Origin of the sequence: Exiguobacterium sp. UBA5002 (assembly GCF_002396765.1) — a bacterium.
In the GTDB taxonomy this organism is placed as follows: domain Bacteria; phylum Bacillota; class Bacilli; order Exiguobacteriales; family Exiguobacteriaceae; genus Exiguobacterium_A.
Genome location: NZ_DGYQ01000026.1, coordinates 57,672 through 115,342, shown reverse-complemented (window position 1 = coordinate 115,342; position 57,671 = coordinate 57,672). Strand labels below are relative to the sequence as shown.

Genomic DNA, 57,671 nt, shown 5'->3' with positions numbered 1-57,671 from the left:
TCCTCGCTGAAGGAGAAGGTGGATTGCTTGGGATGGTACTTGATCCTGATTTTAAGGACAATAAGACAGCATACGTCTACCATACGTACGCCAAACAAGGACAAGCGACAAATCGCGTCATCGCGATAAAAGAAGAGGGTGATCAGTGGACGGAAGAACGTGTCTTACTCGATGATATTCCCGGAGCGACGATTCATAACGGGGGACGACTGGAGTGGGGACCTGAGGGCGCACTCTACGTCACAGCAGGAGACGCAGCGAATCCCGAACTGGCACAAGACATTGATTCGTTGGCAGGAAAGATTTTACGTATCACATCTGAAGGGAAACCGTTCGAAGGGAATCAAAAAGGATACGTCTACAGTCTCGGTCACCGGAATCCACAAGGACTTGTTTTCGTCGATGATCAACTGTATGCAAGCGAACATGGGCAAAGTGGGCACGATGAAATCAACCGAATCGAACAAAAGAATTATGGATGGCCGACGATTGAAGGGAAAGAACAAGCAGATGGACTGGTGACGCCGTGGTATGAAGTAGGAGAACAATCTGTTGCACCAAGTGGAGTTGCAACGGCAGAGAATACACTTTATTTTGCAACACTTGTCGGACAACGATTACAAACCATCGATCTAGAGACGAAGCAAGTCAAGACGATCGTCGAAAATCAAGGTCGGATTCGAGATGTCTGGATTGACGAGACATCGATTTACTATATTACAAATAATACGGACGGAAGAGGGAATCCATCGGCAGATGATGATCGACTCGTTCGAATCAATCGATGAACAACAAAAGGTCTGTCAGGGAATTTCCCCGCAGACCTTTTGTTTACCAGTGTTTTCGTTTCGTTTCCCAAGTCGGGTATAAATGAAATTGTCCAGAAGCGTGGCGTTCAAGTGTCCGTTCTTCTACGCGTGATCGACACTCATCACAAATGTGGACACGAACAGGTTTATTGCGTAATCGCTTCGCCGTGAAGGACCAATCATCAATCGTTTCACGCTTATCGCAAATCGTACATTTCACTCGCATGCCAGGTCCTCCCTTTTTTTTCTTAGTATATCATATTAGAAGATTATTCAGATGTAAAAAAGGGAAACGAGAAGTATATATCGAAATATCATCACTAAGTCATAGAGGGGGTGATGTCATGGCAAATAAAGTTGAACAACAGCTCAACTCAGGTCAACTAGAAGCACTATCGCAATTACCACTCGTTTTTTTGATTACGCATGATCAATCCAAACATTGGCCCATCACACATGCAATCAGTTGGGTACATGCGACGGATTCACAAACGATTCGTTTTACAATCGAAGCAGATTCTCATCTCGTTAAAACATTACGAGAACATCCGGTCTTCACATTGATCTTTTTTGCAGATCAGTCGACGTACTGCTTAACATGTACGGACGTCAAGGCGTTTACGCCGCAAGAAGACCTTCCGTTGCCACTCGCTTTTTATGAGGGACGCGTTGAGGAGGTACGTGACATCTTGTTTTACGGAGCAGCTGTCACACAACGACCAACTATCGAAAAAACATACGATGAACAGGCAGCTGAACGGTTGGATCAACTCGTTCATCGCATCCTAAAAGCGTAACATTCATCACAAACTCGACTCTAAAGGGGCGAACGATGGAATGAAAAAAATATACGTACTTGATACTAATGTCATGCTTCACGATCCACTTTCTCTTTTTCAATTCCAGGAGCACGACGTCGTCATACCAGCGATCGTACTAGAAGAACTAGATGGAAAAAAACGCAACATGGATGAGGTTGGACGTAATGCACGAGAAACAGCTCGCATTTTAGACCAATTACGAGAAACGGGTCAGCTTCATGCGGGAGTGCCACTCGGAAACGGCGGTATTCTTCGCGTCGATATCGGGGACTCCATTTATGAAGGTTCGCCGTTTACGCATGAATCAAACGATAATAAGATCATTGAACTGGCGTGGTCGATTCATCAGGAACAACAAACCGAAGCGACCCCACGAGATGTCATTCTCGTCTCAAAAGATATCTTAGTCCGCGTCAAAGCGGATGCGTATGGATTAGTCGCTGAAGACTATATGACGGATCATATCGCTGATTTGACCGGTCTTTATACAGGATTCATCGAAGTGACCGTCGATCAGGAATATATTGATGCCTTCTATCAGGACAAACGGCTTTCAGTGGATGTCTTGCCAGAAAAAGTGCAACCGAATGAGTTCGTCATCTTAAAAAGTAACATGTCGAAAGCTTCAGCCATCGCCGTCGTTGATCAGAACCTGCCAATCATTCGGGCGCTTTCGATCGATGTCGATCAAGTCTGGGGCGTCATTCCACGAAACGTTCAACAACGGATGGCATTTGAGTTATTATTACGTGACGATGTACCACTTGTGACACTCGTTGGTAAGGCAGGTACCGGAAAAACGTTACTTGCACTCGCTGCGGGTCTCCTGCAAGTGGAAGACGAGCATAAATATAAAAAACTGGTCGTTGCTCGTCCTGTCGTACCGATGGGAAACGATATCGGCTACTTGCCGGGTGAAATGGAAGAGAAGCTTCGTCCGTGGATGCAACCCATCTATGATAACCTCGAACACCTTTTCAATACGGGATCGGGAGACGAACTAGGTAACATTCTCGCCGGAATGAAGACGATTCAACTGGAAGCATTAACGTACATCCGGGGACGTAGTATGCCGGGACAATTCATCATCATCGATGAAGCGCAGAATTTGACGAAACATGAAGTCAAGACGATTTTGACACGTGTCGGTGAAAACTCGAAAATCGTGTTAGTCGGGGATCCGCAACAGATTGATCATCCGTATCTAGATGAGTATTCCAATGGTTTATCCTACGCTGTAGAACGACTCAAAAATGAGAAGATGACGGGACACGTCAAACTCGTCAAAGGGGAGCGTTCAAACTTGGCACGCCTCGCAGCCGATTTACTATGAAAAAACGTGGTGCGTCTATTCAGGCGCACCACGTTTTCCTTATATGACAGTAACCGTATGAACGGATTTGACGATCCGTTGTCCGTGTAATAGATGAACGGGTCCATCTGCTAACACTTTGCCGTCTTGTGAGAACTGCAGATACACCTCGTCGAGTTGCTCAAGTGGAAGTTCAACCGTTTCTTCGCCTTCGAAACGAATAGCGATCGCATCCGGTAAGAGCTCGGCATTCCGGATGAACGGTGCTAGCGCCATGGCGAATGACCCTTGAAGCGCGGCTTCTTTTTCAGCACGTGTCATCGGACGATTGTGATCCGTACGACTGCCTTCCATGATGCCTTTATCCCACGCAGCCCCCATTTTCGCGTAGTACGCTTCTTGTTCACTTGTGTCGGCTGGTTGCCCGATTTTCTCGATTGCCACCTTTCGTTCATCAAAGATCCAGACTGTCGGATCAATCGTTAACTGATGCCGTACTTTACCGTTAATCGGAAAAATCATTTGTTCTACCCCCTAAATGTGTAAGTCCAACAAATCCATTATACCGAAACGTTGAATTGTTGGCGAAAGTAAGGTAAAGTTTAGCTATAACAGGAACGCGTCATTTGATGAGGAGGGATTGGATTGTCAACTGAAATCGAGACAGTTCATCGCCAGCGCGCTCTTGAGCTACTAGAAGCGGATGCACAAAAAATCCGCCGGTTGATCGAGGTCCAGCTTGCGAATTTAACGATGCCACAATGTCCTCTTTACGAGGAAGTATTGGATACACAAATGTTCGGATTATCCCGTCAGATTGATTTTGCGGTACGTCTTGAACTGATTGATGCGGGTGAGGGAAAACAATTACTCGAATCACTTGAACAGCAATTATCTGATTTACATGATGCGGAGACGTGCTGATTTTCTACTCAAACGTGAAATGCGGCGTTTGGGTATTTTTTTTTAGAAAATGAAAAAAGGACGTGTACATATGTTAGCGAAGTTTAAAGAAAAACGAGCATTTTTTGACTATGGTCTCTTCTTTACGATGCTCATCCTCATGGCGATCAGTACGGTCATGGTCTATAGTGCGAGCGTGTGGAACGGTGGAGATTATGCGAATACGTCCTTCTTTGAGAAGCAGTTGATGTTTGATGCGATGGCGATCGTGCTGTTCCTTTTCGTTTCACAAATCAATCATGAGGTGTTCCGTGGACCAGTGATTCGTTTACTCTTGTACGCGATTACATGGTTGATGTTGATGGCGACGCTGTTTTCGGCACCACTAAACGGGGCTCGCGCATGGTTGAACTTCGGTATCTTCTTGATTCAACCAATCGAGCTTTGTAAATTCGTGCTCGTCGTCGGACTTGCGAGTTATTTTGATCAAAAGCACAAAGGGAAAATGGACGGCGTGATTGGGATCGTCCATCACTTCATCCATCGTCAAATTCCAGCGACGTCTCCAGGAAGACGGATTTTACTTAGTTTCTCGGACTGGATCTTGATTCCGATGGTTGTATTACTTGCACCTTACGCGATCATCATTCGCATGCAACCGGATGACGGCGGATTGTTCATTCTGTTACTCATCACGGCGATGATTTTATTCGCAGTTGGATTACCGAGTGGTTACATCATGTTATGTGTCGTCACCGTACCAATCATCTTCTTGTACGCATGGAATAATTTTTCGGATAATCAGATGCAACGGATTCAAGCAAGTTTGAATCCCTTCCTTGACGCAGAAGGGAAGGGGTATCAGCTCATCAACTCCGTCATATCGATTGCCCACGGGGGATTATTCGGAGTAGGTCTCGGGAATAGTTTTCAAAAGTATGGCTATCTACCAGAGCCTGAAACCGACTACATCATGTCGATCATCTCGGAGGAACTCGGGTTCATCGGGGTTCTTGTCGTACTCGGTCTATTGTTCTATCTGATGATTAAAGGGGCGGTCATCGCTAATCGGTGTGTCTCGCTTTACTCGAGCATGCTCGCTCTCGGGATATCCGGTATCATCTTCATCCAGACATGTATCAATATCGCGGCCATGTCCGGTCTGTTTCCAGGTACAGGTGTTACCTTGCCATTCATCAGTTACGGTGGGTCATCGTTACTCGTCATGAGTACGATGCTTGGTGTAATGGCAAACATTTCCATGCAAAACAAATATCGAGTGGCTTATCAGAAAGAAGTGCGGACTGCACGTTCGATGAGTGCCACGAGCTCATTAACTAAAGGGGGAGCATCAGTTGACTAAAATCCAGAAGATTCTCGTAGCAAACCGCGGGGAGATCGCGATTCGTGTTTTCCGTGCAGCGACAGAACTCGGTATTCGTACCGTTGCCATTTATTCGCGAGAGGATATGGGTTCTCTTCATCGCTATAAAGCCGATGAAGCGTACCGGATCGGAGAAGGGAAAAAACCGATCGAAGCTTATCTCGATATTGAAGATATCATTGCAACAGCGAAAAAAGCCGAATGTGATGCGATCCATCCTGGTTATGGATTCCTCTCTGAGAATATTGAGCTAGCCAAACGTTGCCGTGAAGAAGGAATCATCTTCATCGGACCGCAAGAAGAGCATCTGTATAAGTTCGGGGATAAAGTACGGGCACGGACGACAGCGATTGAAGCCGGTCTTCCTGTCATTCCGGGAACGGATGGTCCGATCTCATCCATTGATGAAGCATATGCGTTCGCAAAGGAAGCAGGCTATCCACTCATGGTCAAAGCATCGCTTGGCGGTGGTGGACGCGGTATGCGTGTCGTCCGGACAGAAGAAGAGCTTCCAGACATGATCGAACGTGCGAAATCTGAAGCCTTGAAAGCATTTGGTTCGGATGAGATTTACGTCGAAAAATTAATCGAACGACCAAAACATATTGAAGTTCAAATCATCGGTGACGCCCATGGGAACATCATTCATTTGTTTGAACGTGATTGTTCCGTACAGCGTCGTCACCAAAAAGTCGTCGAAGTGGCACCATGTGTGACGCTTTCAGACGAAGGTCGACAAAAGATTTGTGACGCAGCCGTCACATTGATGAAGCATGTCGGATACGAAAATGCGGGTACGGTCGAATTTCTCGTGACACAAGATGAATCGTTCTATTTCATCGAGGTCAACCCACGTGTCCAAGTCGAGCACACGATTACGGAGATGATCACAGGCGTTGATATCGTACAGACACAGATCCGTGTTGCTGAAGGCGAATCGTTACATAACGACCTCGTTGGTATTCCGCAACAAGAAGACATTAAGATGCTTGGTTTTGCGATCCAAAGCCGAATCACGTCAGAAGATCCGGAGAACGGTTTCTTACCGGATACAGGGAAAATTAAAGCCTATCGTTCTCCAGGCGGTTTTGGTGTACGTCTCGATGGTGGGAATGCTTATGTTGGAGCGGAAATTTCACCATATTATGACTCACTGCTCGTTAAAATCTCGACGCATGGTTTGACATACGATCAAGCCGTTGCGAAGATGCGTCGAAACTTAAGTGAATTCCGAATCCGTGGGATCAAGACGAATATCGCATTCTTAAGCAACGTCTTGAAGCACCATGCGTTCGTCAGCGGGGATTACAATACATCGTTCATTGATGATACACAAGAATTATTCATCTTCCCGAAACGTCAAGACCGGGGAACGAAACTTTTGACGTACATCGGAGAGGTTTCCGTCAATGGATTCCCGGGAATCGGAAAATTGGACAAGCCGCTTGCGCGTGACGTCCGGATTCCGAAAAATCTCCCGACAGACTATACACCAGGTGCAAAAGCGATTCTCGATGCGGAAGGTCCAGAAGCCGTCGCAAAATGGTTGGCAGCTCAGGAGAACGTTTTGTTGACAGATACGACATTCCGTGATGCCCATCAGTCGCTCCTTGCGACGCGGATGCGGACGAAGGATCTCGTTGCGATTGCAGAGGCGGAAGCGAAACTGCTACCTGAACTGTTCTCTGTCGAAGCATGGGGAGGCGCGACATTTGATGTCGCCTACCGATTCTTATCGGAGGATCCATGGGTTCGTCTGATGAAATTACGTGAAAAGATGCCGAACGTCCTCATTCAAATGTTGCTTCGTGGTGCGAACGGTGTTGGTTACAAAAACTATCCGGACAACGTCATTCACACGTTCGTCAAGGAAGCGGCGCAGGCAGGAGTCGACGTCTTCCGAATCTTCGATAGCTTGAATAACCCGGAGTCGATTCAACTTGCCATCGATGCGGTCTTGCCGACAGGTAAAATCGCGGAAGCAGCTGTCTGTTATACAGGGGATTTATTCGATGCGACTCGACCGAAATATCACCTGCCGTATTACGTCAATCTGGCGAAACAACTGGAAGAAAGCGGCGCTCATATCATTGCCATCAAGGATATGGCGGGTCTCTTGAAACCGGAGGCAGCCTACGCGCTCGTATCAGCACTTAAAGATGCGGTATCGCTACCAATCCATCTCCACACACACGATGCGAGTGGGAACGGGATTTATACGTATGCGCGTGCGATTGATGCAGGTGTCGACGTCGTAGACGTCGCGGCATCAAGCATGTCGGGACTGACGAGTCAGCCAGCGGGTGGTAGCTTGATTCATGCCTTAAGTGGTCATCCACGTCAACCGCTCGTATCAGCACAGAAGTTTGAACAGATTTCGGATTATTGGCAGGACGTTCGTCATCTGTATCAAGCATTCGAACTCGATATGATCGCACCGAATCCAACGGTCTACGACCATGAGATGCCGGGTGGACAGTATTCGAACTTACAGCAACAAGCAAAAGCGGTTGGACTTGCGGATCGTTGGTCTGAAGTCAAAGAGATGTATGCGCGTGTCAATATGCTGTTTGGCGATATCGTCAAAGTCACACCATCATCAAAAGTCGTCGGAGACATGGCACTCTTCATGGTTCAACATCATCTGACAGAAGAGGATGTCTTGCACCGTGCAAGTGGACTTGATTTCCCGGATTCAGTCGTCGAACTGATGAAAGGGGAGCTCGGAACACCACCAGATGGTTTCCCGCAAGACGTTCAACAGGCTATTCTCAAGGGAGCTGCTCCGCTGACAGAACGTCCAGGTAAGATGATGGAACCACTCAATTTTGATGCGATCAAACATGAGTTGTTCGAAAAGCTTGAACGTCCCGTTACAGAATTTGATGCACTCGCTTACGCGCTCTATCCAAAAGTCTTCATGGACTACAGTTCGTATGTCGCGCGATATGGCGATATCTCTGTTCTTGATACGAATACGTTCTTCCATGGAATGCGTCTAGGGGAGACGATCGAGGTTGAAATCGAACGAGGCAAGACACTCTACCTCAAATTGATTCAAATCGGTCAGCCAGACGATCATGGAATGCGGACGATCTATTATGAGATGAACGGTGTTCCTCGTGAAGTCGAAGTCAAAGACATCAGTATTAAGGAAAGTTCATCAAGTCGTCCAAAAGCAGATCGAAGCAATGCGAAACAAATCGGTGCATCAATGCCGGGTAGCGTGCTGAAGGTACTCGTCGAGACGGGTACACGTGTCCGTAAAGGAGAGCAACTCCTCGTCACGGAAGCGATGAAGATGGAAACGACGATCCAAGCACCGGAAGACGGTGAAATCAAAGCCGTCCACGTCAAGGAAGGCGAAGCCATCGCAAGTCAAGACTTACTGATTGAATTCGTATAAGGTCACAACGAAAAACAGGCGCACGCTCGGCGGGCTGCCTGTTTTTCATTCAATACGTAGTGGGAGAGGATACGATTGGACATTATTTGTTGGGTACGAAGTGATTTTCGATTACAAGATAACCACATGTTGGCACGTGCTGTTGAATTACTAAATGAAAATCCGAAGTCGACGGTCGAGTTCGTCTTTTGGCTCAATCCGGATTACATCGGAGAATATGAAGCACGGCAACAATATTTCTTCCAAGCGCTCGAGATGTTTTCTGATGCCTGCAAAGAGAAAGAGATGCCAATCCGTTTCATCGAAGGCGATGAACAGGCTTTCTTAGACGCAACTGGTGATGCGGACGTTTTGTTATTTAATGCGGAATATGTCGAACCATTCAAGACGCGAGATGAAAAAATCATTAAAAAGCGTAAAGATCGTCAGACGGAGCGACTACTAGACCGGCATCTTCTTCACCCACATGACATTAAAAAGCAGGATGGAAAGTTCTATAAAGTATTCACGCCATATAAGAATGCATTCATGAAAAAAGATATTCCTGCACCATATGAAGTTAAATGGCAAACGCTGCGGGATCATTATCAAAAGCGTCAGCACGATAATAGTTTCATCAACGCTTATTTTAAAAAGGCAGAGTCGGAAGCCGTCTTCCATACTGGTGAAAAGCAGGCAAAACAACGCTTGAAGAAATTCATCGAACAATCGCTTGAAGATTACGAAGAGAATCGTGATTTTCCTGCTGTCGACGGTACGAGTTTACTTTCTCGCTATTTACGGACTGGAGAAGTCGGCATTCGGACCGTCTATGCGGCTGTTCAGGAGGCAAAAGAATCAAAAGGGAAACAGACCTTCATCACCGAACTCATCTGGCGTGAATTCTATTACATGATTTTAATGCATTTCCCGGAATCAAAACGACAAGCCGTCAATACGCAATATCGGGAAATCGAATGGGAAGAAGATGAAGAGGGCTTCAAGGCGTGGTGTGAAGGCAAGACGGGCTATCCGATCGTTGATGCAGCGATGCGGCAATTGAATCAAACGGGGTGGATGCATAATCGTCTACGGATGATCGTCGCTTCTTTCCTGACAAAAGACTTGTTGGTCGATTGGCAGAAAGGCGAACGATATTTCCAGCAGAAACTCGTTGATTATGAAGCGGCATCAAACATCGGGGGTTGGCAATGGGCAGCATCAGTCGGAACGGATGCCGTCCCGTACTTCCGCGTCTTCAATCCGACGACTCAATCGAAGAAGTTCGATAAGGATGGAGAGTTCATTCGAAAGTATGTCACGGAAATCAAGGATTTATCAAAGCAGTATATTCATGAACCGACTGCTGAGCAACGCAAGGATTATGGCTATCCAGAACCAATCGTCGCACATGACGAAGCGCGAAAGCGTGCGATTGCTCGATTCAAATAATGAAAAAAGGATGTTCCTCGCTTGAGGAACATCCTTTTTTTACGACCTTATTGAAGACGACTATTTGCCTTACGCGTTCGGAATGCATGGTACGTCAAGTAAGATAAGACCCCGAAGTAACATGTGATCAAGAAGGCGTGGAGTAACGGCACATACGTTGCATGTCCACCAAGAACGATCCAAGCCCCAGTGGCGACTTGGCACGAGATGAAGAACGTCGCGAACGCCATACCAATCGTTGTCGTCCGATGCTTTAAGCGAATCGCAACGACATGGACGAATAAGGTGAACAGGAACAGTAATCCTGCCATGATCCGGTGAATCATCTGCACCCACGCTTCGAACGTCATGGAAGATTGAGAACAGACAGGCCAACCAACGCAAGCATATGTAGCCCCGACGTGGCGTACGTAAGCACCCGTATAAACGACGATCAGCGTATAGATGAGTAGACCGTACAAGAGCTTCCGTAAGAATGCTGGGACAGATTCCCTGAATTCCTGACCCGGACGCTCCATGATCAACAGTGTCAAAATCAATAGCGAAGCAAAGGAAATCAAAGAGATTCCGAAATGTAACGCCATGACGAGGTCTGATTGTTGCCAAACGACTGCTCCAGCACCGACGATCGATTGAATCAACATGAAGATGAAAGCAAGAAACGCAAAGATCTTCGTATCTAATCGATCCTTGAAGGCAACGAGCGTCCAGAGACATAAGGCGATGATTAAGAGTCCAACGACTCCAGTCACAGCGCGGTGACTATATTCAATCATCGTTTCAACACTTGGGTTCGTCGGAATGAGTTCCCCGTGACAGAGTGGCCAATCCGTTCCGCAACCATCTCCCGAATCCGTTTTTGTGACTGTCCCACCCATCAGTAAGACGATCATCATCGTAAACGTGACGAAGGCTGAAAACATCGAAAGTTTTCGATTCAAGATTTGGACACCACCTTTCTAAAAAAATACGAAATACATGGATTTCCATAGGTCTAGTATCGCATAAAAAGTACTGAAAGGGTTGCAATCTTTTAGAACAACGCTATTCTAGTATTAGGTAAATATGGTGAACTGTGATGAAAATCACATAGATTTCACATTTTGTTCATTATGTCGAAAGTATTTTCATACGTCACGGTCCTCGATATGTGGTATCTTTTATAGAGAAAAGGGCGTTTCGTGGCATGTCTGTGTTATTTCTGTGAAGAAATTACGTGAAGCCTAGGTGCTAAACGGAAGCAGACGGTGAAAAGGAGGGAACAGCATGGCGAAAGTTACTGGAGAGGCACTGGATATGGCGATTGAGCAAGCAAATCAGCCGACATTCAAGGACTATATTACCCTAGCAAAAATGGGGATCGTCCGTGCCAATCTGATTACGGTCTTCGCGGGGTATGTCGTAGCAGCATCATACATAACGGATGATGTCCTGTTGTATCTGTGGCAAACCAAGTGGATGTTACTGTGGACGCTTCTCGGGAGTGGATTGGTCATTGCCGGAAGTTGCTACCTCAATAACTACATTGACCGGGACATCGATTATAAGATGGAACGGACGATGGGAAGACCAAGCGTTACTGGGAAGATGGATGGACAACGGATACTCGCACTAGGACTCGGTATTCTTGCGACCGGTACGGTATTGTTGTTGATTGTCAACCATGTGGCGGCAGTGTTCGGATTGATCGGATCATTCGTTTACGTCGTGATTTATACGATGTGGTTAAAGCGGACGCACACGATCAATACAGTCGTAGGTGGTATATCAGGAGCTGTGCCACCAATCATTGGATTTGCGGCAGTCACTCCGACGCTTCACATTGATGCGTGGATTTTATTCCTCATCATGTTCGTGTGGCAACCACCACATTTCCTTGCACTCGCGATGCGACGGACAGAGGAGTATCGGGCAGCAGGTATCCCGATGTTACCTGTCGTAAACGGATTCGCGATCACGAAACGACAAATTGTATGGTGGATTGCAGTACTCATTCCATCATCACTCCTCTTAGCACACTATGGCATCATCTACATGATCGTCATGGCATTGCTCGGTGGATATTGGCTCTATATGGGACTGAAAGGTCTGAAGATCCAAGATGAACAAGCCGAAATCAAATGGGCGTCGAAGATGTTCTTCTTCTCACTGTTTTATTTCACGGCTTGGATCGTGACGGTCGTACTCGTTTCTCTCTAAAACGATTTGACATAATTCACGTACACCATTACGAAAGACAAAATTGGGGACAAAGAAAGTGGGGATGGTTGTGAAAAAATCAGTAAAAATGCTCTTCCGGCTTCTTCCAATCGGCTTGATGGCACTTATGTTATCAGGTTGTGGAATTCCGGAATTGTCTGCGCTACAGCCTCGCGGAGAAGGCGCTGAGATGCAACTTGAGATCATCAAGCTTAGCTTGTGGGTCATGTTGTTCGTCCTTGCGATCGTAGCCGTCATTTATATTTACGTACTTATGAAATTCCGTCGTAAATCAGGTGATAACACGGTTCCGAAGCAAGTCGAAGGGAACCATACGCTTGAAATCATCTGGACAGTCATTCCGATTCTTCTTTTGATCGTTCTTGCAATTCCGACGATCAAAACAACGGTTGAACTCGCAGATGCAAAAGAAGCGAAGAAAAACGAACAAATCAACGTTACAGCAAACCTCTACTGGTGGGAGTTCGAATACCCAGACAAAGGTGTTTCGACAGGACAAGAACTTGTCATTCCAGTCGGTAAACGTGTTGCTGTTAACTTGACGTCTAAAGACGTCATTCACTCATTCTGGGTACCAGCTCTTTCTGGTAAAACAGATACGAACCCAGGTCTTGAGAACGAAATGTGGTTACAAGCAAAAGAAGCAGGCACTTATTACGGTAAATGTGCCGAGTTGTGTGGTCCTTCTCACGCATTGATGGACTTCAAAGTCGTTGCACTTGAACAAGACGACTACGATAACTGGTTGAAAGATATGAAAGCTGCGAAAGAAGCAGAGACGAAGCAGCTTGATAAAAAGAATGAAAAGAACTGGACGACTGGTGAGAAAGTCTATGCCCAGAACTGTCTCAGCTGTCATGGTGGCGGAAAAGTCGCACCTAGCTTGACGAACTTCGGTGATCGTCAACGTATCGCGGGTTATCTCGACCATGATAAAGAAAACCTCGAAAAATGGATTCGCGATCCTCAAAAAGAGAAACAAGGTACGAAAATGCCTGGATTCTCTGAAGATCAGATCAGCGATGAAGAATTGAGCGAATTGGCAGATTATCTATTGGACAAAAAGCTCCAATAATTTTTTAAGGGGGAATCATAGTGGGGACACATACTATGGGTATGCCGCAGAAAAAAAGCGGCATCATGGACTGGCTAACGACAGTCGACCATAAGAAAATCGGGATTCTCTACATCATGTCTGGATTGTTCTTCCTTCTAGTCGGTGGCGTAGAAGCCCTAATGATTCGTTTTCAATTGATTAAACCGATGAACGATTTCGTCAGCGGTGAACTCTTTAACCAATTGATCACGATGCACGGTACGACGATGATCTTCTTGGCAGCGATGCCGATGTTGATTGGATACATGAACGCAGCAGTACCGCTTCAAATCGGGGCACGTGACGTTGCGTTCCCATTCTTGAATGCACTTGGTTTCTGGTTGTTCTTCTTCGGTGGAGTCTTGTTGAACCTTTCTTGGTTCTTCGGCGCTGCACCGAACGCAGGGTGGACTGCATACGCACCACTCTCGACAGTACCTGAGTCTCTCGGTGTAGACTTCTACGCGTTGGGTCTTCAGATTTCTGGTTTCGGTACACTTATGGGGGGGATTAACTTCCTCGTTACGATTTTGAACATGCGTGCACCAGGTATGAAACTGATGCGGATGCCGCTCTTCACATGGACAGCATTCGTTGCTTCTGCCTTGATCGTTTTCGCATTCCCACCACTTACGGTTGGATTGTTCCTCTTGACGTTCGAGCGACTCTTCGGAGCGCATTTCTTTGACCCGGCAGCGGGCGGGAACATCGTCATCTGGGAACACCTCTTCTGGATCTTCGGTCACCCGGAAGTTTATATCTTGATCTTACCGGCATTCGGTATTTTCTCTGAAATCATTCCTACATTTGCTCGTAAGCGTCTCTTCGGTTACACGACGATGGTCTTTGCGACGATGTTGATCGGTTTCCTCGGATTCATGGTATGGGTCCACCACATGTTCACAGTTGGTCTCGGTCCGGTCGCAAACGCGATCTTCGCCGTAGCAACGATGGCGATTGCTGTACCGACAGGGGTCAAGATCTTCAACTGGCTCTTTACGCTATGGGGCGGTAAGTTGACGTTCCCAGTCGCAATGCTTTACTCGGTCGCGTTCATTCCATCATTCCTTGTTGGTGGTATGACAGGGGTCATGCTTTCTGTTGCACCTGCCGATTACCAATACCATGACAGTTACTTCGTAGTAGCTCACTTCCACTACGTTATCGTTGGTGGGGTTGTCTTTGGTCTCTTCGCAGGTCTTTACTACTGGTTCCCACTCATGTTCGGGAAACAGCTCAACGAATTCTGGGGAAAAATTCAATTCTGGTTGTTCTTCATCGGCTTCCACTTGACGTTCTTCCCGCAACATATTCTTGGTCTTACAGGTATGCCACGTCGTGTCTTCACGTACTTGCCAAACCAAGGCTGGGAAACAATGAACTTACTTTCATCAATTGGGGCAGCCTTCATGGGTGTGTCGACGATCGTTCTCGTCATTTCGATTGCAGCAGCATTGATGTCAAAAGAATATGTAAAACGCGACGTCTGGGGAGATGGACGTACGCTTGAGTGGACACTTCCAGTTCCAACTCCAGAGTATAACTTCGCTCAAATCCCACTCGTCAAAGGTTTGGATACGTATTGGCTTGAAAAAATGGCAGGAAACAAAACAGTTTCTGTATCGGAAGAAGTCGGCGATATCCACATGCCGAACAACACGATCTTGCCATTCGTCATGTCAGTCGGTCTATTCCTCGCAGGTCTCGGATTCATTCTTCGCCTAGACTATGGAACAGTTGGTCTTGTCGTTGCCTTGATTGGTCTTGCGATGACATTGATCGCGATGTTCTTCCGTTCTTGGATCGATGATGAAGGATACTACATCCCGAAATCAGTCGTCGAAGAAGATCTACGCCTTGAAGCAGAAAAGGAGGCGAAGTAAGATGGGTCATCATTCAGTACCGAATAACCCGATCACGGGTATTCCGGATCATGTTGAAAAAGCAACACTTGAGGGTAAGAATAAATATGTAGCCTTCTGGTTCTTCCTTGGAGGAGAGACGACTTTGTTCGCCTCTCTCTTCGGGACATACATCGGTCTCCATAACTCCGGTGCAAAAGAAGGTCTACGCAGTTATGACATCTTCGAAATGGGTCTCGTCTTTATCATGACGATGCTCCTTCTCACAAGTTCATTAACAAGTGTTCTTGCGATGATGGCGATGAAACGTAATGATGTCAAGAAGATGAAAATGTGGTTAATTATCACACTTGTTCTTGGACTAGCATTCTTAGCGGGTGAGATTTATGAGTTCAATCACTACTACCACATCGGTCATACATTCACGTCGAGTGCATTTGGTTCTGCCTTCTACACTCTCGTCGGTTTCCACGGTGCGCACGTCTTGTTCGGTCTTCTCTGGATCTCGACATTGCTCATCCGGAACTGGAACCGTGGCATCACGGTCGTGAATGCGCCGAAGTACTATGTTTCAAGTCTTTACTGGCACTTCATTGACGTCGTCTGGGTCTTTATCTTCTCAGTCGTCTACCTCATGGGGATGGTGAAATAAGATGGAAAAACACGAACCGCAACTTACGCGCAATCAAATCGAGCTTGAGATGAAAGCAGAACGTGGTCGTGAGACACAACTGCAACTCATCAGTTTCGCACTCATGATTTTCTTGACTCTCATCGCTTTCGGTGCTGTCATGGCTGATCTCATGCCGCACTGGGCAGCTGGTGGTTTCTTGATCATCATGGCAATCGTTCAGGTTTACCTTCAGCTTTACATGTTCATGCATATGAACAATAAAGGCAACACATGGATCAAAGTCATGATGGGTCTTGGCATCTTCGTCGCCTTGACGATCGTTGCGACGCTTCGTCTGTTGATCTGGTAAGAAATGTGACCATTCTGCTAACGTTTAGCAGGATGGTCTTTTATTTTGGAATCGTTTTATGAGAAACCTTTACAATGAAATAGGGGAACGGTAATCTTAGTTTGTAAGAGAAAGGAACGGGGTGAAAAAATATGTTAGGCAATTTAAGGGGAGCACTTTCGCAATTCGAATGGACTGTCTTATGGAGTCCGTATTATGCGTTGATACTCGTTGGATTGTATATCCTATATGCTGTCGTGACAGAAAAGTTGCGTCGTCCGGATGAGCCGGAAACAACGCTTGGGCAAAAGTTTTCGATGCTCGCGGCATTGATCGTTTTTTACATCGGTTTTGGAAGTCCGTTAGACCTGCTAGCACATATCACGTTCTCAGCACACATGCTGCAGATGGTATTCGTCTATATGGTCGCACCGCCGCTCTTGTTGATTGCGATACCAGAGTGGCTTTATAAGCGCTTGTTCGATACACCGTATCTTGGTAGGATTCTTCGCTTCTTCATCAAGCCGCTGATTGCACTTGTCGTCTTTAATGCCTTGTTTACGTTCTATCACATGCCATTTATTTTTGATTATGTCTTGACGAACTATACCGTTCACCGTCTGTTCCACGGAACATTGATTTTCTTGAGTATGACGATGTGGTATCCGATCATTGCACCGGTCAATGAGGCGGACAGCCTTTCTGACCTGAAGAAGATGGTCTACATCGTAGCGAATGGTGTGTTGTTGACACCAGCCTGTGCCTTCATGATCTTCAGTCAAAGTTTTCAGTATCAAGCGTATCAGGATCCGGCGACATTCGCGAAAGTACTCGCTTACTGTATGCCGAACAATGATTTAAGCGGATTGAACCTGGAACGATTGCTCGGAACGACAGATGACTTATTAGAGGACCAACGCTTTGGTGGTGTCCTCATGAAGCTCGGTCAAGAACTCGTGTATGGTCTATTCTTCGGACTGACCTTCTTTACATGGGTGCGCCGTTCAAAAAGTACTGCCGTGGATGAAGGCATGTCCTTCACACCAAAAGCGGATTAAATTGGAGGAAGTTGGAACATGAGTTATTTGCCGTTGATTTGTGTGTCGCTGATTGTCATCAGTGCGATTTTCGTAGCGATTGGCTGGTTTTTGATCGCCCAAACGCGTCGTAACATGAAAGCTCACCAAACCGTGATGACGATTGCAGCTGCACTCGCTTTATTATTCTTCATCATGTATGCCTTGCGGACGATTCTGCTCGGTAATACAGCCTTTGGCGGTCCAGAGTCCGTCAAAGCCTACTACACAGGATTCTTGATCTTCCACATCCTTCTTGCGACATCTGGTGGGGTGCTCGGTTTGATGGCACTCTATCACGCGTATAAGAAGAACTTTGCACGTCACCGTAAAATCGGACCGGTTGCCTCAATCGTTTGGTTTTTGACAGCCATTACCGGTGTGATCGTGTATTGCTTACTATATGTCGTCTACGATCCGGGTGAGACGACGAACGTATTCCGGGCGATCTGGAGTCATTAAGGGGGAGCCAACTTGAAAAAGAATAGTTACTTGACGGTCGCTGCCGTCGTCCTTATCTTAGTTGCGGCAGCCGGGGGATATTATTATTTCTTCATGAAAGAAAAGTTACCTGTCATCGCTGAACCGACACCATTTGAATTAACGAATGCCGTAGACGGAAAATCATTCAATTCGGAAGACGGAAAAGTCAAAGTGTTGACGTTCTTCTACTCGAACTGTCCTGATATTTGTCCGTTGACGTTGAATGATTACCGAAAGCTTGAGAAGAAGCTTCGGAGTGAAGAGTTATACGGAAATGACGTCGAACTCGTCGCTGTGACGGTTGATCCAAAAGTGGATACACCAAAAGTCTTGAAAAAGTATGCTTCGAACTTTGAAGCGGATGCTAAGGGATGGAAAGTATTGACGGGAGATCCAGTCGTCATCGATCGTCTGACACGTCAGTTGAATTTCTATTACTCGAAGGCTGAGAGTGGCTTAGTGACACACGGAACACAAATGTTCATTTTGGACCGTGAGAATAAAGTAAGGGCGATTTCGTCTATGGCGAAGACACCGGATGAACCGGTCGACTTAGAAGAGGTCATGTCTTCGGTCACACAATTAGCAAAGGAGTGAAGGTAGATGACTTATGAAGAGTACATGCAAGGAGATGTTACCGTCTCTATTCAAGCCATCGAGGAATTACTTGCTTGTGCGATCGAGGATTATGGAATCCATCACTCCCGGATCAAACGGATGGACCGGGAAGAGATTGCATTTAGTGTAAAGGTCAATGCACCGGCAACGTCACTTCACGCGCTTTATCTTCATGTACGCGAGCAGCTTGGGATTCAGCTCGGAGACGATGTCGTATCTTATGTACAATTCGTCGCGCGTTAAAAGCGATTTCGCGTGTATTAAAGAATAACAATCAGGTGGACAGAACAGCTAATGATTTCGTGGATGATGCGAGGTCGTTAGCTTTTTTGTTTGGCTTTTTTGTTTGGAATGAAGAACAAAAAATAGAGGCTCCTCATTAGAACCTCTACGTGTGGATCTTATTTTTCGAGTGTTTCGAGCAATGCTGCTAAACGACGTTCGCAGTCTTTAACGATTTCCGGAGGGAACGTCTCATCATACTCGACACCGTGTGGATAGTAGTGTTTACCGAGAAGTGGTGTCATCATACGAACGACAGCATGGCGGTCTTCAATCTCGCCTTGGATCGCATAGACAGGAACACGCAGGTAGAATACTTCACCTGTTGATTGTTTTTCATATTTCATGTCGTACATCGCGCGTTCGTAATCCCACTGTCCTTCACGAACGAAGCGGTGATGTTCCATGATTGTTTCGAGAAGACCGAACTTCAGTTCCTTGCCTTCGATGCCATATTGTTCAAACTTCATGTTTGAATCCCCCTATACCCCAGTTTGCTAGTAGATACTAGTCTTTCCAAACTATCATACCATAATGAATGAAATGATGACGTAAAAGATGTGAAGTCATTTTGAAGAATTCATGAACTTCCATATTTTCGTTCGACATATTCAAGAATCGTATCCGGTGCGTGGATACCAAGGTGATTGAGTCCTTCCCCACCGAAGAAGACATTGAACTCAAGAACGTACCACTGTCCGTCACGGATGATGAGGTCAAAACCGGCGTGATCGATATCGAGCTGTTTCGCGAGCGCGAGCACGAAGTCGATTGCCCCTTGTGGCACATCATCAAAATCAAGGACACCACCTTGAGCGACGTTATTTAAGAACTGAGCACCACCGACGCGCCAGTACGCAGCAAGGACTTGATCGCCGACGACGACGACACGTAAGTCCTTCTCATTCGGAATGTACTCCTGAATGTAGAACGTCTCGTGTGTATCCGTGTATTTCTTCCAGTCTGTTTCATTTTTGATGAGATGGACACCTTGTCCCATGGAGCTACGGACTGTCTTCGCAACGAACGGAAACGAGAATTCACGTAAGACACGTTCGACGGTGAATTCATTTTTTCCATAGATGCCGGTCCGAGGGATGTTATCCGGAATGACGGTTTGAAAAATCCGCGTCATCTCGATCTTATCATGACCTAAGTGGAACGTAGCAGCCGACGGGAAGATCGGTTTTTTCATCCCGTAGATGATTGAGTGGATTTGCCAGTATTCCGGGAACAGGACGACATCCGCCTGTTCGATTTTTTTTAAGGAATCAAAGTGATAATCTGATTTGGCATGTTCCGTCTTGATTCCAATCGTCCGGAACATATTAAAAGAGAGCAGTTGCATAAAGTTCATTCCTTCCTTCTGAACAAATTATACACAATTCAACAGGCTAGGAGGGAGAGAAATGTTATGATAAGATGGTAAAGTTAAGGAGGAGATTCGTTGTGATATATACCGATAAGACGATTGACCTCATCAACGCAGCGGAAGACCTCATTCGATCTCTCGCTCAAAGTGAAACGGGGCAAGCATATAGATGTGCGAAACAAGCACAGCAAGAGTCAACAGAGGCACAGGCTGTCATTCGCGATTTTCATCAAGTCAAGGAGGACTACGAACTCGTACAGCGATTCGGACGGTATCATCCTGACTATCAGACGATCACGAAAAAGGTCCATGAAGTCAAACGGCGACTTGATTTACAAGAGGAAGTCGCGCAGTTTAAAAAGGCGGAAAAACAACTCGAGACGTTACTCGGACAAATCAGTCTGAAGCTCGCTGGAGAAGTATCACCGCAAATTAAAGTACCGACGGGAAATCCTTTCTTCGATCAAGGATGCGCTGGAGGTTGTTCGACCGGTGGCAGCTGTAGCTGTAGCGGATAACGAAGGTGAAGGGGGTAGGCTGGCGTGATCAAGGAACGAGTGGGACTCATCGTCTATGTCAATGCGATGAAAGCATCCCGTCAATTACGCCGTTACGGGAACGTCTACTTTACGTCTAAACGTGAACGATACGTTCATCTGTATGTCGATTTAGATCAGCATGAACAGGTGATGGAAGTCATTTCGACTCTCCCGTTCGTCGAATCGATTAAACGTTCAGAACGACCGTTCATCACGGAGACGTTCGCGAACAAAAAAGGTAAAATGCCAGAAGAAGCATAATCCATGGAGCGATGAGGACATCCTCGTCGCTTCTTTGTTGAAAGGAATGAAGGAAATGCGAGTCATTTCAGGGGAACGGAAAGGTACACGATTAAAAGCAGTGCCAGGGGATCAAACACGACCGACGACGGATAAGGTAAAAGAATCCTTATTCAACGTCATCGGTCCTTATTTCAACGGAGGACGAGCACTGGATCTGTTTGCGGGGAGCGGTGGTCTTGGGATTGAATCTCTTTCAAGAGGATGCGATGAGGCGGTGTTCGTCGACCAACACCATAAAGCGATCCAAACGATCCAAGATAATTTACGAACGACGCGCTATACGGACCAAGCACGTGTTTTAAAAAAAGATGTAGCGATCGCTTTAACGGAACTCGCATCTGAAGAGCCGTTTAAATTGATTTATCTAGACCCTCCCTATGCAAAAGAGCGATTGACGGAACATGTCACGTACATAGAGCAACACGATATGCTGACGGACAACGGTGTCATCGTCTGTGAACATGACTCAGCGGTTGAATTGCCGGACCAGATCGGACGACTAGAAGTCGTGCGTCGACTTCGTTATTCCGCTGTCATCTCGATTACATTGTACGAATTCATGGAAGCGGAGGAAGACCACGAATGAAACGAATCGCCATTTGCCCAGGTAGCTTTGATCCGATCACAAACGGACATTTAGACATCATCGAGCGTGCCGTTCCGATTTTTGATGAGATCATCGTTGCCGTACTGAATAATTCTTCGAAGCAACCACTCTTTTCTGTCCAGGAACGAATGGAGTTAATTGCCGATGTGACATCGCACCTACCTCAAATCAAGGTGGATTCCTTTAATGGTCTACTGGTCGATTATGCGGCGGAAGTCGGAGCAACCGCGATTGTACGCGGTCTACGAGCAGTTTCGGACTTTGAATACGAAATGCAAGTCGCTTCCATCAACAAGAAGATGAATGATCAAATCGAGACACTATTTATGATGACGAATAATCAGTATTCCTTCTTGAGTTCTTCGATCGTTAAAGAAGCTGCCAAATATGGTGCTTCCGTTGCCGATCTCGTACCGCCTTCTGTCGAAGAAGCACTACGTCAGAAATATACGAAAGGAGAACTGTGATGAAAGCTTGGAAACCTGCCTTAGCAGCAATCATCGCTGCCTTGATCGTATTTTTCGTACCGCTTCCCTATTTCATCTCCTATCCGGGTGACGCGACGTCGACGGAAGATTTGATCGATGTGTCTGGAGGCGACAAGGAACCGGGAGATTTGATGATGCTGACGATCGCACAACGCCGGGCCACGCCTTACTTTCTCATTGAAAGCTTATTTCTACCGTTCTCCGAAACATCGAGTGTAAGTGATTATCTGTACGACGGCGAGTCGGACGCGCAGTATGAAACGCGTCAGAAGCTGTATATGGAAGAAGCGCAACATAACGCAACGATCGAAGCGTATGAATTGGCGGATCAAAAGGTCGATGTCGATTTCGAAGGGGTCTACGTCTCCGGCGTCATTCCCGGTGGTCCAGCCGAGGGGAAACTGAAGGCAGGGGATCGGATTACAAGTGTTGACGGAAAACCGATTACGTCATTTGAAGGTTTCATGAAGACGATTCAAGTGAAAAAAGCCAAAACAGCTGTTCCGATTCAGTTCACGCGTAAATCGGAAGACAAGAAGACGACGATTCGAGTGGATCAGTTATCTAAAGAGGTCAAGCGAGTCGGACTAGGTATTTACGAACCGCTTCCGATCTCAAACGTGACGACGGATCCTGAGATTGCGTTTCAGGTCGAAGGTGTCGGTGGACCATCTGCTGGAATGATGTTCACCCTTGAAATTTATGATCAATTGACGCCGGGGGATTTGGCGAAAGGGCATAAAATCGCCGGCACGGGAACGATTGAAGAAGGCGGCAAGGTGGGACCGATTGGCGGAGCATGGCAAAAGGTCGTCGCTGCTGACGAGGCAGGAGCAGAAATCATGTTCGTGCCAGCAGGAGAGAACTACAAAGAAGCAAAACCATCCATCAAAAAACTCGGAACGAACATGAAGCTCGTTCCGATCAAGACAGTCGAAGATGCGATTGATTATTTAGAAGAACTTCCAGCGAAATAAGGAAAACGACGGTGTTCGAGCAACGCGTCGTAGCGAGCCAAGGGCAGTGCGTATGCAGCTGTCACTTGGCTTTCTTTCGTTAGCCAAGGATGACTCGTGAAGGTACTGAAGACGGTAGTCCGCGTTTTGATGGTTTTGAGTGCCTGTCGTCCTCGTTCTGAAAAGGCGAGGGGACGAACGAAATCAATATGGTCGTAATCAATCCGTGCGACCTCCTCTGCTGTCGTTGAGGTCAACAGATAGATCAGGGCACGTTGCAGGCTCGTCCGCGTATAACGGCGTGTTTTGACGTGATTCAGAAAGGTCTCGAATGTTGTTGCTTGTTTCGCCCCTTCGATGAGTCGTGGTGCTAACGAAGCGTCGATCCCAGCGATTCGCATCAACTCGGGTACTGGAGTCGTTAGTAGACGTTGTCGAATCCACGGATAATAGTGCGAAAAGTTGGCGAAAGAGGCGTTTGCTAAGACGTCTTCGGTTTGTTCAGGAAGTGCGAGCAGCTGACCGTGCGTTTGATGATGGGCGCGTATCGCGGTGGCGCTCATGATGTCCCCGGTGGATAAGTCGTGGTAGCCACTTCCAATCCGTTTCGTCGTGTGAAGCGATAGGGTATTTGCGGCGCGAGCGTAATAATAGCCAAGCGTATTGTTCGGTTGTGTCAAATCAAGCGTCCGTGAGACGCTCCTGAATGCTTGACTGGCGGCGTGAGCAGAAGAGAGACCAGATGCCAAACCATCGTGTAACGCTTGCTTGTATGCAGGTGTCTCTTCGATCTGTTCCGCTGCTGCATGGAGAAAAGGTTCGATATCTCCGCACTCGCTTCCAAACGAAAGCGACTGACAGCCGATTGTCTCGGCAATCGTTACACCACCGAGTGCAAAGCGATCAGCACGCTGGACAGCAAAATAGAAGGGAAGTTCAAGAACGAGATCGATGGCACCGCTCGCGACGGCTGCCTGAGCACGTGTCCATTTATCCGTAAAGGCGGGCTCACCACGCTGCATGAACGTCCCGCTCATGATGGCGACGATGACGTCGGCATCCGTTTCCCGTCGTGCTGTCGTCGCTTGATAATAGTGTCCGTTATGAAACGGATTGTACTCTGAAATGATAGCTGTCATCCTCATGAAAACTTTCTCCTTTGCAAACCGAATTAAGTGCGGTAATATGGATAAAGACGTCCAAAAGTGTTCGTTCTCTAGCGATTTCAGTGTAAAGAAAAAACATTGACAAAACAAGATGTCCTCTCTATAATTCATATTGTTGCAATTGAGGTGATTCGGATGAAATGGTCCCTGATGCAATTGAATAAATTGCGCAATCTGGGTCAACTTCAGGTTAACGAGACGATCGAGCTCAATGAGCTAGTCGCCCTCCATCCGGATATCCGGGCGGTGCAACCTGTGCACGTTCGTGCAAATGCATCGTTTACATCGAATCAATTAATATTCAATCTTCGGATTACCGGCGAAATGACGCTTCCGGATGCCCGGACGCTAAATGACGTCGCTTATCCATTCGAGATTGAATCCATCGAGCCATTCCTGCTCGAGGTCGATGCTGTTTCGAACGAAGCAGATGACATCAACGTGCCGATCGGGAATACGGTCGATCTTCGACCGCTCGTGCAAGAATTGATTTTACTTCATGTGCCAGTGCAAGTGCATGGGGATGATGAAGAGAATCAGTTGGTTGAGGGGGAAGGCTGGACGATTCTTTCTGAAGAAGATCCAGAGGAAACCGAACCAAAAATCGATCCGCGACTCGCGGGTCTCGCTCAGTTCTTTAAAAAAGATCAGGATTCCTGATTTCTGAAGTAAAGGCGAGTGTATTTTTTCAAGGAGGTGGACAACGATGGCAGTACCATTCCGCAGAACGTCGAAAACACGCAAACGTCTTCGCCGTACTCATTTCAAACTCCGTGTACCAGGTATGGTCGAGTGCCCAAACTGTGGTGAAATGAAACTTTCACACCGCGTTTGTAAAGCATGTGGCTCGTACAAAGGTAAAGAAATCGTCAGCAAATAAGCTGATTGATCGGTATAAAAGCGACCTTCAAATCGAGAAATCGGTTTTAAGGTCGCTTTTTTCATGAAAGGGGATATGAATAGATGAATGTTGGAATCATTGGCGCGGGTGCCATCGGGTTATTGCTTGCCTCTTATTTATCGAAAGATCATGCAGTCACGCTTTACGTGCGACAAGAACAAGATGAGGAACGACCAATCATTCGCGATGGACAAGCGAGTCGTCTCGTACGGATCCGGAAGATTGATCGGCTCGAGTCAGAAGACTTGGTGTTTGTCGCGACAAAGTCGTATGATATAAAAAGTGTGATTCCATTCCTTAAACGGCTGACGTGTCCCGTCATGTTCCTGCAAAATGGAATGGATCATTTGAAATGGAAAGAGCAATTGCCGCGTGTCTTATTTGGTGTCGTCGAACATGGTGCCATGCGTACTGCACCGTTTGAAGTCCAGCATACTGGAAAAGGACGCATCCGCTACGGAAATCAAGAGGTAGCGAACTTGTCGTCAAAGCAGCTGTGCTTTGAACTTGAGTCAGATATGGAAGCCGTTTTATTGACGAAGCTGTTCATCAACGTCGTCATCAATCCAGTGACGGCTTATTACGGTGTTGAGAATGGATCCTTATTAGAGATGCCTTATCGAGAAGAAGCCCGTCAATTATTTGACGAAATGCGGACGATTTTCCCGCACCATGACATTACTTATTCCGAAATCGAGCGGATCATGAAGAATACGGGCAAAAATCGTTCTTCCATGTTACGAGATCTTGAGTATGGACGACGAACGGAAGTAGAACCGATACTTGGATACGCATTACGTCAGGCGACGACTGCGACGCCACGTTTATCTTTTTATTATGAACAGATCAAACAGAGGGAGGGTCCGCAGTGACAGTCTTCATCATTTTTCCTTTATTCAGCCTGATTGCGTTGTATCTCGTCTTTCTACTTCTATTTCGGAAACATGGGAAGGCCGTTCGATTTGCACTCGACTTTGGAACATTCATCGTTCTGTATGCGATTCATGTTGCATTGATTGCCTTGACCGGAACAAATTACTTAGGGTGGATCGTCATCGTCGTGTTGTTGGTATTTGCGTTGAATGCACTCTGGCAACGAATTCGTCAACTTGATGTTGATTTGAGACAAATGATTCGCCACAGTTGGCGGATCATCATCTTGCTGGCATTACCCGTCCATTTCATACTGTTCGTACTCGGTATTCGTGAACTGTTCATCAGCTGACCAGTTAGGTAAGAAAGAAGGGATTTTGTTTGAAGGTACAACCATTTGAAGCCTTATACGATGATAACTCGTTGATGCATCGTGCTTCACGAGAAGAATTCTTAACATATGTCGACCACCTTGGAGAGAGTGGTTTAGCGTCGAGGAGCCGTTTGCTTGAAGAACGTCACTACCCGCATCTCGCGGCACTGACAGACGAACTCGAACGTCAAAATCCGAACATGACGGAGCGTTTGCGGGAGCGTGTCGCGAAGCTTCGTTCGGGTGAAGCTCAAGTTGTCATTACAGGGCAACAAACGGGTATCTTTGGCGGACCATTATATGCCATCTATAAATTGTTGACCTGTCTGAAGGTCGCGCAGCAGGCGGAAACGACACTTGGGCGGCCTGTCGTTCCGATTTTTTGGCTCGCGACCGAAGATCACGATTTTGATGAGATTAACCATGTTTACGTTCCGACAGCGGATTATCAAACGCGTAAAATCGCTGTCACACCTTCAGAATCGATTGCCCGTTCGGTCAGTCGGCTCTCTTTTGATCAAGCAGCACTTCTTGAAATCATCGAAGAGGCATTCCGAGCAATGCCAGAAACGGTTCATACGAAACAATTAGTTGCGCGCCTGAAGCAACTCGTTGAAGCGTGTACATCGTATGGAATGTTTTTCTCACAATTGATCGGTGAATTGATCGATTTTGATGTCGTCTTCTTTGATGCGGATACACATTCTGTCCGTGAACTCGAGATTCCGTTCTTTGAACGGTTGATTCAAGACAATGCGGAATTTAGACGAGCATTGACGGATGGTATTTCACAGACGCAAGAGTTACCGGATACATTCTTGAACGAGGAAGCGGCGCATCTTTTCGTCGATGATCACGGTCGTCAGTTACTGTATCCGACAGCAGACGGATTCGAGACGAAACAAGGAAAGCAATATACGGAGCTTGAATTGATCGCGTTGCTGTACGCCAGTCCGGAACGTTTCTCCAACAGTGTCGTCACACGTCCATTGATGCAGGATTACCTGTTCCCGACGCTTGCCTATATCGGGGGTCCGGGGGAGTTAGCATACTGGACACGCTTACGACCGCTCTTTCATCACCTGAATTGGACGATGCCGTTATTGATTCCCCGCATGGGTGGGTTACTCGTGCGTCGTAGCGATGAAAAACGTCTTGCTAAACTCGAGGTGTCGCTCGAAGAAATCGTCCGATCAGGCGTTCCGATTCCGCTCTATTCAGAAGAGAAAATGACAGGACGTATGCAGACGGCAGCAATGTTAAAAGACAGTTTCGTCTCCGAATTCCTTTCGCTCGAACAGAATCTACTGCGGACATCGAGTAAGAGTGAGAAGGTCAAGAGACAGCTCGATCAAGCAGTCGCTAGTCTACTGGCAGAAGATCGACGTCGGTTCGATCGACAAACACGACAATATAAAGAGACCGCTTATCATCTTCTTCCTGATGGAGCGCCGCAAGAGCGGATTCATTCTGTCCTCCCGTGGTTGAATCACCATGGTCTTGATTTTGTGCGGGACTTAAGAACAGCCTATGAAGCAAATACGAGTGATCAACTGAAGATTTTCCTCTAAACCTGCTGAAACTAGCAGGTTTTTTCTCTTTTTTAGCGAAAATTACACAAAAGTTAAATAAATCAAGGAAACTGTCTCATTTTCGTAACGTTTTCACGAGAGAATGTGATACATTGAAAAAGAGTAACGTCCTTCAAGGACAGTGAAAGGTGAGGCAGGACATGTTTGAGCATGAAACAGTATTGAAATGGGAGTCGATCGAAGGACTCGCGATTAAACCCGACGGTATTTACGTCGATTGTACACTAGGTGGAGCAGGACACAGCGAAGAGATCGTCAAGCAATTGACGACAGGTCATCTATACGCATTTGATCAAGATGATGTCGCCCTCGCTCACGCAACAGAACGTCTCGCGGCGTATGAAGGTCGCTTTACTTTAATAAAGAGTAATTTTGCTTATCTGAAAGAGCAATTAGCAGCACATGGCGTCGAGAAAGTGGACGGCATCTTATTCGATCTCGGTGTCTCTTCACCACAATTAGACGAAGGGGAACGGGGATTTAGTTACAATCACGACGCACGTCTCGACATGCGCATGGATCAATCTTCTCCACTTTCTGCTTACGAAGTCGTCAATGAGTGGTCGTACAATGATCTCGTACGTATCTTCTTTACATACGGGGAAGAGAAATTCTCGAAACAGATTGCGCGCAAAATCGAAAAAGCGCGGGAAGAGCGACCGATCGAGACGACGTTCGAACTCGTCGAATTGATCAAGGATGCGATTCCGGCACCAGCACGACGTAAAGGTGGTCACCCTGCGAAACGGACATTCCAAGCAATCCGGATCGCCGTCAATGATGAACTGAATGTCTTTGACCGTGCAGTACACCAAGCCATTGATTTATTACGGGTCGGTGGACGTCTATGTGTCATTACGTTCCATTCACTTGAAGATCGCATGTGTAAACAAGCAATCAAAGAAAAATCATCACTACCCGAGCTTCCACCGGGGTTACCGATGATTCCCGTCGAAATGGAGCCGGAACTCCGACTCGTCACACGCAAGCCGATTACGGCTGGTGTTGAAGAGCTCGATGATAACCGTCGCGCCCGATCGGCAAAATTACGAGTTGCTGAAAAAATGAAAGAAACTTGAGAGGAGCATTCCAATGGCAGAACCACTTCGTAAATCGGTCCAAACGGTTCAACCCGTTCGTCAACAACCTGTTCAGGAACCACGAAAGACGGAAGATATCGCGCGTCGCGTCGCCGTCCGTCCGAAGTATCGCTTGTATCCCTTTGAAAAATTCTTATACAGCGCGATGATTGGTGGTCTTGTGTTATTTGGGAGTTTGACGATCAGTACGCATAACGAAGCGTATAATGTGAGCCGTGATTTAGCGAAAGAGAACCAAGTCACACAATCACTCAAAAAAGAAAACGAACGTTTACAACTAGAGGTCACGAACTTAAGCTCTCCGGAACGGATTTATAAGATTGCAAAAGAACAGGGTCTTGATATGCGTAAAGGGAACATCAAGGTGATTCCTAAATGAATCCACTGAAAAAATCCCGTTGGAGAGTAGCCTTTATCATGGTGATATTTGCTACTCTCTTTTTTGTGTTCATTGGCCGATTTTTGTATTTAGCTACGACAAAACAGTTCCACGGTGAAGATATGATTGCATATGCGGAAAAGAAACGATGGGAGTCTCAAGAAACGCTTGGAGCAGAACGTGGCGAGATTTTCGACCGTCTCGGTTCCCCGATTGCGATCAATATTCCATCCTATCATCTGATTGGCGTTTATCGACTTGGTGGTGTCAAAGATCCAGATGAGACGATCGTCGACTTTAAAAAGACGGCTGAAGGTCTTGCGCCGATTCTTGGGATGACGACGAAGGAACTGGAGACCTATCTGATTGAAAACAAAGACCGTTCTCAAATTGAGTTCGGAAAAAAAGGAAATGATTTGACGCTTGATCAAAAAGAGAAGATCGACAATCTGAAGCTTCCTGGCATCCGGATGATTGAAGAGCCGAAACGATACTATCCGAACGGCATCTTCTTGTCCGATACACTTGGATTCGTTCAAAAGATTACGGAGGAGAATGGTCGGGTCGCTTTACAAGGTCAGATGGGAATCGAGAAGCAGTATGATAATGCTTTAAGTGAATCTTACGGAGCCCGTGTCTTTGAAAAGGATCGTAGCGGTAATCCGCTGATTCAAGGTGCGTCACGTATCTCGAACGAACCGAAGGATGGATCGAATCTCTATTTGACGATCGATCATCGAATCCAACAGTCGCTTGAAAAAGAGATGCAAAAAATGTACAACACGTACAAACCGAAAAATGCGACAGGTATCGTCATGGATGCGAAGACTGGTGAAATCCTCGCTATGGCGGATCGCCCATCGTTCAACCCGAATTTACGTGATATGAAAGATTTCACGAATTTTGCCGTCTCGTCACGATTCGAGCCAGGTTCGACGATGAAAATCTTTACGCTTGCAGCGGCGATTGATGCGGGAGTCTTCCGTCCGAATGAGATGTATAAATCGGGTAGTTATAACTACAAAGGAACGGTCATCAAGGATTATAACGATGTCGGTTGGGGAACCATTCCGATGATTGAAGGGGTCTATCACTCCTCAAACGTCATGTTCTCGAAGTTGACAGCAGAAAAACTTGGGATCGAACGGTATAAAGATTATTTTAAGAAGTTTCATTTTGACCAACGAACGGGTATAGACATCTCGGGAGAAGTAAATAGTCAATCCGACTTGTCTAAACCATTGAATGCGCTCATCACCTCATGGGGGCAATCGACTGCGGTCACGCCGATGCAATTGCTTCAAGGAGCGACAGCGATCGCTGGAGACGGCGAGATGGTCAAACCGCATATCATCCAAAAAGCGGATCATACGGATAAGGCACCATACCGAGCGAAAACAGAGGTCGTCGGTAAACCGATCTCCGCTGAAGCGGCAAAAGCAACACGCGAAGCACTCGACGGTGTCGTCAATAGTAAGCTTGGTACAGGTCAAATGTATAAGTTGAAAGATTACCGGGTCATTGGGAAGACCGGAACGGCTCAGATTTCTGAGAATGGAAAGTATATTCAAGGACAATTCATTCACTCGTTCATCGGTATGGCCCCCAAAGATGATCCGGAATTGATCATGTACATCGCGGTCGATCGTCCATCGAAAAACGAATCATCTGTTTCTGGTCCGCTCATCATGAGCCCTGTGTTCAAAAGTGTCATGAATACGGCACTACAGTATCGTAGTATCCAACCGGAAACGCAAAAGGATTCGGTGGATGTCAAAGCGAAGATCACGCCAAGTTATATCAAGAAGAGTGCTCGACAAGCGACTGAATTAGCAAAAGAACAAGAGGCAGTTGCGATCATCCTAGGCGATGGTGCTGAAGTCGTTTCACAGATTCCATCCCGTGGACAGGAATTTGTCAGCGGAGAACGTGTCTTGCTGAAAACATCAAATACGTTCAAGATGCCGGATTTGACCGGTTGGTCGCAACGGGATGTCAAAAAGCTTGTCAGCTTATATGATTTGAAGCTCGACGTCATCGGTAAAGGTTTTGTAACCAAACAATCGGCTCGAACTGGTACACTAGTGAAGGAAAATGGAAAGTTGACGGTCGAACTAGCTGAACCTAAAGAGTAACGGTAGAGCAAGTTTCCTGATTTCTACAGGAAGACGAGGACGAACAGGAGTCATTCGTTGACTTTTGCATTCGTCCTCTTTTGCTGTCATCGAATGGAGGTATATATCATGTTAACAATTACGCAACTCGCTGAATGGTTGCATCTCGATGTCAAAGATGATCGTATCGTTCGTCATTTTGCAACGGATTCACGCGCACAACTGGAAGACGGTCTCTATGTTCCGATTCAGGGAGCACGCGTCGATGGTCATCGATTCCTTGAAGGTGCAAAAAACCAAGGAGCGATCGTCACCTTATGGAAGAAAGGCATTGAACGACCAGACATCGATATCGTTTTCTTGGAAGTCGATGAACCATTGGTCGCCCTGCAACAAATCGCAAAACGATACCTACTGCAGATTGCGCCGAAAATCGTCGCCATCACTGGATCAAATGGGAAGACATCGACGAAGGACATGGTCGAGAGCGTACTCAAGACGACGTTTAAGACACATAAGACACAAGGAAACTTCAATTCGGATATCGGAATGCCATTAACGATTCTCATGATGCCAGCTGATACGGAAGTTGCTGTGCTTGAGATGGGAATGAACGGGTTTGGCGATATTGAATTCCTATCGAATCTAGCTGAGCCAGATATCGCACTCGTCACGAACATCGGCGAATCGCATGCGGAGCAAGTCGGTGGACGCAGTGGCATCGCCAAAGCGAAGCTTGAGATCCAATCCGGACTCAAACCAGGTGGTCATTTATTCGTTGATGGTGACGAACCACTTCTCGCAGAAGTCGAAGCGGAGAAGATCGGCTATCAAATCGGAAATACGTACCGGATCGAAACGAAGGAAGCAACGTTCTTTGGAACGGCCTTTACTTACGATGGCACCGCTTTTCACCTACCAGTGCTAGGGAAACACCAAGTCCGAAATGCAGCATACGCAATTGCGACAGCACGTGCACTTGGCGTGACGGACGCCCGGATTCAAGAAGGGTTCGATGCGGTTGAATTGACACCGATGCGGATGGAACGATTACTCTTTGAAGAGACTGCGGTCATCAATGATGCGTATAACGCGAGTCCGACATCAATGAATGCAGCGATTGAGACGGTCACTGCGCTGGAAGGGTACACGACACGCGTTCTCGTCCTCGGCGATATGTATGAATTAGGGGACCAAGAACGCTTATTACATGCCTCGGTCGGAAAGCGGATTGTGTTACCTGTCTCGCATGCTATCCTAGTAGGGGAGAAAGGCGCGTGGATTGCTGAAGGAATCAGCGACCCGTCTGTCCAAATCCAATTCGCGACAACCGTCGAGGATGCTGCAAAACGATTGCGTCCATTGCTCGGAGAACGAACAATCGTTTTATTGAAAGCGTCACGTGGGATGGCGCTTGAACGGATATTAACCTATCTGAACGAAAACTAATTTTTGAAAAAAGGGTGTCTGCTATGATCACATTATTCATCAGTCTTATTCTTGCATTTCTTGTTGTACTACTCGTCATGCCAAAGGCGATTCCATTTCTACACCAATTGAAGTTCGGTCAGGAAATTCGGGAAGAAGGACCGCAATGGCATCAGGTCAAATCCGGAACACCGACGATGGGTGGAATCGTCATTCTTGTCGCGATGATCGTCAGCGTTTTCGGTGCAGTCGTCATGGGAGATCTATCGACGACACAATTATCGTTACTGTTTTTAACACTTGCTTATGGTGTCATCGGCTTCATTGATGATTACATCAAAGTCGTCAAGAAACGTAATCTTGGTCTGAATTCGAAACAAAAATTAATTGGACAAATCGTCGTCGGATTGTTATTCGTCTGGTTGAGTGGTGGATTTACGAGTGAGGCGACGTATCTATCGATTCCATTTACCGATTTTGAGCTTGATTTCGGTATCGTCTATCCGTTTGTTGCCTTGTTCTGGTTAGTTGGCTTCTCAAATGCAGTCAACTTGACGGATGGATTGGACGGTCTCGTATCATTCACAGCGATTCCAACATTCTTGTTCTTCGGATTATACAGTTGGTTTATCGCAGATGAAATAGGCGCTGCTTGTTTTGCTTTCTCAGCAGTCGGTGCATTGATCGGATTCCTATTATTCAATGCGCACCCAGCGAAGATCTTCATGGGAGATACAGGTTCACTTGCACTCGGTGCTGCACTAGCAGGTCTATCGATTGTCTTAAAACTGGAATTACTACTCGTCTTAATCGGTATCGTGTTCGTTGTCGAGACATTATCCGTCATTCTACAAGTCATTTCCTTTAAGACGACAGGAAAACGGATTTTCAAAATGAGCCCGATTCATCACCACTTCGAAATGGTCGGTTGGAGCGAATGGCGGATCGTCGGTACATTCGCAGGAATCAGCTGTTTGATGGCATTCATCGCCTATCTATTCGTGTAATAAAAAAGAAGAGAGAAAGTGAGCGATTCAACAATGGAACAACGACAATGGAATGATCAAAAAGTGCTCGTTCTCGGAACGGCGAAAAGTGGAATCGCAGCAGCTCGGTATTTAGTGAGTGTTGGTGCAGAGGTAACGGTCAATGACGGGAAAACGCCGTCCGAGAGTGATCAAGCGACGCTTGCTTCGCTCGACGTTAAGACGGTCTACGGTGAGCACCCGCTCACACTACTCGACGACATTGATTTGATCGTCAAGAATCCAGGGATTCCGTATCACATCGATCTGCTACAAGAAGCCTTGCGACGCGATATTCCGGTTTGGACAGAGGTAGAGCTGGCATATCAAGCAACCGATGCGACGTGGATTGCCATCACAGGATCGAACGGGAAAACGACGACGACGACGCTTGTCCATGAATTGTTGAAAACCGGTACGCGGCGTGTACATTTGGCAGGAAACATTGGATTCCCGGCAATTGAAATCGCATGTCAGGCGAAACAGGACGATATCATCGTCATTGAATTATCAAGTTTTCAATTGATGGGGATCGAGCAGTTCCGACCATACACGGCAGCGTTTTTGAATTTATCACCGGCGCATCTGGATTATCATGGTGATTTTGAATCGTATGGCGAAGCGAAAGCCCGGATCTTTAAGAACATGAAAGAAACGGATCGTCTTGTCTTGAATGCCGATGATACGTCAGTCAATGCACTCGGAAAGACTGCTGAAGTAACGCCACTCTTGTTCTCTCGTCGTCAATCGGCGTACGCAGAAGTCCTAAACGATACGTTGACAATCAATGGGACGAGTATCTTACCTGTTGATGAACTGGCTCTCGGTGGTGGGCATAATGTCGAGAACGTTCTCGCAGCCTTAACACTCGTCGAACCGTTTAACTTAGCATTATCTGACGTTCAACACGTTCTACGGACGTTTGGTGGTGTAGAGCACCGGACACAGTTCGTCGGTGAAATTGCTGGTCGAAAAGTTTACAACGACTCAAAAGCGACGAATAATGTTGCAACAGAAGCGGCGTTGTCCGGATTTACGGCACCTATCATCTGGTTATGTGGCGGACTCGAGCGTGGAGCGGATTTGAAACCGTTACTCGATTCAATGAAGCACGTCAAACATGTCATCGGACTGGGTGAGACGGGTCATCGATTCGGAACGCTTGCGTCAGAAAATGGCTATACGTCGACCGTTGTTGAGGCGATGGATGAAGCGGTGAAAGTCGCGTTTGAAGTGTCACAACCCGGCGACATCATTCTTCTGTCACCAGCATCCGCAAGTTGGGATCAGTATAAGACATATGAAGAGCGCGGCGATCATTTCGTTCGTGCCGTACATGAAGTAGGGGGAACAACAGTATGAAAATCGTCGTCTCTGGTGGCGGTACAGGTGGTCACATCTATCCGGCACTTGCCATGATCCGAGAGCTCGAAGAACGCATGCCGTGTGAGGTCCTCTATATCGGAACAGAAAACGGTCTCGAAGCGGATATCGTCCGTCGGGCAGGAATTCCATTTGAATCGATTGAGATCTCTGGCATCCGTCGTTCGCTGTCGTTCGAGAACGTCAAGACGGGTATCCGGTTCGTCAAGAGTGTCCGACGGGTTCGCCGACTACTGCGCCAGTTCCAACCGGATATCGTCGTCGGTACAGGTGGGTTCGTTTGTGGACCGGTATTGTATACGGCTGCAAAAATGGGTTTCAAGACACTCGTTCATGAACAAAACAGTCTACCTGGTATCACGAATAAATTTTTAGCTCGGTATGTGGATCGTGTTGCACTCTCTTTTAAAGGGTCTGGACATCACTTCGGTAAGAATGAAGCGAAGACGGTTTTAATCGGAAATCCGCGTGCTTCTGAAGTGGCAGAGCTCAACATCAATCCGCTTGAAGAGCGACAACGTTTCGGTTTTGAGGAAGGACGTCCTCTCGTCGTCATCTATGGCGGTAGTCGTGGCGCACCTGCAATCAACGAAGCAGTCGTCGATATGATGCCGAAGGTCGAGCAAGCAGGCTGGTCGCTCCTCTTCGTTACTGGTCAAATTCATTACGATACGATTATGTCACGCGTTGGTTCCTTACCAGAACGCATTCAACTTCGCCCATTCGTATATGATTTACCGAACATCTTAAAAGCAAGTCAACTCGTCATTTCACGTTCGGGAGCAAGCACATTGGCAGAACTGACGACACTCGGCTTACCGAGTGTGCTCATCCCGAGTCCTTACGTGACGGAAAATCACCAAGAGGTCAATGCCTCATCGCTCGTCGAGACAGGTGCGAGTCTATTGATTCGTGAACAAGAGCTAACGGGTGATCGGTTGTTTGAGGCATGCGAAAAAGCGTTAGCACAACAACAAATGATGTCTGAAGCGGCGCTTGCGCTCGGTATGCCGAACGCTTCACGGGACTTAGTTGATGAATTGTTACGACTGACAGGACAAAAAAACTAAACTATTGCAGGAAAAGACCGATAGGGAAATGAATTGTTACGTTATAGAGGGGGAATGAGACGTGAGGGAACGGAGAGCGGTTGGACGACCACAAGAGGACGAGAACGTCCGCAGCCTCGAGGATAAGATACCTTATATCCGTGAACAACGTCGCAAAAAAGCCAACCGGAGGCTCATCTATGTCCTGATTCTGATTGGTCTATTGGTCGGTGTCGTTTTTTATCTACAGTCGAGTTATTCTCGGGTCGCTCGATTTGATATTGATGGTAATCTTAATGTCAAAACATCAGATATCTTGAAGGTATCAGGAGTTAAGGTGAATGAGACACACGCCTTTAATCTATCAGAGGAAGACATTCTTGAACGAATCGAGAGGGTTCCAGGCATTCAGGAAGCAACGATGCAAAAACAGTTTTTGCATCAATATCGCGTGACGGTGACGGAAGAGAAAGAGATCGCTTACGCAAAGGATAAACCAGGAGACCGGATCGTACTGGCGGACGGAACGATCATTCCCGGAAAGTCGAAGGAAGAATTGTTCGATGCACCAATTCTGACTGGATTTACGGATCAATCATTAAATCGGTTGACGAAGGAACTCGTTAAGATCGAGCCGAAAGTACGTAGTCGGATCTCTGAAATCGTCGCAAACGATAAGACGGACAAGGGTGGTCTGAAATTATTCATGACGGATGGGAATACGGTGTTACTCAGTACATCATCCTTTTCAAATTCCTTGAATGAATACGTAAAGGTCATTTCTGCCTTACCAAAAGGAAAGACGGGAACGATTACAATTGATGGCGGTATCTATTTCAAGCCATATAAAGGAAAAAAATAGAAGATTCGTAAAGGGCTGACGAATAAAAAAACAAACGTGTGTTTTCATTCGTCGACCTTTGTTCGAATCGTCATCAAATCGTAATCTATTCGAACGCTAAGACGGGCAATAACTGCTTTTCGTAAGTATTTATATAGTGTAGACTTAAACGAGAAGAAGCCTGACTCATTCCTAGAATATAATTAGGAATAAAAAGGATTAGTATTATGAAAGTGGAGGTGTCACTCCCATGGAAACGAAAGGTACGATTGCCGCGCTCGACATTGGGACATCGGAGGTGAAACTCATCGTCGGTGAACTACTTGGTGGAACGCTGAACGTTCTTGCTGAAGGTTCTGCACCATCCGCGGGTGTTAAACGAGGTGTCATCGTTGACATCGATCAAACGGTACAAGCCATTAAACAAGCGGTTACGGAAGTGGAACGTACACTTGGTGAACCAATTGGTGAAGTATATGTCGCTATTTCCGGTGAACACATTCAAGTGAAGGATTGCCAAGGGATGACATCGATCAAAGGTGAGGACAATGAAATCACGGATGATGACGTGAAAGACGTTCTGCATTCTGCGATGGTCATGCGAATTCCGAACGAACTCAGTGTCGTCGATGTCTTGCCGAAGACCTTTACGGTCGATCAGCAAACAGAAATCACTGATCCGAGAGGAATGATCGGTTATCGTCTCGAAGTAACAGGGAAGCTCATCATCGGAGCGAAGACGATCCTACATAGCATTAAACGTTCCATTGAACGGGCTGGTTTAGAGCTTGCTGGATATGTGCTGGAGAGTTTAGCGGTATCTAGAATCGCAGCATCGATTGATGAACTCGAACTCGGTGTCGGAATCATCGATATCGGTCATGAGACGACGACACTTTCCATCTACGAAAAGAATGATCTCGTCTACTCGACGACGTTGCCATACGGTGGTGATCATCTGACACGTGATTTGACGTACAAGATGAATTGTAAATATCAAGACGCGAAACTTGCTAAAGAAGAATATGGTGTTGCGCTTGAAGCACTCGGGGATCCGGAAGAGAAAGTTTCCTACGTCACGATCAACGGCGAACATCGTTTCGAACCACAATCAGAGATTGGATTCGTTTTAGAAGCACGACTTGAGGAAATCTTCGAGATGATTCAAAAACGAATGACGCAAGCAGGATACGCTCACATGAATAGTGGCTTAATCTTATGTGGGGGAAGTTCTTCATTACCGGGAATCGATCAGCTCGGAAAACGAATCTTCAAGCAGAGCGTCAATGTCTATCAACCTGCTAGTCTTGGTATTCGTCATCCGAAGTATGCCGTCGCAGCCGGTATGTTACGTTATGTGCTCTCAAGAAGCGCCGTATCGAAATCAGGTTTCGACCGGGCGGAAGAGAAGGAAGCCGTAGCGCACGGACATGAACAGGATGCACTGCTCATGAACGAACAGACGTCACCTACGCGAAACGAACGGCCAACACGTGAACAGCCTCCGAAAGAGAAAAAGTCATTCAGTAGTTTCTTTGAGAAATTCTTTGGTTAATGCCTACAAAAAATCCAATGAGTAAAAAATATTAGGGGGCCCTTTTTATGTTGCATTTTGATGAAATGATGGACCAAGTAGCAAAAATCAAGGTCATCGGTGTAGGTGGTGGCGGTTCGAACGCTGTCAACCGAATGATTGAACACGGTGTCCAAGGCGTAGAATTCATCGCAGTAAACACGGACGCGCAGGCATTGAACATGTCACAAGCTGACGTAAAACTACAACTCGGTGCTAAATTGACACGTGGTCTCGGTGCGGGTGCCAATCCGGAAATCGGTAAAAAAGCGGCGGAAGAGAGCCGTGAGCAATTAACAGAAATCCTTTCAGGCGCTGACATGGTCTTCGTCACAGCTGGGATGGGTGGCGGAACTGGTACAGGAGCTGCTCCTGTCATCGCGGAGATTTCAAAAGAAATCGGTGCATTGACAGTCGGCGTCGTCACAAAACCATTTATGTTCGAAGGACGTAAACGGATGCAACATGCTGTTTCTGGTGTCCAGAACTTCAAAGAAAAAGTCGATACGTTGATCGTCATTCCGAACGATAAGTTACTTGAAATCGTTGATCGGAACACACCAATGCTTGAAGCGTTCAAAGAAGCAGATAACGTCTTGCGTCAAGGTGTACAAGGTATCACTGACTTGATCGCCGTACCTGGTCTGATCAACCTCGACTTCGCCGATGTGAAGACGATCATGACGGAAAAAGGTTCTGCTTTAATGGGTGTCGGTGTCGCGACAGGCGAACACCGCGCGACGGAAGCAGCGAAAAAAGCGATTTCGAGTCCGTTGCTTGAGACCTCGATCGAAGGCGCGAAAGGTGTTCTGATGAACATCACAGGTAGTGCGAACCTTAGCTTGTACGAAGTGACGGAAGCCGCACAAATCGTTCAGAGTGCAGCTGATGAGGAAGTCAACTTGATCTTTGGTTCTGTCATCAACGATAACCTAGAAGATGAAATCATCGTTACAGTCATCGCGACGGAATTCGAAAACGAACCACTCGATTTCGAAATTCCATCCGCTCAAGAAATGATGAAGAATTTATTGAAGAAAAAACAAGCGACTCCACCACCAACAGAGGAGTCAAAACCACAAGTCGAAGAGACACCTGTCAGCTCGAATCCCGAACCGGCTAAAGAGCCAGATGTCGAAGAAACGATGGACATCCCATCTTTCCTTCGCCGGAATAATCGTTGATCGATGTTCCAGTGACACGACTGCTAAACGATGAGGTGTCGCGAAAGCGGCGCCTCTTTTTTTAAAATCAAAGGAGGCATGAACATGTTTGGACAATGGATCAAATGGGATACACCGACAGGTACAGTACGTGCCGCCTTTACGACGAAGTTCGCTGCCCCTCATGAAAACGGAAATTTAGGGTTACATGTCAACGATGATCGCGACGGTGTCATCCAGAATCGACAAGTCATCGCACGTCAGCTTGACCTCTCCCTCGAGAACTCGATTTGGGCACAGCAAGTTCACGGAAATCACGTCGAACAGGTGACGACACTTGACTCCGGGCGCGGTGCTTTGGATTACGAAACAGCGATTCCGGGTACAGATGGATTGGTGACGACCGATTCGAATGTCTTATTGATGATGCTCTTCGCTGACTGTGTGCCGCTTGTCTTCTGTGATCCGACGACAGGAATCATCGCGAATACGCATGCCGGCTGGCGCGGAACCGTTGGCAATATCGTCGAGGAAACAGTCAAGCAAATGGAACGTGCGGGTGCGAGTCGTTCATCGATTCAAATGGTCATTGGTCCATCGATCCGTGATTGTTGTTACGAAGTCGATCAACCGGTCATCGATGCAATCGATGCGCTTGAACTCGATGAGTCTCCTTACATACGCAAGGAAGATGGAAAAGCGATGTTATCGCTACAAAAAACGAATGCTGCGCTAGCTGAGCGTTGTGGAGTGGGTGATGTCCTTGACTCAGGTCTATGTACACACTGTCAGGCGGAAGATTACTTCTCTTATCGCCACGGCGACCACGGCGGTCGGTTCGCGAGTTTGATCGTAAAGGAGTCATTGGATGTCAATTCTTGAAAATGTACAAGAGGTTACACGACGGATAAAACAAGCGAGTGAAAAGAGTTCATCCAAAAAGCAGGTACAGTTGATTGGCGTGACGAAATCAGTCTCAAGTCAAGTTGCTTCTGAATTATTAGAGGCCGGTGTAACGCATCTTGGAGAAAATCGTCCGGATGGACTGCTCGAAAAACAAGCAGAACTTGGACGAACTGCTTGTACGTGGCACTTCATCGGCACGTTACAGACGCGTAAAGTTCGTCAGATCATCGATGCTATTGATGTGCTGCATTCGCTCGATCGTCTTCATTTGGCAGAAGAGATCAATAAACGAACGAACCGAATCATTGATTGTTTCATTCAAGTCAATATCTCGGGAGAAGAATCGAAGCAAGGCATCGCGCCTGAGGATGTACCGTCGTTCTTACACGAAATCGGTCAGTATCCCGCGATTCGTGTCATCGGACTGATGACGATGGCACCGTTGACGGAAGACACGACGCGTATCCGTGAGGTATTCCGGTCATTAAAAACATTGCAAGAAGAGGTCAAGGCAAAAAAATTGTCGTATGCTCCATGTACAGAGTTATCCATGGGGATGTCATCGGATTTTGAGATCGCCATCGAAGAAGGGGCGACGTTCGTCCGAGTCGGGACGACGCTCGTTCACACCTAAACGAGAAGAAGGGAGAATGGATATGGGTTTCAAATCAAAAATGCAAAATCTATTTCTCGGCAACAGCGATGATTTAGATGAACTCGAATATGAAAATGATGCTACAATAAATAAAGGTAGAGGTGCTTCACAACAAGAGTACGAAGAGTATTACGAGGAATCTACCCCAAGTGTTACTCAAAAGGAGGACAGCGTGAGACAATCGAATATCGTGCCGCTACATGCGACGAAAAAAACGAAATCGCAGGTCATCTTGAGTGAACCACGTGTCTTCAACGAAGCCCAAGAGATTGGGGAACATCTTCGTCAGAACCGTGCTGTCATCGTCAATATGCAACGTATGTCAAAAGATCAATCACGACAGATGATCAACTTCTTATCTGGTGTCGTCTTCGCTCTCGATGGAACGATTACGACGATCAGTCAGAATACCCTCCTCTGTGTTCCGAACAACGTCGAGTTGGCTGGTAGCATCTCGAATCTTCTTGGAGAAGATGATATTAATCATAAGGGGTGGTAAGTATGGATTCTCAAGTGATGTACGCGATTGGTCGTACATTAAGTACGTTATTACAGTATTACAGTTACGTCATGATCGTTTATATCCTGCTTTCGTGGTTCCCGAATGCCCGTGATTCTAAATTCGGACAAGTGCTCGCGATGTTGGTCGAGCCATTCCTAGCGCCCTTCCGTCGTATCATCCCGCCTATCGGGGGCATGCTGGATATCTCGCCGATTGTAGCCTTCCTCGTCTTGAACTTGGCTCAATCGGGTATCCGAGCAATCTTTTTAGTATGAGCGTATACGATCATTATCGTGGAAGCGAGCGGGAATTCGTCGACTCAGTCTTGAACTGGATCGATCATGTGGAAGCGACCTATACGTTCAAATTAACGGATTTCCTAGATCCACGTGAACAACAAATCACACAAGAACTCGTCGGTTCGAAATGCGCCCTCTTTTTTGAGGGCGGTTTCGAAGGCGCTGAACGTAAACGGGCAATCCTCGCACCAGATTATTATGAATACAACGCGGATGACTTTGACATTTCCATCTATCGCATTCATTATCCTACTAAATTCGTTGAACTTTCTCATCGTCAAGTCACCGGTACATTATTGAACGTCGGGTTGAAACGAGCTAAATTCGGCGACGTCATCATTCAGGATCAAGTACAGTTTGCCGTCGCGGACGAAGTCGCGACCTATATCGAAGCAAACGTCGAACGAGCAGGGAAGACGAAGATTCGTCTTTCGCGCGTAGACGCAGAAGATCGCTTGAAAGTGAAGGATCAAGAGTGGGAAGAGACACTTGGGTTTGTCAGCTCACTTCGGTTCGATACGGTCGTGAGTGAAATTCTAGGCTTCTCACGTCAAAAAGCACAGGCGCTCATTAAACAGGGTGAGAGTAAAGTGAATTATAAAGTAGTGGATGATTCGAGCTTCATGCTAGAAGAAGGCGACTTACTTTCCTTGCGTGGAACAGGACGCGTCAAGTTGATTGCAATCCTCGGATCAACGAAACGTGATCGAATCAAACTACAATACGGTATTTTAAAAGGATAAGATAAATGCGGAGGAGGAATTCATCATGCCATTAACGCCACTCGATATTCATAATAAGGAGTTCACACGAAAGTTTCGCGGCTATGACGAAGATGAAGTGAACGAATTCCTAGATCAAGTCATCAAGGATTTTGAATTGTTGTTACGTGAGAACCGTCAACAACAAGAAGTCATCCAAAACATGCAAGCGCGTGTCGACTACTTCAGTTCGATGGAAGAAACGTTGAATAAATCGATCATCGTCGCACAGGAAGCGGCTGAAGAAGTCAAAGCCAATGCTTCAAAAGAAGCGAGCTTGATCCTAAAGCAAGCAGAACGTGAAGCAGAGCAGTTGCAAGATGCGGCGCAACGCCGGGCACAACGGACAGACTTCGAAGTCGAGCAAATGCGCAAAAAAATCGAACTCTATCGTAATCGATTCAAAGTATTGATCGATGCGCAGATGGAATTATTGACGAGCCATGACTGGGATGCGTTTGATTTCTCTTCTCGTGGAGCGCTTGACGATGTTCCAGCAGTTGCGTATAATGACGACGATGTCGTATAAATAAAATCAATGACAAGGACACGTCGTATCTTGGACGGTTGACAGCGAATCGGGGGAATGGTGGAAGCCCGAGCAACGAAAAAGATGGGGTATCCCCTTGGAGTGCATGACTGAACGTTCGCTGAACAGTAAGTCATGCCGGCTCACTCCCGTTATCGAGTTCTTAAGCGGTCCTGCGTCGTCAAACTGGCGAGCGGGATTAGTAGGGTGGTACCGCGAGTTCAGCCAAGCTCGTCCCTATCTCAGGGATGAGCTTGGCTTTTTTTGTACTTTTAAAGCGAAAGGTGAGAGATGGTCAGATGGATTACAAAGAAACCTTATTGATGATGAAAACGGAGTTTTTAATGCGAGGCAACTTGCCAAAACGTGAACCAGATATGCAAGCACGATGGGAAGAGATGAATCTCTACGCTGCGGTCCAGGAAAAGAACGCTGGAAAGCCGACGTTCATCCTCCACGATGGTCCTCCATATGCGAATGGTGACATCCACATGGGTCACGGATTAAACAAAGTTTTAAAAGACATCATCGTCCGCTACAAATCGATGAATGGCTTCCAGTCTCCGTACGTGCCTGGTTGGGACACACACGGATTACCGATCGAAACTGCACTTCAAAAAGCCGGTGTTGATCGTAAATCGATGACGGTCGCTGAATTCCGTGAATTATGTGCGAAATATGCGCTCGAACAAGTCGATCACCAACGCGAACAGTTCAAACGCCTCGGCGTTCTCGGTGACTATGACAACCCATATATCACCCTGCAACCAGAATTTGAAGCAGCTCAAATTCGTTTATTCGGGGATATGGCGAACAAAGGCTATATCTACAAAGGGAAGAAACCGGTCTATTGGTCACCGTCTTCTGAATCAGCACTCGCTGAAGCAGAAATCGAATATCAAGATAAACGGTCAGCTGCTATCTATGTCGCGTTCCAAGTCATGGACGGTAAAAACATCTTAGAGCCGACGGATCATTTCGTCATCTGGACGACGACACCATGGACGATTCCAGCGAACCTCGGAATCTCTGTCAGTGCGGAACTGACATATGCGCGGATCGAATATCAAGGAAAAGGCTATATCGTAGCGGAAACACTCGTTCCTGAAGTCATCGAAGCACTCGGATGGGAAGACGCAACAGTCGGACGTATCTTTAATGGTGCGGACTTCGAATACATGAAAGCAAAACATCCATTGTACGACCGTGAATCACTCGTCATGCTTGGCGATCACGTTACAGCGGAAGCGACAGGTGTCGTGCATACGGCTCCAGGTCACGGGGAAGATGACTTCCGTATCGGTCAAGCGTACGGTCTTGACGTTCTTTGCCCAGTCGACGATAAAGGGGTCATGACAGCAGAAGCTCCTGGATTCGAAGGCATGTTCTATGAGGATGCGAACAAAGAAATCGGTCTCGCACTCGAAGAAGCAGGCGCTCTCTTAAAACTGTCGTTCATCAAACACTCGTATCCACACGACTGGCGGACGAAAAAACCGGTCATCTTCCGGGCAACGCCACAGTGGTTCGCTTCAATCAAAGACTTCCGTGCGGAAATCCTTGATGAAATCAAAGGAGTCCAGTGGGTACCAGAGTGGGGCGAAACACGTCTCCACAACATGTTCAAAGACCGCGGCGACTGGGTCATCTCACGTCAACGTGCTTGGGGCGTTCCACTTCCAATCTTCTATGCTGAAGATGGAACGGAAATCGTCACACCAGAAACGATTGATCATATCGCGAATTTATTTGCAGCTCACGGATCAAATGTCTGGTATGAGCGCGAAGCAGTCGACTTGCTTCCTGAAGGATTCACACATCCAGCAAGCCCGAACGGTATCTTCAAAAAAGAAACGGACATCATGGATGTCTGGTTCGATTCTGGTTCATCACATGCCGGTGTCCTTGCGACACGTCCTGAATTGACACGTCCAGCGGATCTCTATCTTGAAGGATCTGACCAATATCGTGGTTGGTTCAACTCGTCGCTATCGACAGCCGTCGCAACGACAGGAAAAGCACCATACAAAGCGGTCGTCAGTCACGGATTCGTTCTGGATGGTCAAGGTCGCAAGATGTCGAAATCGATCGGTAACACGATTGCACCGATCCAAGTCATGCAACAATTCGGAGCAGAGATCCTTCGCTTGTGGGTCGCATCTGTCGATTATCAAGCTGATGTCCGGGCATCGATGGATAACTTTAAACAAGTCTCAGAATCCTATCGTAAAATCCGCAACACGGTTCGTTTCCTCCTCGGAAACTTGGATCAATTCGATCCGGCGACGCACCGCGTCGCATTTGAAGACTTACCAGAGTCAGACCGTTTCATGCGGACGAAACTGGACCAACTTGTTGGAAAAGTAAAAGCGGCTTATGATGCGTACGACTTCATGGCGGTCTATCAATTGCTCCACAACTTCTGTGTCCTTGATTTGTCGTCGTTCTACCTCGATTACACGAAAGATATCCTGTATATCGAAAAAGCAGACGCGACATCGCGTCGTGCGGTTCAGACGGTCATGTATGATACAGTCGTTGCCTTGTTGCAATTGATGGCACCAGTCTTGCCTCACACAGCAGACGAAGCATGGGAATTCGTACCAGCTGTTGAGACGAAGAGTATCTTCCTGACAGACCTTCCGGAAACGGTCGAAGTCTCAGAAGAAGGACTTGCCCTCATCGAGAAATGGAACGCGTTCCTGACGTTCCGCGATGATGTCTTAAAAGCACTCGAGGAAGCGCGTGTTGAGAAACTCGTCGGTAAGACACTCGAAGCGAAACTCTTGCTTGCACCGAAGGAAGAGACGAAAGCCTTGCTCGGAACAATCGATCATCTTGAGCAGTTACTCCAAGTCTCACAACTCGAATTCGTGGAAACGGCGGATAAGATGTATGAGACGACCGGCATCACGGTTCAAAAAGCTGACGGTGAAAAATGTGAACGTTGTTGGACATATTCGACGGAACTCGGACAAGATCCGGCTCATCCGACGCTTTGCCCACGTTGTACTGAAGTCGTCAATTCTTTATAATGATACAAAGGGAGGGGCGACTGCGACTTCGCAGGACGTCCCTCATTATTTTTGGATGCGGAGGACAATAGGATGTGGCTTTACTTAGGGATTGCTGCTTTACTCGTTGGAATCGACCAGTTGACGAAATGGATCGTCGTTCAAAACATGACGATCGGTCAAGCGATCACGGTCATTCCGGATTTCTTTTATCTCAACTCGTATCGAAATCGAGGCGCTGCGTGGGGAATGCTCGAAGGTAAATTCGGCTTTTTCTTCGTCGTTACAGTCGTCGTCGTCATTGGATTGATTTACTTCCTTTACAAGGAAGGCACGAAAAATAAGGTATTTGCTTGGAGCATCGCGTTATTGCTCAGTGGTGCGATCGGAAATTTCATTGATCGAATGGCACGAGGAGAAGTCGTTGATTTCTTCCACTTCTTCCCGTTCGGCTATAATTTTCCGATCTTTAATGTCGCAGACGTCTGTTTGACGTTTGGTGTCATCACGATGCTGATCAGCGTCATGTTTGAAGAACGGTTGACTAAGAAAGGAACGATGGATAAATGAATGAAGTAGAAACATGGTCCGTACAAGCGGATGGAACGACAGGGCGCATTGATAAATGGCTCGCAGAACAAAACGATTGGTCGCGTTCGCAAGTACAGGAATGGTTGAAAGCGGGACGTGTCGAAGTCGATGGTCGTGTCGTCAAACCGAACTATAAATTATCGGGAACGGAATCGATTGTCGTTCATATCCCGGAAGCGGTGGAGCTCGAGATCTTACCGGAAGACATCCCACTTGAAGTCGTCTATGAGGACTCGGACGTCATCGTCGTCAACAAACCAAAAGGGATGGTCGTTCACCCGGCGGCAGGGCATGTCTCAGGAACGCTCGTCAACGCCTTATTACACCACTGTCAAGATCTCTCAGGCATCAATGGCGTCAAACGTCCAGGAATCGTTCACCGGATCGATAAGGATACGTCAGGTCTGTTGATGGTCGCTAAGAACGACTTAGCGCATGAGTCACTGGCGCATCAATTGAAAGAGAAGACGACGGAACGTCTCTACATTGCGCTCGTGCACGGTGAAATCCCGCACGAACTCGGAACGATCGAAGCCCCAATCGGACGCGATAAGAACGACCGTCAGCGAATGACGGTAACGGATAAGAATTCAAAGTCTGCCGTGACCCATTTCCGTGTTCTTGATCGGTATGAAGGCTTTACGGTCGTTGAATGTAAACTTGAAACAGGACGGACACACCAAATCCGTGTCCATATGCGTTATATCGGTTTCCCGCTTGCGGGTGACCCGAAATATGGTCCACGCAAGACGATGAAAATGAACGGTCAAGCCTTGCATGCTGCGGTTCTCGGTTTCGAACATCCACGCACAGGTGAGTGGATGCGCTTTGAAGCACCGCTCCCAGAAGAGATGACATTTGAAATCGGTCAATTGAAAAAACTTGAATTAGAGTCTTGACGTTTTTCTAATAAAACGGTAGAGTATCACCTAGAGAGCGATGCGAGACATCCTCTACTGACACTTCGGTCGTCCGAGTGACGATCCTACCTAACTAGTATCACCTTTAATCGAGTCCGGAGAGGCTGCGAAAGGGAGAACCTACCACGATCGTGTGTAGGCATGCATACAATACGTATGCCATGATTCTGTCTTCGATGACCTTCTGCGGATTTCCGCAGAAGGTCTTTTGTATGAAAGGAGAAAACATGAAACCAGCCGTCATCTTAGATGAAGCCGCGATTGGACGTGCACTGACACGGATCGCCCATGAAATCATCGAACGTAACAAAGGAATTCATGATTTGATGATTGTCGGAATCAAGACGCGAGGCGAGACACTCGCTCGTCGACTTACGAAGCGCATCGAACAAATCGAAGGAAAACCGGTCTTACTCGGTGTCGTCGACATCTCAATGTACCGGGATGACTTGTCGAAACGAAGTTTAGAACCAGAAATCAAAGGTTCTGATCTACCGGAAGACATCACCGGGAAAATCGTCGTCCTCGTTGACGACGTGCTCTACACAGGTCGCACCGTTCGCGCCGCGATGGACGCGCTCGTCGACCACGGAAGACCAAGTATGATTCAACTCGCTGTCCTCGTCGACCGCGGACATCGGGAGTTACCAATTCGACCAGATTTCATCGGTAAGAACGTCCCGACATCCCGTGAGGAACAAGTCGTCGTCGCGCTTTCTGAAGTCGATGAAGCCGATCAAGTATTCATTAAACGCTAAAATTCAAAACCTTTAAGGTGGTCCAGAGAGACCAGAAAGGGAGTCATCCATATGGCAAAACATGCCGCAGTACTTGATGTACAAGAAGTACCTACTCACCCTCTAAACTGGCTGATGCTCAGCTTACAACACGTCTTCGCGATGTTTGGTGCGACCGTGCTCGTCCCGCTCTTAACGGGACTCAACACATCGGTCGCGCTCGTCGCAAGCGGAGTCGGCACACTGATTTTCCTCGCCGTCACCCGCTTCAAAGTACCCACATATCTTGGTTCAAGTTTTGCCTACATCGCCCCGATCATTGCCGTCAGTGAACGGTGGGGTGTCGAGGATGCCTTAATCGGCGGAATGGTCGCTGGACTCGTCTACGGACTTGTCTCACTCCTCATCCGCTACACGGGAGCTGCTTGGTTGCTTCGCTTACTCCCACCGGTCGTCATCGGACCGGTCATCATGGTCATCGGTTTATCGCTCGCCCCGACCGCTGTCAACATGGCGATGAACGGAGCGGATGGTAAGTACAACGGACTGTACTTCCTCGTCGCGATGGTCACACTCGGCGTCACACTCCTTGCGATGACGTACTTAAAAGGAATGTGGAGCACGATTCCGATCCTGTTCGGGATCACGATTGGTTATCTCGTTGCGGCATCAGTCGGAATCATTGACTTCACACCACTTCAACAAGCCACGTTGTTCCACGTGCCGGACTTCACGATTCCGTTCTTGAATTACACACCATCGTGGAATACAGCCGCCTTGCTTCTGATCGTTCCCGTGACGCTCGTCACACTGACGGAGCATATCGGCGAACAAAAAGTGACATCACGGATCATCGGGCGCGAGACGCTCCTCGATCCAGGGATGCACCGGACCGTACTGGGTGACGGGATTGCGAAGACAGTCGCGTCGATGCTTGGCGGACCACCGGTTACGACGTATGGTGAGAACAACGGTGTCATGTCAATCACACGTGTCTACAGTGTCTATGTCCTCGGTGGCGCGGCGGTTCTTGCGATTAGCTTCGGATTCCTCGGATATGTCGAAGGGTTCATCAAGACGATTCCGACACCGGTCATGGGTGGGATCAGTATCCTCCTATTTGGAGTCATCGCGTCGAATGGTCTCCGGACGCTGACGGAAAGTAAGATCGATCTTGCCGATAAACGGAACTTGACGATTACAGCCGTCATTCTCGTCACAGGTATCGGAGGCGCGGCGCTTAAAATCGGCAACTTCTCTCTCGAAGGAATGGCACTAGCGACGATTCTTGGAATCATCCTGAATCTAGTTCTTCCGAAAACGACAGAGCAGGTCGAAGAAACAACGGAAACCTCTACAACTCAATCGGTAGCTAACAACTTTTAAGACGTTCCGAGAGAACGATAAAGTGAAGGCCATGAAAAGATGCAGGGAATCACTCTGCCTTCTTTCGGCGCACCTTCACTTAGAAGGTGCGCCTTTTTCATGACCTGAAGAGGAGTGAATGATATGATGACGATCCTAAAAAACCGGCATTTCGTCAACCTAGAAATTTTATCCACGACAGAAATTAATTCTTTGATTGAACGCAGTCTCGCTTTTAAACGAGGCGAGCCAGCGCCAGATTATTCCGATAAGACGCTTGTCAATCTGTTCTTTGAAAACTCGACTCGGACACGCTCTTCCTTTGAGATGGCAGAGCATCGTCTGAACATGCATCTACTGCCGTTCGAAACGGCGACTTCCTCCGTGCAAAAAGGAGAAACGTTACGCGATACATGCAAGACACTCGAAGCAATCGGCGCAGATGCTTTGGTCATTCGCCACGGAGCAACCGGATATTACGAAGAACTGATGCAGACACTCGATATTCCGATCATCAATGCGGGAGACGGGAGCGGTCAACATCCGTCCCAGTCCTTACTCGATTTGATGACGATGGTCGAAACGTACGGAACGGTCGAAGGAAAAGTCGTCGTCATCTGTGGGGACTTGCAACATAGTCGCGTCGCCCGATCGAACGCGGACATCTTAAAGCGACTCGGTGCCATCGTTTATGGATCAGGACCTATTGAGTGGTACGACCCTGCGATGGGCATACCGTATCTTCCGATGGATGAAGCAGTCGAGCAGTGCGACATCTTGATGTTACTGCGTGTCCAGCACGAACGGCATGACGGGACGACACGATTTGATCCAGCAGTCTACCACACAACACACGGATTGACACATGAGCGGATGAACCGTCTGAAGCATTCCGCGATCGTGCTTCATCCGGCACCGGTCAATCGGGGAGTCGAGATTGCCGACGAACTGGTCGAACATCCGCAATCGCGGATCTTTGAACAGATGAAAAATGGTGTCTTTGCACGGATGGCGATTCTGGAATGGTGCTTTTCAACGAAATCAATCAAAGGAGACGATGCAGATGACAACACGAATTGAGAATGCGAGATGGTACGAGGCGGGACAAGTTCGAACTGGAGATATTCGGATTGAAGCCGGGAAAATCACGGATTTAGCAGCAACACCGCAAGCGAATGAAACGGTCATTGATGCGTCCGGCTTATTCGTTGCACCAGGATTCGTCGACATCCATGTCCACCTGCGGGAACCGGGTGGCGAACATAAGGAGACGATTGCGACCGGCACGGCAGCGGCGGCAGCGGGTGGATTCACGACGATTTGTCCGATGCCGAACACGCGCCCCGTACCAGACGATCGTCAAACACTCGATGCTTTGTTCCAAAAGATTGAAGAGACGGCGTCCGTCCGGGTTTTGCCTTACGCGGCGATTTCAAAAAATCAACTCGGACAAGAACTCGTCGCGTTCGACCAATTAACAGATGCCGTCGCGTTCACGGATGACGGTGTCGGCGTCCAGACGGCAGCAGTCATGCGGACAGCGATGCAACAAGCGGCACGGCTCGGGAAAACGATCGTTGCCCACTGTGAAGATGATTCGTTAAAAGCAGGATGTGTGCACGAGGGAAACTACAGTCGACGAGAAGGACTACAAGGTATTCCGTCGCTTGCTGAGAGTATCCACATCGCACGTGATGTTCTGATTGCAGAAGAGACTGGCTGTCATTATCACGTCTGTCATGTCTCGACGAAAGAATCGGTCCGTGTCATCCGTGACGCGAAACGAGCAGGGATCCGGGTGACGGCAGAAGTCACACCGCACCATCTGGTGTTGATCGATGAAGACATACCGAATCAGGACCCGAACTTTAAAATGAATCCTCCCTTACGAAGTGAAGCAGATCGCCAAGCATTGCTCGAGGGGTTAGCGGACGGAACGATTGATTGCATCGCGACCGATCACGCTCCCCATGCGGCAGAAGAGAAGGCACTCGGTATCGAACGCGCCCCGTTCGGCATCACAGGGTTCGAGACGGCCTTCCCACTCCTCTATACGAAGCTTGTTGCTGAAGGAGAGATGGCACTTGAGACACTGATTCGGAATTTGACGGACAAGGCAGCAGCCATCTTTGAACTTCCTTACGGGAGACTCGAAGTGGGGGCGGAAGCAGATCTGGTTTTGCTTGATCTAGAAACGGAGCGTATCGTATCACCGGAACGATTCCGCTCAAAAGGTAAGAACACACCGTTCGCAGGAGAACGGTTAAAAGGATTCCCGGTCATGACGCTCGTCAAGGGAGAAATCGTATTCAAGGAGGACACAGCACATGCGTAAACGGACACTGATACTAGAAGATGGGATGACGTTTGAAGGAACGGCGTTTGGCTCAGATACGACAACAACAGGAGAGGTCGTCTTCCAGACCGGAATGACAGGGTATCAAGAAATGTTATCGGATCCATCTTACTGCGATCAGATGATCGTGTTGACGAACCCGTTAATCGGAAACTACGGGATTAACCGAGAAGATTATGAGACAACGCGTCCGCTCGCTAAAGCACTGATCGTCCGTGAACATTGTCAGACGCCGTCGAATTTCCGGAGTGAGATGTCACTCGATGCGGCACTTCAGGATCTTGATATTCCAGGATTAAGTGGAATCGATACGCGTCAATTGACACGGCACATCCGTTCGAAAGGTGTCATGCGTGGACGACTCGTTGACGGTGAGTTCGATTTAGCAGCAGAACTGGTTCATCTTCAAAACGCACCTATCGAGACGGATCAAGTCAAGCGGGCCTCAACGGAACGAGCGTACATCATTCCAGGTGCTGGACCGCGGATCGTTCTCGTCGATTTCGGTGCGAAGCTCGGAATCGTCCGCGAACTCGTCAAACGCGGCTGTGAAGTCGTCGTCGTGCCCTACGATGTCAATGCAACGGAAGTCTTACGCTATCGTCCGGACGGTGTAATGCTATCGAACGGACCAGGGAATCCAAAGGATGTCCCAACGGCGATTCCGTTGATTCAAGAATTGACGGGAAAAGTCGTCATCTTCGGCATCTGTCTCGGTCATCAGTTGATTGCACTAGCGCACGGGGCGGATACGTTCAAGCTCCCATTCGGTCACCGAGGGGCGAATCATCCAGTCCAAGATATCCGGACAGGTCGCGTCGATATCACGTCGCAAAACCACGGGTATGCCGTCGACGAACAGTCATTACGCGATACCGTGCTTGAAGTGACGCATCTTGCGATCAATGACGGAACGGTCGAAGGCATCCGTCATACGACAGCAGCGGTCTTCTCCGTCCAATACCATCCGGAAGCATCACCTGGTCCGATGGATGCGAACGGTCTATTCCAACAGTTTTTAGAAGAAATCACGAAACAACAGGAGGTCTCTCATGCCTAAACGTCAAGATATCCAGAAAATTCTCGTTATCGGGTCCGGTCCTATCGTGATCGGACAAGCAGCTGAATTCGACTACGCTGGAACACAAGCGTGTCAAGCCTTGAAGGAAGAAGGATATGAAGTCATCCTCGTCAACTCGAACCCTGCAACGATCATGACGGATCCAACGGTCGCTGATCGTGTCTACATCGAGCCCCTCCAAGCAGAGTTCGTCTCACGGATCATCCGCAAGGAACGTCCGGATGCCTTGCTTACGACACTCGGAGGTCAAACGGGTCTGAACTTGGCTGTCGAACTGGATCGTCTCGGTGTCCTTGCTGAGTATGGTGTCGAGTTACTCGGTACGAAATTGTCAGCAATCGAAGAGGCAGAAGATCGTGATTTGTTCCGTCAACTGATGTTTAAACGCGGGCATGGTGTGCCGGACAGTGAAATCGTGCATACGCTTGAAGAGGCACAACAATTCCGGCAACAGATCGGTTTACCGATCATCATCCGTCCGGCGTATACGCTTGGAGGAACAGGCGGTGGAATCGCCAACACACCAGAAGAGTTCACGCGAATCGTCGAAGGGGGACTCAAGGCAAGTCCGGCAACACAAGTACTTCTAGAAAAATCGATTGCCGGGATGAAGGAAGTCGAGTTCGAAGTCATGCGCGATGCGACGAATCAGGCGATCATCGTCTGTGCGATGGAAAACTTCGATCCCGTCGGTGTTCATACTGGAGACTCAATCGTCTTCGCTCCGACACAAACGCTATCGGATCGCGATTATCAATTGCTACGAAACGTCTCGCTCGATATCATTCGTGCACTCGGGATTGAGGGTGGATGTAACATCCAGTTCGCACTGGATCCGACGAGCTTCGACTACTATGTCATCGAAGTCAATCCACGTGTCTCACGCTCGTCTGCACTCGCGTCAAAAGCAACGGGTTACCCAATCGCAAAACTGGCTGCGAAAATTGCCGTCGGGTATGCCTTATCCGAATTAAAGAACCCGATCACCGAGACAAGTTTTGCTTCCTTCGAACCGGCACTCGATTATGTCGTCGCCAAGATTCCGCGCTGGCCGTTCGATAAATTCGAAACGGCAGACCGGACACTCGGCACACAGATGAAAGCAACTGGTGAGGTCATGGCAATGGGACGGACGATGGAAGAGGCCTTACTAAAAGCCGTTCGTTCACTCGAGATTGGTACAGCGGATCTGTATATGCCACGCTTCATCGAAATGGCAGATGATGCCTTACAACAAGCGATTCGCCAAGCGACGGACGATCGACTCTTCGCCTTGTACGCGGGCTTCGTCCGCGGTTACAGCGTCGAACAGATTCATGACTGGACGGCGATTGATCGCCTGTTCCTCGAGAAGTTGCACCATATTTGGCAGCTCGAGCAATCGGTCGCAGCTGGTTTGACACCTGAACTACTCCTGCATGTGAAGCGGTATGGATTCAGTGACCCGATGCTCGCCCGGATCACCGGACAAACGGAAACGGAGATTCGCCGGATGCGTGAAGCACAAGCGATTCACCCGGTCTATAAGATGGTCGATACGTGTGCGGCAGAGTTCGCGTCCGACACGCCGTACTACTACGGGACATACGAACGCGAAAATGAAGCGATCGCGACGAACCGTTCTTCGATTCTCGTCCTAGGATCGGGACCGATCCGGATTGGTCAAGGCGTTGAGTTCGATTATGCGACAGTCCATTCGATTCAGGCGATTCGTCAAGCTGGCTACGAAGCGATCATCGTCAACAACAATCCAGAAACGGTGTCGACCGACTTCTCGATCTCCGATCGGCTTTACTTTGAACCACTGACAACGGAGGATGTCCTTGAAGTCATCCGAAATGAACGTCCGCTCGGTGTCATCGTCCAGTTCGGTGGACAGACAGCGATCAACTTAGCCGAGTCATTAGCAGCAGAAGGTGTAAAAATCCTCGGGACATCGCTTGAGGATCTCGACCGGGCTGAGGACCGAAAACAGTTCGAAGCAGCATTGACGGCGCTCGACATTCCACAGCCACCAGGTAAAACGGCCGTGACAGTCGAAGAAGCGGTCACGGCAGCAGCGTCACTCGGTTACCCGGTTCTCGTTCGTCCATCGTACGTCCTCGGCGGTCGGGCAATGGAAATCGTCTATGCTCAAGAAGAACTCGAACATTATATGAAACACGCCGTCATCGCCTCACCGGAACGACCGGTCCTCGTTGACCGCTATCTGACAGGAATCGAACTCGAGGTCGACGCAATCTGCGACGGAACGGATGTCGTCATTCCAGGCATCATGGAGCACATCGAACGTGCCGGTGTTCACTCGGGTGACTCGATTGGTGTCTATCCGCCACAACGTGTCTCCCAAGACATCAAGGACCGGATCGTCGACTACACGACACGGATTGCGAAAGCATTCGGCATCAAAGGCTTACTCAACATCCAGTTCGTCTACGCGGACGGCGCTCTCTATGTCCTTGAAGTCAATCCGCGTGCTAGCCGGACGGTGCCATTCATCTCGAAAGTAACGGGACTTCCGGTCGCGCGTCTCGCAACGGACATCATTCTCGGTGAGACACTCGCTTCTTATGGATTAACAAGTGGTGTCCTACCGGAAGAACCACTCGTCTCTGTCAAAGTACCGGTCTTCTCATTTGCGAAGCTTAAAGAAGTTGATCCGACACTCGGACCGGAGATGAAATCAACCGGTGAAGTCATCGGAACGGACCGGACGCTCGAAAAAGCGCTCTATAAAGGGTTGCTCGCATCAGGGATGGCGATTCCAGAGCACGGTCGTGTCCTCTTGACAGTCGCAGATCCAGATAAAGCAGAAATGACGGATCTCGCACGTCGCTTTGCCTCACTTGGATTCACGTTACTTGCAACGGAAGGAACGGCAGCGTACTTGACGGAGCAAGGATTACCGGTCCAGACGGTCGGCAAAATCGACTCGTCTTCCGAATCGATGCTCGACGTGATTGAAAAAGGGGAGATCGAATATGTCATCAATACGATGAGTCGGGACTCGCAAGTCACGAAAGATGGCTTCATCATTCGCCGGGCAGCAGCCGAGAATCAGGTCGTCTGTCTGACATCACTCGATACGGCGGAAGCAATTCTACGTGTCATCGAAAGTCGCTCGTTTGAAGCCAGTGCAATCCAAGCCTTCACACATGAAAAGAAAGTGGTGATCCAATGAAGCAACTCTTGACGGTCGTCTCTCGACGAACGGTAGCTCAAGGTGCGACAGAACTCGTCTGTCGCTTTGAGCAACCTCAGATCATCGCGCCAGGGCGATTCATGCATCTTCGCGTCGGGCCACTCTTACGCCGACCGATCTCGATTGCCCGGGTCGATCATGACTTGATCACGTTTCTCTTTAAAGAAATCGGACAAGGAACAGCAGAACTGGCCTCTTTGCGTCCGAATGATACGATCGATGCCCTCGGACCGCTTGGAAACGGGTTTCCGATTGCTGCTATCCATCCAACTCAACGCGTCGTCCTCGTTGGTGGGGGGATCGGTGTCCCACCGCTGTATGAGACGATGCGCCAACTTGTCGCCCGGGGCGTGACATGTGAAGCGATTCTAGGATTCGATACGGCAACAAGCGTTTTTTACGAAGCGGAATTCCAAGCACTCGGTAAGACGACGGTCACGACCGTCGATGGAACGCATGGCACGACAGGATTCGTCACGGTAGCCTTACGTCCGGAAAGCTACGACGTCCTACTCGCCTGCGGACCGGAACCGATGTTGCGAACGTTACAGCAACAACCGATCGAACATAAGTATCTGTCGATCGAAAACCGAATGGGGTGCGGTATCGGAGCGTGCTTTGCCTGTGTCTGTAAAACACCGACCGGCGGGTACGTTAAGACATGTTCCGATGGTCCAGTCTTTCGGGCAGAGGAGGTCGTATTATGAGAGAACGATTGCGTGTCGAGTTGCCGGGACTCTCTTTAAAAAATCCGATCATGCCAGCATCCGGATGTTTTGGATTCGGTGAGGAATATGCGAAGTTGTATGATTTATCAGAGCTTGGGGCGATCATGATTAAAGCAGCGACGGGTGAAGAACGCT

The 57,671-nt window shown here is 47.7% G+C and carries 59 protein-coding genes (2 of these 59 cut by a window edge); 53 read left to right on the top strand and 6 right to left on the bottom strand.

Annotated features, from left to right (window positions below; genetic code table 11):
• Nucleotides 1-788: the 3' portion of a PQQ-dependent sugar dehydrogenase gene (locus tag B4C70_RS07775; protein ID WP_290778210.1), read on the top strand. 307 nt of this gene lie to the left of the window's left edge; only the last 788 of its 1,095 coding nucleotides appear in the window; its start codon lies off the left edge, out of view; it ends in the stop codon at nucleotides 786-788.
• 43 nt (nucleotides 789-831) lie between these two features.
• Here B4C70_RS07775 and B4C70_RS07770 read toward each other — a convergent pair whose 3' ends face one another.
• Complete coding sequence (locus B4C70_RS07770) at nucleotides 832-1,035, bottom strand: YlaI family protein (protein WP_029342171.1); 204 nt, start codon at nucleotides 1,033-1,035, stop codon at nucleotides 832-834.
• A 118-nt stretch (nucleotides 1,036-1,153) separates the two neighbouring features.
• Here B4C70_RS07770 and B4C70_RS07765 point away from each other — a divergent pair, with 118 nt between their 5' ends.
• Both B4C70_RS07765 and B4C70_RS07760 read left to right on the top strand, forming a co-directional pair.
• Nucleotides 1,154-1,606, top strand: a complete 453-nt coding sequence (locus B4C70_RS07765; protein WP_290778207.1) for a hypothetical protein — start codon at nucleotides 1,154-1,156, stop codon at nucleotides 1,604-1,606.
• 40 nt (nucleotides 1,607-1,646) lie between these two features.
• Nucleotides 1,647-2,963: a PhoH family protein gene (locus B4C70_RS07760; RefSeq protein WP_290778204.1), complete on the top strand. Its 1,317-nt coding sequence runs from the start codon at nucleotides 1,647-1,649 to the stop codon at nucleotides 2,961-2,963.
• 39 nt (nucleotides 2,964-3,002) lie between these two features.
• Here the strand turns inward: B4C70_RS07760 and B4C70_RS07755 are convergent, their stop codons facing one another.
• A complete protein-coding gene (locus B4C70_RS07755; protein WP_029342168.1) occupies nucleotides 3,003-3,464 on the bottom strand; it encodes a hypothetical protein in 462 nt (153 codons plus the stop codon).
• 123 nt (nucleotides 3,465-3,587) lie between these two features.
• Between B4C70_RS07755 and B4C70_RS07750 the strand changes: the two genes are divergently transcribed.
• The 4 genes from B4C70_RS07750 to B4C70_RS07735 all read left to right on the top strand — a co-directional run bounded on the left by B4C70_RS07750 (nucleotide 3,588) and on the right by B4C70_RS07735 (nucleotide 10,066).
• A complete protein-coding gene (locus B4C70_RS07750; protein WP_023468835.1) occupies nucleotides 3,588-3,866 on the top strand; it encodes a YlaN family protein in 279 nt (92 codons plus the stop codon).
• A 70-nt stretch (nucleotides 3,867-3,936) separates the two neighbouring features.
• Nucleotides 3,937-5,208: an FtsW/RodA/SpoVE family cell cycle protein gene (locus B4C70_RS07745; RefSeq protein ID WP_290778200.1), complete on the top strand. Its 1,272-nt coding sequence runs from the start codon at nucleotides 3,937-3,939 to the stop codon at nucleotides 5,206-5,208.
• Nucleotides 5,201-8,635, top strand: a complete 3,435-nt coding sequence (locus tag B4C70_RS07740; protein ID WP_290778197.1) for a pyruvate carboxylase — start codon at nucleotides 5,201-5,203, stop codon at nucleotides 8,633-8,635. The genes B4C70_RS07745 and B4C70_RS07740 overlap by 8 nt, the downstream gene beginning before the upstream one ends.
• 75 nt (nucleotides 8,636-8,710) lie before the next feature.
• The gene (locus B4C70_RS07735; RefSeq protein WP_290778194.1) at nucleotides 8,711-10,066 is read left to right on the top strand and encodes a cryptochrome/photolyase family protein; all 1,356 of its coding nucleotides are present in this window, start codon (nucleotides 8,711-8,713) and stop codon (nucleotides 10,064-10,066) included.
• 47 nt (nucleotides 10,067-10,113) lie between these two features.
• On the opposite strand, the gene B4C70_RS07730 is transcribed toward B4C70_RS07735, so the two are convergent.
• Nucleotides 10,114-11,007: a COX15/CtaA family protein gene (locus B4C70_RS07730; protein WP_290778191.1), complete on the bottom strand. Its 894-nt coding sequence runs from the start codon at nucleotides 11,005-11,007 to the stop codon at nucleotides 10,114-10,116.
• Between the two features lie 325 nt (nucleotides 11,008-11,332).
• On the opposite strand from B4C70_RS07730, the gene cyoE reads away from it, so the two are divergent.
• From cyoE to B4C70_RS07685, 9 genes are all read left to right on the top strand, one after another.
• A complete protein-coding gene (gene cyoE, locus B4C70_RS07725; RefSeq protein WP_290778188.1) occupies nucleotides 11,333-12,265 on the top strand; it encodes a heme o synthase in 933 nt (310 codons plus the stop codon).
• Between the two features lie 64 nt (nucleotides 12,266-12,329).
• On the top strand, nucleotides 12,330-13,361 hold the full coding sequence (gene coxB / locus B4C70_RS07720) for a cytochrome c oxidase subunit II (protein ID WP_081637364.1): 1,032 nt from the start codon (nucleotides 12,330-12,332) through the stop codon (nucleotides 13,359-13,361).
• Between the two features lie 35 nt (nucleotides 13,362-13,396).
• Nucleotides 13,397-15,265, top strand: a complete 1,869-nt coding sequence (gene ctaD, locus B4C70_RS07715; protein ID WP_029342162.1) for a cytochrome c oxidase subunit I — start codon at nucleotides 13,397-13,399, stop codon at nucleotides 15,263-15,265.
• A 1-nt stretch (nucleotide 15,266) separates the two neighbouring features.
• The gene (locus tag B4C70_RS07710; protein ID WP_029342161.1) at nucleotides 15,267-15,896 is read left to right on the top strand and encodes a cytochrome (ubi)quinol oxidase subunit III; all 630 of its coding nucleotides are present in this window, start codon (nucleotides 15,267-15,269) and stop codon (nucleotides 15,894-15,896) included.
• 1 nt (nucleotide 15,897) lies between these two features.
• Nucleotides 15,898-16,227 carry a cytochrome C oxidase subunit IV family protein gene (locus tag B4C70_RS07705; protein ID WP_029342160.1) on the top strand — a complete coding sequence of 110 codons (330 nt, stop codon included), beginning with the start codon at nucleotides 15,898-15,900 and terminating at the stop codon, nucleotides 16,225-16,227.
• Between the two features lie 131 nt (nucleotides 16,228-16,358).
• Nucleotides 16,359-17,264 carry a cytochrome c oxidase assembly factor CtaG gene (gene ctaG, locus B4C70_RS07700; protein WP_023468825.1) on the top strand — a complete coding sequence of 302 codons (906 nt, stop codon included), beginning with the start codon at nucleotides 16,359-16,361 and terminating at the stop codon, nucleotides 17,262-17,264.
• Nucleotides 17,265-17,282: 18 nt separating this feature from the next.
• Entirely contained in the window at nucleotides 17,283-17,744 is a 462-nt protein-coding gene (locus B4C70_RS07695; RefSeq protein WP_023468824.1) for a DUF420 domain-containing protein, read from the top strand.
• Nucleotides 17,745-17,756: 12 nt separating this feature from the next.
• Nucleotides 17,757-18,362: an SCO family protein gene (locus tag B4C70_RS07690; protein WP_050677540.1), complete on the top strand. Its 606-nt coding sequence runs from the start codon at nucleotides 17,757-17,759 to the stop codon at nucleotides 18,360-18,362.
• 6 nt (nucleotides 18,363-18,368) lie between these two features.
• Nucleotides 18,369-18,626, top strand: a complete 258-nt coding sequence (locus tag B4C70_RS07685) for a hypothetical protein (protein WP_023468822.1) — start codon at nucleotides 18,369-18,371, stop codon at nucleotides 18,624-18,626.
• A gap of 158 nt (nucleotides 18,627-18,784) precedes the next feature.
• Here the strand turns inward: B4C70_RS07685 and B4C70_RS07680 are convergent, their stop codons facing one another.
• On the bottom strand, nucleotides 18,785-19,135 hold the full coding sequence (locus tag B4C70_RS07680) for a YugN family protein (protein WP_023468821.1): 351 nt from the start codon (nucleotides 19,133-19,135) through the stop codon (nucleotides 18,785-18,787).
• Between the two features lie 110 nt (nucleotides 19,136-19,245).
• Entirely contained in the window at nucleotides 19,246-20,013 is a 768-nt protein-coding gene (locus B4C70_RS07675; RefSeq protein ID WP_231681737.1) for an ATP-grasp domain-containing protein, read from the bottom strand.
• Between the two features lie 101 nt (nucleotides 20,014-20,114).
• On the opposite strand from B4C70_RS07675, the gene B4C70_RS07670 reads away from it, so the two are divergent.
• From B4C70_RS07670 to B4C70_RS07650, 5 genes are read left to right on the top strand one after another with little or no spacing between them, the layout of a single operon-like run.
• Complete coding sequence (locus B4C70_RS07670) at nucleotides 20,115-20,555, top strand: YlbF family regulator (protein ID WP_214859713.1); 441 nt, start codon at nucleotides 20,115-20,117, stop codon at nucleotides 20,553-20,555.
• 24 nt (nucleotides 20,556-20,579) lie between these two features.
• Nucleotides 20,580-20,837 carry a YlbG family protein gene (locus B4C70_RS07665; protein ID WP_023468818.1) on the top strand — a complete coding sequence of 86 codons (258 nt, stop codon included), beginning with the start codon at nucleotides 20,580-20,582 and terminating at the stop codon, nucleotides 20,835-20,837.
• 46 nt (nucleotides 20,838-20,883) lie between these two features.
• A complete protein-coding gene (rsmD, locus tag B4C70_RS07660; protein WP_149427632.1) occupies nucleotides 20,884-21,465 on the top strand; it encodes a 16S rRNA (guanine(966)-N(2))-methyltransferase RsmD in 582 nt (193 codons plus the stop codon).
• On the top strand, nucleotides 21,462-21,953 hold the full coding sequence (gene coaD, locus B4C70_RS07655; protein ID WP_029342153.1) for a pantetheine-phosphate adenylyltransferase: 492 nt from the start codon (nucleotides 21,462-21,464) through the stop codon (nucleotides 21,951-21,953). Before rsmD ends, coaD begins: the two co-directional genes overlap by 4 nt.
• Entirely contained in the window at nucleotides 21,953-22,951 is a 999-nt protein-coding gene (locus tag B4C70_RS07650; protein ID WP_290778181.1) for a SepM family pheromone-processing serine protease, read from the top strand. The genes coaD and B4C70_RS07650 overlap by 1 nt, the downstream gene beginning before the upstream one ends.
• Here the strand turns inward: B4C70_RS07650 and B4C70_RS07645 are convergent.
• On the bottom strand, nucleotides 22,924-24,075 hold the full coding sequence (locus tag B4C70_RS07645) for a tRNA(Met) cytidine acetate ligase (protein WP_290778178.1): 1,152 nt from the start codon (nucleotides 24,073-24,075) through the stop codon (nucleotides 22,924-22,926). The two genes, B4C70_RS07650 and B4C70_RS07645, sit on opposite strands and share 28 nt — an antisense overlap.
• A gap of 156 nt (nucleotides 24,076-24,231) precedes the next feature.
• Here B4C70_RS07645 and B4C70_RS07640 point away from each other — a divergent pair, with 156 nt between their 5' ends.
• The 32 genes from B4C70_RS07640 to B4C70_RS07485 all read left to right on the top strand — a co-directional run.
• Nucleotides 24,232-24,756 (top strand): YceD family protein, encoded by a 525-nt coding sequence (locus B4C70_RS07640; RefSeq protein ID WP_023468813.1) that lies wholly within the window; start codon nucleotides 24,232-24,234, stop codon nucleotides 24,754-24,756.
• A gap of 46 nt (nucleotides 24,757-24,802) precedes the next feature.
• Entirely contained in the window at nucleotides 24,803-24,976 is a 174-nt protein-coding gene (gene rpmF, locus B4C70_RS07635; protein WP_012370841.1) for a 50S ribosomal protein L32, read from the top strand.
• A gap of 83 nt (nucleotides 24,977-25,059) precedes the next feature.
• Complete coding sequence (locus B4C70_RS07630) at nucleotides 25,060-25,869, top strand: ketopantoate reductase family protein (RefSeq protein WP_290778175.1); 810 nt, start codon at nucleotides 25,060-25,062, stop codon at nucleotides 25,867-25,869.
• Nucleotides 25,866-26,222 (top strand): DUF3397 domain-containing protein, encoded by a 357-nt coding sequence (locus B4C70_RS07625; RefSeq protein WP_290778171.1) that lies wholly within the window; start codon nucleotides 25,866-25,868, stop codon nucleotides 26,220-26,222. Before B4C70_RS07630 ends, B4C70_RS07625 begins: the two co-directional genes overlap by 4 nt.
• Nucleotides 26,223-26,251: 29 nt before the next feature.
• Nucleotides 26,252-27,814: a bacillithiol biosynthesis cysteine-adding enzyme BshC gene (bshC, locus tag B4C70_RS07620; RefSeq protein WP_290778168.1), complete on the top strand. Its 1,563-nt coding sequence runs from the start codon at nucleotides 26,252-26,254 to the stop codon at nucleotides 27,812-27,814.
• Between the two features lie 161 nt (nucleotides 27,815-27,975).
• Nucleotides 27,976-28,914, top strand: coding sequence for a 16S rRNA (cytosine(1402)-N(4))-methyltransferase RsmH (gene rsmH / locus B4C70_RS07615; protein ID WP_290778165.1), 939 nt, complete (start codon nucleotides 27,976-27,978; stop codon nucleotides 28,912-28,914).
• A 13-nt stretch (nucleotides 28,915-28,927) separates the two neighbouring features.
• Nucleotides 28,928-29,314 carry a cell division protein FtsL gene (gene ftsL / locus B4C70_RS07610; RefSeq protein ID WP_023468808.1) on the top strand — a complete coding sequence of 129 codons (387 nt, stop codon included), beginning with the start codon at nucleotides 28,928-28,930 and terminating at the stop codon, nucleotides 29,312-29,314.
• Nucleotides 29,315-29,352: 38 nt separating this feature from the next.
• Nucleotides 29,353-31,449, top strand: coding sequence for a penicillin-binding protein (locus B4C70_RS07605; protein ID WP_290778162.1), 2,097 nt, complete (start codon nucleotides 29,353-29,355; stop codon nucleotides 31,447-31,449).
• Nucleotides 31,450-31,557: 108 nt separating this feature from the next.
• Entirely contained in the window at nucleotides 31,558-32,877 is a 1,320-nt protein-coding gene (locus B4C70_RS07600; RefSeq protein ID WP_290778159.1) for a UDP-N-acetylmuramoyl-tripeptide--D-alanyl-D-alanine ligase, read from the top strand.
• 23 nt (nucleotides 32,878-32,900) lie between these two features.
• Entirely contained in the window at nucleotides 32,901-33,863 is a 963-nt protein-coding gene (gene mraY, locus B4C70_RS07595; protein WP_290778156.1) for a phospho-N-acetylmuramoyl-pentapeptide-transferase, read from the top strand.
• Nucleotides 33,864-33,896: 33 nt separating this feature from the next.
• Nucleotides 33,897-35,243, top strand: a complete 1,347-nt coding sequence (murD, locus tag B4C70_RS07590) for a UDP-N-acetylmuramoyl-L-alanine--D-glutamate ligase (protein ID WP_290778153.1) — start codon at nucleotides 33,897-33,899, stop codon at nucleotides 35,241-35,243.
• Entirely contained in the window at nucleotides 35,240-36,334 is a 1,095-nt protein-coding gene (murG, locus tag B4C70_RS07585) for an undecaprenyldiphospho-muramoylpentapeptide beta-N-acetylglucosaminyltransferase (RefSeq protein ID WP_290778150.1), read from the top strand. Before murD ends, murG begins: the two co-directional genes overlap by 4 nt.
• 61 nt (nucleotides 36,335-36,395) lie before the next feature.
• Nucleotides 36,396-37,175 carry a cell division protein FtsQ/DivIB gene (locus B4C70_RS07580; RefSeq protein WP_290778147.1) on the top strand — a complete coding sequence of 260 codons (780 nt, stop codon included), beginning with the start codon at nucleotides 36,396-36,398 and terminating at the stop codon, nucleotides 37,173-37,175.
• 229 nt (nucleotides 37,176-37,404) lie between these two features.
• The gene (ftsA, locus tag B4C70_RS07575; protein ID WP_023468801.1) at nucleotides 37,405-38,709 is read left to right on the top strand and encodes a cell division protein FtsA; all 1,305 of its coding nucleotides are present in this window, start codon (nucleotides 37,405-37,407) and stop codon (nucleotides 38,707-38,709) included.
• A gap of 47 nt (nucleotides 38,710-38,756) precedes the next feature.
• Nucleotides 38,757-39,911 carry a cell division protein FtsZ gene (gene ftsZ, locus B4C70_RS07570; RefSeq protein ID WP_023468800.1) on the top strand — a complete coding sequence of 385 codons (1,155 nt, stop codon included), beginning with the start codon at nucleotides 38,757-38,759 and terminating at the stop codon, nucleotides 39,909-39,911.
• A gap of 84 nt (nucleotides 39,912-39,995) precedes the next feature.
• On the top strand, nucleotides 39,996-40,772 hold the full coding sequence (pgeF, locus tag B4C70_RS07565; RefSeq protein WP_023468799.1) for a peptidoglycan editing factor PgeF: 777 nt from the start codon (nucleotides 39,996-39,998) through the stop codon (nucleotides 40,770-40,772).
• On the top strand, nucleotides 40,759-41,430 hold the full coding sequence (locus B4C70_RS07560; protein WP_035406814.1) for a YggS family pyridoxal phosphate-dependent enzyme: 672 nt from the start codon (nucleotides 40,759-40,761) through the stop codon (nucleotides 41,428-41,430). The genes pgeF and B4C70_RS07560 overlap by 14 nt, the downstream gene beginning before the upstream one ends.
• 193 nt (nucleotides 41,431-41,623) lie before the next feature.
• Nucleotides 41,624-41,950 (top strand): cell division protein SepF, encoded by a 327-nt coding sequence (locus tag B4C70_RS07555; RefSeq protein ID WP_231496839.1) that lies wholly within the window; start codon nucleotides 41,624-41,626, stop codon nucleotides 41,948-41,950.
• Between the two features lie 2 nt (nucleotides 41,951-41,952).
• Entirely contained in the window at nucleotides 41,953-42,228 is a 276-nt protein-coding gene (locus B4C70_RS07550) for a YggT family protein (protein WP_023468796.1), read from the top strand.
• On the top strand, nucleotides 42,225-42,995 hold the full coding sequence (locus B4C70_RS07545) for an RNA-binding protein (RefSeq protein WP_023468795.1): 771 nt from the start codon (nucleotides 42,225-42,227) through the stop codon (nucleotides 42,993-42,995). Before B4C70_RS07550 ends, B4C70_RS07545 begins: the two co-directional genes overlap by 4 nt.
• 25 nt (nucleotides 42,996-43,020) lie before the next feature.
• Nucleotides 43,021-43,542, top strand: coding sequence for a DivIVA domain-containing protein (locus tag B4C70_RS07540; RefSeq protein WP_023468794.1), 522 nt, complete (start codon nucleotides 43,021-43,023; stop codon nucleotides 43,540-43,542).
• Nucleotides 43,543-43,841: 299 nt separating this feature from the next.
• Complete coding sequence (gene ileS, locus B4C70_RS07535; protein WP_290778137.1) at nucleotides 43,842-46,577, top strand: isoleucine--tRNA ligase; 2,736 nt, start codon at nucleotides 43,842-43,844, stop codon at nucleotides 46,575-46,577.
• A 72-nt stretch (nucleotides 46,578-46,649) separates the two neighbouring features.
• Nucleotides 46,650-47,126, top strand: coding sequence for a signal peptidase II (gene lspA, locus B4C70_RS07530; RefSeq protein WP_214859730.1), 477 nt, complete (start codon nucleotides 46,650-46,652; stop codon nucleotides 47,124-47,126).
• Nucleotides 47,123-48,046: an RluA family pseudouridine synthase gene (locus B4C70_RS07525; RefSeq protein WP_290778134.1), complete on the top strand. Its 924-nt coding sequence runs from the start codon at nucleotides 47,123-47,125 to the stop codon at nucleotides 48,044-48,046. The genes lspA and B4C70_RS07525 overlap by 4 nt, the downstream gene beginning before the upstream one ends.
• 248 nt (nucleotides 48,047-48,294) lie before the next feature.
• Nucleotides 48,295-48,825 (top strand): bifunctional pyr operon transcriptional regulator/uracil phosphoribosyltransferase PyrR, encoded by a 531-nt coding sequence (pyrR, locus tag B4C70_RS07520; protein ID WP_290778468.1) that lies wholly within the window; start codon nucleotides 48,295-48,297, stop codon nucleotides 48,823-48,825.
• 51 nt (nucleotides 48,826-48,876) lie between these two features.
• A complete protein-coding gene (locus tag B4C70_RS07515) occupies nucleotides 48,877-50,190 on the top strand; it encodes a uracil-xanthine permease family protein (protein ID WP_290778131.1) in 1,314 nt (437 codons plus the stop codon).
• Nucleotides 50,191-50,313: 123 nt separating this feature from the next.
• Complete coding sequence (locus B4C70_RS07510) at nucleotides 50,314-51,249, top strand: aspartate carbamoyltransferase catalytic subunit (RefSeq protein WP_290778128.1); 936 nt, start codon at nucleotides 50,314-50,316, stop codon at nucleotides 51,247-51,249.
• Nucleotides 51,233-52,504, top strand: a complete 1,272-nt coding sequence (locus tag B4C70_RS07505) for a dihydroorotase (RefSeq protein WP_290778125.1) — start codon at nucleotides 51,233-51,235, stop codon at nucleotides 52,502-52,504. Before B4C70_RS07510 ends, B4C70_RS07505 begins: the two co-directional genes overlap by 17 nt.
• Nucleotides 52,497-53,585: a carbamoyl phosphate synthase small subunit gene (locus tag B4C70_RS07500; RefSeq protein WP_290778122.1), complete on the top strand. Its 1,089-nt coding sequence runs from the start codon at nucleotides 52,497-52,499 to the stop codon at nucleotides 53,583-53,585. Before B4C70_RS07505 ends, B4C70_RS07500 begins: the two co-directional genes overlap by 8 nt.
• Nucleotides 53,578-56,787 carry a carbamoyl-phosphate synthase large subunit gene (gene carB, locus B4C70_RS07495; RefSeq protein WP_290778118.1) on the top strand — a complete coding sequence of 1,070 codons (3,210 nt, stop codon included), beginning with the start codon at nucleotides 53,578-53,580 and terminating at the stop codon, nucleotides 56,785-56,787. The genes B4C70_RS07500 and carB overlap by 8 nt, the downstream gene beginning before the upstream one ends.
• The gene (locus B4C70_RS07490) at nucleotides 56,784-57,515 is read left to right on the top strand and encodes a dihydroorotate dehydrogenase electron transfer subunit (RefSeq protein WP_290778115.1); all 732 of its coding nucleotides are present in this window, start codon (nucleotides 56,784-56,786) and stop codon (nucleotides 57,513-57,515) included. The genes carB and B4C70_RS07490 overlap by 4 nt, the downstream gene beginning before the upstream one ends.
• Nucleotides 57,512-57,671: the 5' portion of a dihydroorotate dehydrogenase gene (locus B4C70_RS07485; RefSeq protein ID WP_290778112.1), read on the top strand. It continues 773 nt past the right edge of the window; the window shows 160 of its 933 coding nt (coding positions 1-160); the start codon lies at nucleotides 57,512-57,514; its stop codon lies beyond the right edge, outside the window. The genes B4C70_RS07490 and B4C70_RS07485 overlap by 4 nt, the downstream gene beginning before the upstream one ends.

What these genes read in the sequence shown, in the direction of transcription:
- B4C70_RS07490 (WP_290778115.1), top strand. Translation starts at nt 56,784, where the DNA reads ATGAAGCAACTCTTGACGGTCGTCTCTCGACGAACGGTAGCTCAAGGT.
- B4C70_RS07630 (WP_290778175.1), top strand. Translation starts at nt 25,060, where the DNA reads ATGAATGTTGGAATCATTGGCGCGGGTGCCATCGGGTTATTGCTTGCC.
- pgeF (WP_023468799.1), top strand. Translation starts at nt 39,996, where the DNA reads ATGTTTGGACAATGGATCAAATGGGATACACCGACAGGTACAGTACGT.
- ftsL (WP_023468808.1), top strand. Translation starts at nt 28,928, where the DNA reads ATGGCAGAACCACTTCGTAAATCGGTCCAAACGGTTCAACCCGTTCGT.
- B4C70_RS07510 (WP_290778128.1), top strand. Translation starts at nt 50,314, where the DNA reads ATGATGACGATCCTAAAAAACCGGCATTTCGTCAACCTAGAAATTTTA.
- B4C70_RS07605 (WP_290778162.1), top strand. Translation starts at nt 29,353, where the DNA reads ATGGTGATATTTGCTACTCTCTTTTTTGTGTTCATTGGCCGATTTTTG.
- rpmF (WP_012370841.1), top strand. Translation starts at nt 24,803, where the DNA reads ATGGCAGTACCATTCCGCAGAACGTCGAAAACACGCAAACGTCTTCGC.
- murD (WP_290778153.1), top strand. Translation starts at nt 33,897, where the DNA reads ATGGAACAACGACAATGGAATGATCAAAAAGTGCTCGTTCTCGGAACG.
- B4C70_RS07545 (WP_023468795.1), top strand. Translation starts at nt 42,225, where the DNA reads ATGAGCGTATACGATCATTATCGTGGAAGCGAGCGGGAATTCGTCGAC.
- B4C70_RS07540 (WP_023468794.1), top strand. Translation starts at nt 43,021, where the DNA reads ATGCCATTAACGCCACTCGATATTCATAATAAGGAGTTCACACGAAAG.
- B4C70_RS07515 (WP_290778131.1), top strand. Translation starts at nt 48,877, where the DNA reads ATGGCAAAACATGCCGCAGTACTTGATGTACAAGAAGTACCTACTCAC.
- murG (WP_290778150.1), top strand. Translation starts at nt 35,240, where the DNA reads ATGAAAATCGTCGTCTCTGGTGGCGGTACAGGTGGTCACATCTATCCG.
- B4C70_RS07695 (WP_023468824.1), top strand. Translation starts at nt 17,283, where the DNA reads ATGAGTTATTTGCCGTTGATTTGTGTGTCGCTGATTGTCATCAGTGCG.
- B4C70_RS07650 (WP_290778181.1), top strand. Translation starts at nt 21,953, where the DNA reads ATGAAAGCTTGGAAACCTGCCTTAGCAGCAATCATCGCTGCCTTGATC.
- B4C70_RS07560 (WP_035406814.1), top strand. Translation starts at nt 40,759, where the DNA reads ATGTCAATTCTTGAAAATGTACAAGAGGTTACACGACGGATAAAACAA.
- B4C70_RS07685 (WP_023468822.1), top strand. Translation starts at nt 18,369, where the DNA reads ATGACTTATGAAGAGTACATGCAAGGAGATGTTACCGTCTCTATTCAA.
- B4C70_RS07745 (WP_290778200.1), top strand. Translation starts at nt 3,937, where the DNA reads ATGTTAGCGAAGTTTAAAGAAAAACGAGCATTTTTTGACTATGGTCTC.
- B4C70_RS07640 (WP_023468813.1), top strand. Translation starts at nt 24,232, where the DNA reads ATGAAATGGTCCCTGATGCAATTGAATAAATTGCGCAATCTGGGTCAA.
- B4C70_RS07550 (WP_023468796.1), top strand. Translation starts at nt 41,953, where the DNA reads ATGGATTCTCAAGTGATGTACGCGATTGGTCGTACATTAAGTACGTTA.
- B4C70_RS07710 (WP_029342161.1), top strand. Translation starts at nt 15,267, where the DNA reads ATGGGTCATCATTCAGTACCGAATAACCCGATCACGGGTATTCCGGAT.
- ftsA (WP_023468801.1), top strand. Translation starts at nt 37,405, where the DNA reads ATGGAAACGAAAGGTACGATTGCCGCGCTCGACATTGGGACATCGGAG.
- rsmD (WP_149427632.1), top strand. Translation starts at nt 20,884, where the DNA reads ATGAAGGAAATGCGAGTCATTTCAGGGGAACGGAAAGGTACACGATTA.
- B4C70_RS07770 (WP_029342171.1), bottom strand. Translation starts at nt 1,035, where the DNA reads ATGCGAGTGAAATGTACGATTTGCGATAAGCGTGAAACGATTGATGAT.
- mraY (WP_290778156.1), top strand. Translation starts at nt 32,901, where the DNA reads ATGATCACATTATTCATCAGTCTTATTCTTGCATTTCTTGTTGTACTA.
- B4C70_RS07500 (WP_290778122.1), top strand. Translation starts at nt 52,497, where the DNA reads ATGCGTAAACGGACACTGATACTAGAAGATGGGATGACGTTTGAAGGA.
- ftsZ (WP_023468800.1), top strand. Translation starts at nt 38,757, where the DNA reads ATGTTGCATTTTGATGAAATGATGGACCAAGTAGCAAAAATCAAGGTC.
- B4C70_RS07705 (WP_029342160.1), top strand. Translation starts at nt 15,898, where the DNA reads ATGGAAAAACACGAACCGCAACTTACGCGCAATCAAATCGAGCTTGAG.
- rsmH (WP_290778165.1), top strand. Translation starts at nt 27,976, where the DNA reads ATGTTTGAGCATGAAACAGTATTGAAATGGGAGTCGATCGAAGGACTC.
- B4C70_RS07755 (WP_029342168.1), bottom strand. Translation starts at nt 3,464, where the DNA reads ATGATTTTTCCGATTAACGGTAAAGTACGGCATCAGTTAACGATTGAT.
- pyrR (WP_290778468.1), top strand. Translation starts at nt 48,295, where the DNA reads ATGAAACCAGCCGTCATCTTAGATGAAGCCGCGATTGGACGTGCACTG.
- ctaG (WP_023468825.1), top strand. Translation starts at nt 16,359, where the DNA reads ATGTTAGGCAATTTAAGGGGAGCACTTTCGCAATTCGAATGGACTGTC.
- ileS (WP_290778137.1), top strand. Translation starts at nt 43,842, where the DNA reads ATGGATTACAAAGAAACCTTATTGATGATGAAAACGGAGTTTTTAATG.
- B4C70_RS07505 (WP_290778125.1), top strand. Translation starts at nt 51,233, where the DNA reads ATGACAACACGAATTGAGAATGCGAGATGGTACGAGGCGGGACAAGTT.
- coaD (WP_029342153.1), top strand. Translation starts at nt 21,462, where the DNA reads ATGAAACGAATCGCCATTTGCCCAGGTAGCTTTGATCCGATCACAAAC.
- B4C70_RS07765 (WP_290778207.1), top strand. Translation starts at nt 1,154, where the DNA reads ATGGCAAATAAAGTTGAACAACAGCTCAACTCAGGTCAACTAGAAGCA.
- B4C70_RS07645 (WP_290778178.1), bottom strand. Translation starts at nt 24,075, where the DNA reads ATGAGGATGACAGCTATCATTTCAGAGTACAATCCGTTTCATAACGGA.
- lspA (WP_214859730.1), top strand. Translation starts at nt 46,650, where the DNA reads ATGTGGCTTTACTTAGGGATTGCTGCTTTACTCGTTGGAATCGACCAG.
- cyoE (WP_290778188.1), top strand. Translation starts at nt 11,333, where the DNA reads ATGGCGAAAGTTACTGGAGAGGCACTGGATATGGCGATTGAGCAAGCA.
- B4C70_RS07760 (WP_290778204.1), top strand. Translation starts at nt 1,647, where the DNA reads ATGAAAAAAATATACGTACTTGATACTAATGTCATGCTTCACGATCCA.
- ctaD (WP_029342162.1), top strand. Translation starts at nt 13,397, where the DNA reads ATGGGTATGCCGCAGAAAAAAAGCGGCATCATGGACTGGCTAACGACA.
- carB (WP_290778118.1), top strand. Translation starts at nt 53,578, where the DNA reads ATGCCTAAACGTCAAGATATCCAGAAAATTCTCGTTATCGGGTCCGGT.
- B4C70_RS07600 (WP_290778159.1), top strand. Translation starts at nt 31,558, where the DNA reads ATGTTAACAATTACGCAACTCGCTGAATGGTTGCATCTCGATGTCAAA.
- coxB (WP_081637364.1), top strand. Translation starts at nt 12,330, where the DNA reads ATGGTTGTGAAAAAATCAGTAAAAATGCTCTTCCGGCTTCTTCCAATC.
- B4C70_RS07525 (WP_290778134.1), top strand. Translation starts at nt 47,123, where the DNA reads ATGAATGAAGTAGAAACATGGTCCGTACAAGCGGATGGAACGACAGGG.
- B4C70_RS07675 (WP_231681737.1), bottom strand. Translation starts at nt 20,013, where the DNA reads ATGCAACTGCTCTCTTTTAATATGTTCCGGACGATTGGAATCAAGACG.
- B4C70_RS07680 (WP_023468821.1), bottom strand. Translation starts at nt 19,135, where the DNA reads ATGAAGTTTGAACAATATGGCATCGAAGGCAAGGAACTGAAGTTCGGT.